Here is a 57671-nt window from a genome sequence, read left to right as displayed (position 1 = left end):
CCGGTCAGCCAATGAAAGCCAGCACGTTATTGACGATTATGCGAAGACCGCAGGTAAATGGCGTAAAAATATCCGCGCCATTTCCGGCAAACAGTCGGGCGACCCGCTACGCGCCGTCCATGCCATCGTCCAAGCGGTCAATTCCGATAATCCGCCGCATCATTTGCTCTTAGGTAATGACGCTTTTGAAGGTGCAAAAGCCAAACTTGCCAGTTTGCAGAAAGAGTTTGCCGCGTGGGAAACAGTGACCCGTGGTGCGGATTTTCCAAAAGATTAACGTTTAATAACTGACGTTACGCAGTAACGTCGCTTTACCCCCGTTTGCCGCGCCGAGCATCGCAGGGTTTGTCGGGATCAGCCCGAATACCCATAGGGCATAAAGGGGCGCGGCAGGGATGCCGCGCGTCGGCAGGTGTACCCAAGGGCATAAAGGCAGGAGCCCACTCTGCCGACCCCCGACAAAACCGAGAAGCGCAGGATCAAGCGGCAACCGGGCCGCCTTTTCTTTGGATACTTTCTTTTCGACTGCATGGATGCAGGAGGTAGAGCAATGCCACCTCAGGGTGGTCTGGAGACAGAGCAATTGCCGAGGCGGAGCAAAAGAAAGTATCTCGCCTTCGGGTGCGAGAACCCGATTAAAAAAATCGTCGCGGTAGCGACTCATTATTGTTTTTTTTAAATTGCAGAATGTGTCTGCGTAACATCAATTAATAAGCGAAAACAGACTATGTATGCCATGGTGTTAAAACAAGCCCATTCTGCTTTGGAATGGACAGAGCTTCCTGATAGGCAACCGGAATCCGGTGAAATTCGTGTCAAGGTGCTGGCTTGCGGCGTTTGCCGTACCGATTTGCATGTCCTTGACGGTGAATTACCCCACCCCGTTTTTCCCATCATTCCTGGACACGAAATTATCGGACGTGTAGATGCTGTTGGCGCTCATGTCACAGGTTTTCAGCTCGGTGAACGGGTGGGTATTCCTTGGCTGGGGCATACCTGTGGCAACTGCCCTTATTGTTTAACGCACCATGAAAACCTCTGTGATAAGCCCTTATTTACCGGATACACGCGCGACGGCGGCTTTGCGACTAAGGTAATAGCCGATGCCCGCTTTGCATTGCCCTTGGGCGAAAGGGGTAGTGATATAGCGTTGGCGCCGCTGCTGTGCGCAGGACTGATTGGTTGGCGTTCGCTCGTTATGGCAGGCGAGGGTAACAAACTGGGGCTTTATGGTTTTGGTGCGGCTGCCCATATCGTTGCGCAAATCGCCAACTGGCAAGGCCGCTCGGTGTTTGCGTTTACCCGGCCTGGAGATATAACGGCACAACGTTTTGCCCGGCAACTCGGTGCTGTTTGGGCGGGTGGCTCGGAAGAAATGCCACCAGAGCCACTGGATATTGCCATCATCTTTGCTACTGTGGGAGAACTGGTGCCGCTGGCATTAAAAGCTGTCCGCAAAGGTGGGCGGGTTGTCTGCGCAGGAATTCACATGAGCGATATTCCTAGTTTCCCCTATCAGCTATTGTGGGAAGAGCGGCAACTGGTGTCGGTTGCCAACCTCACCCGGCAGGATGGCCTTGATTTTCTGCGTCTCGCACCTGAGATGGGCATTGTCACCCAAACAACCGCCTATCCACTCAAGCAAGCGAACCAAGCCCTTGCCGACCTGCGGGCAGGCCGGTTTGTCGGTGCGGCGGTTCTTGTGCCATAAATACGGCGTTGCTGAATATATACTTCAAACGGTCAAGTTTTCGGTTTTAGGATTAACCGTTCGCCCTGAGCTTGTCGAAGGGTGGACGGTTAATCCGTTCGTGGTGTACCTGCCGGGGGCGTGACCGCATCCGCCTGCGAGTCGCCGCAAGGCCTGTGTGTTGCTGACGGGAAGCCGCTTTGGGAATATCGACCAACTTACCACCTCAGCCCCGCCCTATTGCCGGTTCGAGGAATCAACAATGAAAGACGGTAAACAGCATTGACGGAGGCCAAATGAACAAAGACATTACGGCATTATTTTTGGATATCGGCGGTGTCCTGCTCACCAACGGCTGGGATCATCTTGCCCGCAAACGCGCGGCAACGAATTTCAAACTGGAATGGGCCGAGATGGAAGATAGGCATGGCCTGAACTTCGCCACCTATGAGGAGGGCAAGCTCAGCCTGGAAGACTATCTGAGCCGGACGGTTTTCTATGAGGAGCGTCCGTTCACACGCGAGCAGTTCCGGGAATTCATGTTCGCGCAGTCACACGCGTTTCCCGAAATGATCGGGCTGGTCCGCAAACTGAAAGCAAGATATGGCTTGAAAATTGTCGTGGTCAGCAACGAAGCACGAGAACTGAATGAACACCGGATTCATCAGTTCAAGCTGAACAGTTTCGTGGATTTTTTTGTTTCCTCCTGCTTTGTCCATCTCCGCAAGCCCGACACGGACATTTTCCGGCTTGCCCTAGACCTCGCCCAGGTGCCGACCGGACAGATCATCTATATCGAAAACACCCTGATGTTCGCCGAGATCGCGGAAGGTTTAGGAATCCGCAGCATTCTGCACACGGATTACCCGTCCACATGCGCACAATTGGCCGCCTTCGGATTGCCGTATGACGAGGGTGTCAGCCATGAAACCTGATAACCCACGCATCCTGACGGTTAATGCGCGGCGACTGAAAACATAACATATACGTTAGTCTCAGTGCAACAAAAGGAAAATTATGATGAATCATACAAAGGGTTGGATGACCGACATGATGGGCGGAGGAATGTGGGTTTGGACGGTCATCGGTGTGCTGGTAGTTGTCCTGTTGGCCGCCCTGATTATCAAACTGTCTAAAAAATAATTCCGCGCACACCGCCCTGTTAATTAAGTGAACTACCAATCGGAGGCCATTTTATGCTAGTCAAATTATTTACTGATAAAACCGTAACAGAAGCGGCGGCTGCCTTGCAAGATGCCGTCCAGGCCAATCATTTTGGTGTCATGCAGGTGCATAACCTCAAAGAGACTATGAACAAAAAGGGCGTGGAATTCAACAGCGAATGCCTGATTTTTGAAGTATGTCACCCGCAACAGGCCAAAAAAGTGCTTGAGCAAGACATGAGCGTCTCCACTGCCTTGCCCTGCCGAATCAGCATTTACGAGGAGGGAGGTAAAACTGTTCTGGCGACATTAAAACCAACCACTCTTCTGGCCATGTTTAACGTGCCGCAACTGGAAGTAGTGGCGCGGGATGTGGAAAACACCATTGTAAAAATCATGAAGGAAGCGGCATCAGACTGATTGATCACACTAGCCGCTGTGGATAAAAGCAGTGCTATTGTTCAAATACGACGGCCATTTGATCGACAATAGCGTACAAAAATCAAACTCAAAAAACTAGGATTACTACCATGCTAAACAAAGCCAAAACCCTGCGCGGTTATACCTTACACGGTCTCGATGGAAAAATAGGCAAGGCCAAAGAATTTTATTTCGATGACCATTATTGGACGGTACGCTATCTCGTCGCTGATACGGGAAATTACTTATTGGGCCGGCAAGTGTTGATCTCCCCGTATGCGTTGGTCGGTGTCGATCAAAAAGACGAATACATTACAATCAGTTTGACCAAAAAACAGATTGAGGACAGCCCCGCCTTGAACACTGACCAACCTGTCTCACAGCAATTCGAGGAGGCGTACTTCCAATATTATCGGTGGCCACAATATTGGGACGGCCCCTACGACTGGGGGCAATTTGCTGCCATTGAGCGTGATCTTGAAAAAAGGCTAACGTGCAACCAAGGCGGGAAAGCCTGGGATTCGCATTTGCGCAGTACGCATGATGTCAGCGGCTATCACATCCAGGCGACCGACGGCGATATAGGGCATGTTGATGATTTTATCATCGACGATGCGACTTGGACGATCCGTTATCTGGTGATTGATACCAACAACTGGTGGCCTGGAAAAAAGGTGCTGATTGCGCCGCAATGGATTGAGCGCGTTAGCTGGAACGAATCAACCGTCTTCGTCGGCCTTCCCCGCGAGATCATCAGAGAATCACCGGAATTTACTGATGCGTCTGAGCTGACGAGAGACTATGAGATTGGGCTGCATCGCCTTTACGACCGCCAAGGCTACTGGGTTGATGAAGATGGCACTAAGAATAAGTTGCCTTGAAACCAAAGATAAAGCTTTGCGCCATCCGTCTTAATTTTTATACAGGAAATGTAGACCTTGAAAACTAACACACTCACGCCAGAACTGCTCCAAAAAATTGATGCCTATTGGTGTGCCGCCAATTATCTGTCGGTCGGCCAGATTTATCTTTTCGACAATCCCTTGTTAAAGCGGCCACTGCTGCTTTCAGACATTAAGCACATGCTACTGGGCCACTGGGGTACGACCCCCGGACAGAATTTCATTTATGTGCATTTGAACCGGATTATCAAAAAATTCGACCTCGATATGATTTACGTCTCCGGCCCCGGTCATGGTGGCCCTGCCGTGGTGGCCAATACCTATCTTGAAGGTACTTACAGCGAAATCTATCCCGACATCAGCCAGGACGAGGCTGGCCTACAAAAGCTTTTCCTCCAATTTTCTTTTCCGGGCGGCATTCCCAGCCACGCCTCGCCGGAGTGTCCAGGCTCGATCCACGAAGGCGGGGAATTGGGTTATTCGCTCAGCCATTCGTTCGGCGCGGTGTTCGACAATCCTGATCTTATTGTGGCTTGTTGTGTCGGCGATGGCGAGGCGGAGACGGGGCCTCTGGCAACCGCTTGGCAATCGAATAAATTTCTCGATCCCATTACGGATGGTGCAGTGCTGCCTATCCTGCATCTCAACGGTTACAAAATCGCCAACCCTACCGTGCTTGCACGCATAGAGCCGGAAGAATTAGACCAGTTTTTACGCGGCAATGGCTGGACACCTTATTACGTCGAAGGGCATGAGCCGGCATTGATGCACGAGGCGATGGCCGCGACACTCGACGTGGTGGTGGAAGAAATCCAACGCATCCGGCACGAAGCCCGCGTCAACGGCAACACTATGCGCCCGCGCTGGCCTATGATCGTCCTTAAATCACCGAAAGGCTGGACTGGGCCGACATGGGTGGACGGCCTGCAAATTGAAGGGACTTTCCGGGCGCATCAGGTGCCGCTTTCCGACCCTTCCGCCCATCCTGAAAATCTAAAACTGCTGGAGAACTGGTTGCGGAGCTACCGACCGGAAGAGCTGTTCGACGCAGAGGGCAAACTGAAGCCGGAACTGGCTGAACTCGCGCCCAAAGGCGACCGCCGCATGGGGGCAAATCCTCATGCTAACGGCGGTATGCTGCTACATGATCTGATTATGCCGGATTTTCGTAACTATGCCGTTAACGTGCCTTCGCCCGGATCTGTTAAGGCTTCTGACGCGCATGAACTCGGCGTGTTTCTCCGCGATGTCGTCAAGCTTAACCTTGAGCAGCGCAATTTTCGGATTTTCGGTCCAGACGAAACACTTTCTAATCGTCTGGGCGCAGTGTTTGAGGTGACCAACCGGCAATGGGATGCCAGGGAGCAGGACAACGATGAGTTCCTCGCCCCGGACGGGCGGGTCATGGAGATGTTGAGCGAGCATCAATGCGAAGGCTGGCTCGAAGGTTATCTGCTCACGGGCCGGCACGGCCTGTTCAATTGCTACGAAGCGTTTATCCACATCATCGATTCGATGTTCAACCAACACGCCAAATGGTTGAAAGTCACCGCCGGGCTAGCGTGGCGGCGGCCGATCGCCTCGCTGAATTATCTGTTGGCCTCGCATGTCTGGCAGCAGATGCACAACGGCTTTACCCATCAAGACCCCGGTTTCATAGATCACGTCGTCAACAAAAAAGCCTCGGTCGTACGGGTTTATCTGGCACCGGATGCCAACTGCCTGCTCTCAATCTGGGACCATTGTTTACGCAGCCGCCATTATGTCAATGTCGTGATCGCGGGCAAGTATCAAGCCCCGCAATGGCTAACGATGGAGGAAGCTATCAAACATTGCACCGCAGGCATCGGCATTTGGCAATGGGCGAGCTGTGACGCAGGCGTTGAACCCGATGTGGTCATGGCTTGCTGCGGCGATGTGCCGACGCTGGAAACGCTTGCTGCCGTGTCCATCCTGCGCGGGCGTTTGCCCGATTTGAAAGTCCGCGTGGTCAACGTCGTCGATCTGATGAAATTGCAGCCGCAACTCGAACATCCTCATGGCATGAGTGACACCGATTTCGACACGCTTTTCACTAAGGACAAACCGGTCATCTTCGCCTTCCATGCTTATCCGTGGCTGATCCATCGGCTGACTTACCGCCGCACCAATCACGACAATATCCACGTCCGTGGTTACAAAGAGGAAGGCACCATCACCACGCCCTTTGACATGACGGTACTGAATGATCTGGACCGCTTCCATCTGGTGATGGACGCCATTGACCGTTTGCCACAGACCGGCGATCTAGGTATCAGCCTAAAGCGGGATCTCAAAGATAAGCTGGTCGAACACAGACTGTACATCAACAAATATGGCCAGGACATGCCGGAAATCCGCAACTGGAAATGGCAAGGGTGAGACAATTATGGCGCTCAGAATCATTGAAAAGCTGTATCGGGAAAGCAGGCGTTTTTGCCCCCATACTCATCAGACCTTAACCCTATCGCACACAAATGGGCACAGCTTAAATCCCCGCAACCAAGCACGATGTTCCGTTGACGACCTCTTCACTGAGGCCGTTGCAGGACATCTTTTTATATCGGATTAGCTATAGCGGTGCGCTTGCCGATACTGGCAAAGCAGTTGCCGGAACACCCCAGGGTCTTTATTTTGGGTGATTGCGCCGGAACGGGGATGAAGCTGATGGACCAGACGGGATAACCAAAAACGCAAGGCGGCGGCACGGAGCAGAGTTGGCCATAAACGCCTTTCTAATGTGTGCAAAGGCCTGAGCGTTTCATAACCCGCCAAGAGCGCGGCTAATTTGGCACCATTCACTATGCCGTCATCATGACACCAGTCGGCGGCGGCTATGGCAAGGTCCAACAACAGCACCCCCTTACCCGCACTGTAAAAGTCCAACAGACCGCTCAGCTTATCGCCGACAAACAGGACATTATCCCTGAACGGGTCAGCGTGGATCAGTCCGGTCGGTAACCCCGCATGGCTGTTTGCCGCTTGGAAAGCCAGTTCCTCGTGGATGACTGCCAAGTCCGCTACGGCAAGTTGTCCGGCAACTTTTGCGAACAGGTGCAGATACCCCGGCAGATCATGGTTGCTGGCGATAGGGAAACCGTAATCTTGGGTATGTTGGTGCAGACGGGCTAAATGCCAGCCGATTTGCCGGCAATGGGTCATACCCGGCTTGAGTACGGCCCGGCCTGGGCAGCGGCGGAACACCGCCGCGTGCTTATGGTTAAGCAGGCGCAGGTGCTGGGCTTGCCGATCAGGCAGGGGGTAAGGGCAAGGCAAACCTTGTGCGGCCAAGTGGCCTAACAAGGCCATAAAATGCGGCAAATCACTGACGCTTATCGATTCAAACACGGTCAGGACAAATTCGCCTTCTGAGGTGCTGACCCAATAATTGGTGTTGTCGATACCGTCTGTGATGCCGCTAAAGCCTAAGACTCGGCCTAACGGATAATGGCTGAAAAACGCGTTGATTTGGGCGGGGCTGACGACGGAGTAGACGGACACGGGAACCTGTGGCTTTATGAAAATAACACGCCTAAAACCAACAGGGCAATCAGCCAGCCGTCTATGGTAGCGCGTAGTTGTAGGCCTTGCCTCAGGGTCGCTTCAGTAACGGGCCCAAGTGCGTCACCGAGGATAGGCTTAGGTTTTAACTGGCCATGATAAAAAGCCTCCCCCGCCAAACCGACCCCTAAAGCCCCTGCCAAGGCGGCAATCGGCCAACCGGCATTAGGGCTGTCCAATTTATTGCCGTCGCGTAAGGCGCATTGCCACGCCCGCCGCCGCTGAGCCGACACCAGGACTAAACCTAAGGCGGTCAGGCGGGCGGGCAGATAATTGGCGGCATCATCGGCTAGTGCGGCAACGCGGCCAAAGTACAGGTAACGTTCGGTTTTGTAGGCCACCATAGAATCCAGGGTGTTAATGGCTTTGTAAACGGCGAGGCCGGGCAGGCCAAACAGCAATAAATACAATAAGGGCGCGATGACCCCATCGCTGAGGTTTTCCGCCCACGTTTCCAAAGCGGCTTTATACACCGCCGTTTCGTCCATGCTATCGGTGTCGCGGCTGACCAAAAGGCGGATGGCTTGCCGGGGGTGGTCTGCGGTCAGAATCGCCGCCACTGAGGCATGTAGCATATTCATCGCCAATCCGGTCGAAGCCATCAACGCCAGGACGGGCAAGGCCAACCAAGCGGGCAACAACCCGCACACATAAACGGCCAGCAAGCTAAGACTTAAACTCAGCCCGACTAAGGCAAGCACTAATAGCCCCCCGGATAAAATGCTATTGCGGTAAAAATGCCGCTCAAAGGCTTGGATAAAATCGCCCATCCACATTACCGGATGTTTGCCCGGCAATTCGCCAAACACTTTATCCAAGATATACGCCAATAACGCCAAAGCAAAAAACATCAGTCCGCCAACGCCGCTAAAATGACATCCATATCCAAATTTTCGGCGACGCCGTCGGCGAAACCTTGGATTTCTTGCTCGCGGTAAGCGCCGTAAGCATAGCCTTGATAATCGGCGTGTAAGGCCCGGAAATAATCGCCACGGAAACGGTCATCGTCAAAAATGCCGTGGACGTGCGTACCCGCCACCGTCCGCAAGCCGCTGGCAGGGCTATCCTGATAGTACAGCGGATAGCGGGCCATGCGCCCGCAGTGGATTTCGTAGCCTTTAATGGCCGGATAGCCGAACAGCGGGTAATGCCCGCGCGTCAGCAGTTTAGGGCTTTGGTAAACCACCTCATCGTCAATCAGGCCTAAGCCGGTTTCCATGCTGGGCGTGTCATGTTCCAAGGCATCGGGGTCATGCAAGGTTTTACAAAGCATTTGGTAGCCGCCACAAATGCCGAACAGGGCTTTTTTGAACTGCCGGATTTCCGTAAATAGCCCTTGCGCTTTCAACCAGCGCAAATCGCGGATGACGGTTTTACTGCCCGGCAACAATACCATATCAAAACTCTCTAAAGGGCGGTAAGCATCCACCCATTCGACGTACAGCTCCTGATCCGCCATCAGCACATCCACGTCATTATAATTGCTCAGGCCGGGATAGGAGATAACGGCGATACGGACTTTCATCGCCTGCAAGCGTTGCCGATAATTGCGCAAGGATTGCGAGTCTTCCATGTCGATGTTCAAGGGCTTGAACGGCAACACCCCCAAGACGGGAATGCCGAAGCGTTCGGTAATGATTTTTTCGCCGTCCATAAAAAATCGCCGATCGCCCCGAAATTTGTTGATGACCACACCCATCAGGTTACTGCGGATATGCGGGTCCAGCAACGCCAACGTGCCATAAATGGACGCGAACACCCCGCCGCGTTCAATATCGGCGACCAAAATGTTTTGGGTGGAAAAAGTGTTGGCGACAAAGGTGTTGGATAAGTCTTTATGCAGCAAATTCAATTCCACCGGCGAGCCAGCCCCTTCGGCCACCACTACATCATACTGGCGTTGCAATTGTAAAAAAGCCTGTTCCACTTGGGTTTTCAAATGCGCAATGCCATCATAATAATCGGCAACCGATTGGTTTTGGTACACCAAGCCGTTGACCACCACTTGCACACTACCATTGCCGTGGGATTTGAGCAGTACCGGATTAAACAGATAGCTCGGCTCGACCCGCGCCGCCTCTGCCTGCAAACACTGCGCCCTGGAAATTTCCCGGCCTTCGTGGGTGACGGCGGAATTGTTGGAGACGTTTTGGGCTTTAAACGGGGCGACTTTCAGGCCGCGATCCGCCAAAATCCGGCATAAAGCCATCGCCACCGTAGTCTTGCCCGCGTCCGAGCTAGTGCCTAAGACCGCCAACGGCTTCATGACACACCGCCTTGCAGAGATTTTGCCAGTTGGGCGATGGCTAGCTCATCCTTAACCGCAAAGCGGACATGGCGGTTAGTCAAGCCGGTAAAGTTGGCGCACACCCGGATTAAAATCCGCGCGGTCGCCAACCGGGCTTGTAATTGCTGGCCATCGCCATCCGCCGCCAGTTCCGCCAATAAGAAATTAGCTTGGCTGGGGTAGATATGCGTGAATAAACCGGAATCGGCCAAAGTTTGCGCCAGTAACTCGCGGCGCTGGCGGGTTTGTTGGCGGGTTTGGTCGATAAATGCCGTATTCGCCAAGGCTTGCTGCATATAGGCCATGTCAAAACTGGAGAGTTTCCAGGCGGGTTCTAAACGTCTTAATTGCCGGATAACGGGGGTGGCTGCCAACACAAAGCCGATACGGATGCCTGCACAGCCATAAAATTTGCTTAAGGATTTGACGAGCAATAGCTTATCGTCTTCGCCAAGGTAAGCACTGACAGACTCGGCAGGGCAAAAATCCAAAAACGATTCATCGACCAACACCGTACACCCCGCTTGCCGCCAGTGCCCTAATAGGGTTTGCATTTCATAAAGCTGCCCGTCCGGTGTCGCCGGATTGACAAAAATAACCGTGCTGTTCTTAGGTACGGCAGTGCCTACATCGGTGAAGCGGTCAACGGTATGCACGGTACAGCCCAATTGCTTGGCAATCTGGGCATATTCGCCGTATAACGGCGTGTACAATACGACATCTTGGGGTTGTAGCCAGCGTAAAACGGCAAAAATAGCCGCACTCGCACCATTAAACACTTCTATGTCAACCCCGTCAGGGTAGGGGTAACGGCTTGTTAAGGCCGCTTTTAACAACGGATAATCAGGGTCGGCATACGGCCCTAGGGCGGTTACCGGCAAATTGTCCGCACTGACCGCTTGTTCGGGGTTGATGTTCGCCGAAAAGTCCAGCACTTGGTCGGGCAAGCAGCCCACTTGCCGGGCAAACTGATAAATGTTACCGCCATGATTCATAAAGGCATTACAGGCTATAAGAGGTGGTTAAAAATAACTGTGCCGCCGCCAGCGGGTTGGAGGCAAAGTAACCGTGCAAATAAGAGGCGGTCAAGCCTTTGCTTTGGAAAATGGCTTCCCCCGGCGAGGTGTTATATAAACGCTCGCCATAGGCTAGCGGCTCCAGCGGGGTGTCGATGCGCGAATGATGGAAGGTATGGCAACGCAATAAGCCGCCTGGGAATGGTGCCGATTGGTAGCCCAAACCTTGTAGGCGGTTTTGCATAACCGCATGGCCGGGCAATAAGCCGACCATTGCCCCCACTTCCCCTGCCTTATTGGTGAGCGATTCCAGTAGGTACAACATCCCGCCACATTCGGCATAGATGCGTTTGCCTTGCCTAAAGTGCGTTTGTAATGCCGCTTGCATCGCCTGATTGGCGGCTAAAGCCGTTATATGCAGCTCTGGATAACCGCCCGGCAAATAGAGGCTGTCGACATCGGGTAAGCCGTTATCGGCCAGGGGTGAAAAGAACACCAAAGTGGCCCCCAGCTTTTGCAACAACTCCAGATTGCCGGGATAAATGAAGGAAAACGCACTGTCGCGGGCGATGCCGATACGCACCCCAGCCAACCATTGCGGCAAGACGACCCAATTGGCCGGATAAAAGGCCACGGCTTCCGGTAGGCCGGCCAGTTCGGTAACGGCCACCGCCTCCGCCGCACGGGTTAGGCGGCTATCCAAATCGGCAATTTCCGCCGCTTGCACCAGCCCTAAATGCCGCTCAGGCAGGACCATTTGCGGGTCACGCGGCAAGCTGCCCAAATAACGGAGAGTATCCGGCATACCTTGCTTAATCATATCAGCATGGCGGGACGAGGCGACACCATTGGCCAACACGCCAGCAAAACCCAGTCCCGGGCGATAATGCGCCAGACCATAAGCCACCGCCCCCACCGTTTGCGCCGCTCCTGCCGCGTCAATCACCGCACAGACGGGCAGGCCAAAGCGTTGGGCTATATCGGCGCTGCATGGCTCGCCGTCAAACAGCCCCATCACCCCTTCAACCAATATCACATCCGCCACCAAGGCCGCGTCATAAAGCAAGCGTTGGCATTCGTCCGCCCCTGCCAACCACAAATCTAGGCTGTAAACGGGTTGGCCGCTCGCCTGCTCTAAGATCATCGGGTCAAGAAAATCCGCACCGGCCTTAAACACCCTGACCTGGCGGCCTTGGTCACGATGGTAACGGGCCAGCGCAGCAGTCACCGTGGTTTTGCCGTGGTTGGAACCGGGAGCGGTGATGAACAGGGCGGGGCAATGGCGGGTTTCGGCGTGGGCGGCGGTCATTGGCTGATAACGGTTAGGCAAGCGTAATAAGGCGTATTTATAGCCACCGGGTCGCCGTCAAAGCCGACAATCTGGCGGCCACTTGTTTACGGTTCAGGTGATAACCAATAAAGACGATTTCCGAACCGTGCCGGACTGGCTGGGCGGCATAAGGGCTGATAACCATACGGGTGCGCACACCTTGCACCAGTACCGCCTGTTCGGATTGCCCGGTACGGATAAAGCCTTTAATGCGCAAAATAGGATCGGCTTTGGCCGTCTCAAACAACGCCGACTTTAACACCTCCGGCTGTTGCGGGTCTTGGCTACGCAGCACAAAGGACAGCCAGCCCGGATCTTGTTCGTGAAAATGTTTATGGGTTGCCAAGCCGTGGCTATGGCTGGCTAAGCCGGAATGGGCATGGCCGTCCAGCAAATGCTGGTTAGCCAAAACACGGGCCGTGTCGCCGGGTACGCTAGGCAATGGCGTATAGCGGTGGGTTTGCGCCAACAAGGTCGGTTGATGCAGACGCAAACCTAAGGCCAAACGGCTATCTAAGCTGGCCTGATAGGCCAGCTCCAAAAACCGCACTTTAGGCGCACCTGCCCGGATGCGGGCTTCGGCGACAAGCAAGTCCTCTTCGGCCAAACCGTCAATTTTATTCAGCACCACCACATCGGCGTATTCCAATTGCCGGGCAAACAAATCACTGACAGCGGCTTGGGCGGGCGTTAGCTGTCCGGCAAACGCATCCGCCAATAATAAGGGCGTGTCAACAATAGCCAAAGTGGCATCAAGAATAAAATGCGCGGCCAATTCCGGGCTTTGCAGTAATGCCATAACCGCTGTGGGCAAGGCCAAACCGGAGGTTTCAATCAGTAAATGGTCGATTTGGCTCCGGCGTTCGGCCAGTGCCAACAGGGTCGGGACAAATTGGCGGTCATCGCCGTACGCAATCAGGCCATGCGGGAAGTCATGGATTTGGATATGTGCCTGCCCGCTACTGTCGGCGCGTATCAGCGCACCATCAATCGAAACTTCGCCAAATTCATTAATCAATAAGGCCAACCGACGATCTTGCTTGGTTTTCACCAAGTTGCCCAGTAATGTTGTTTTACCGGAACCTAGAAATCCGGTCACTATCGTCACAGGAATTAAATTGCTCATACGTCCGGTTGCCACGCTTGGATTTGCCTTAACACCGCACCGAAATCGGTGGCGACCACCGGATACGCCAATTGTGGGCGCTGGATCACTAATAATGGGATTTGCAAGGCCTTAGCGGCGGCGGCTTTAGCAGGATACCCCCCCTCTTCGCCCGAATCTTTAGTGACCACACAATCAATCGCCCAATCCCGCCACAACGCTTCGTTAAAAGCGGCTGAAAAAGGCCCTTGCATGGCACACAGATGGCTACGCGGTATTCCTAAAGCCAATGCCCGCCGGATAAAATCCGGCTCTGGGGTAATACGGACAAACCATTGGCAAGCCTGCGCCCCTGGGGCGTTCAGGAAGGTCGCCAAGTCTTTGGAGCCAGTTGCCAGAAAAATCCGCCGCCCTTGGGCAATAGCGGCGGTGGCGGCGGCTTGGCTGGAAGCGCACAACTGCCCGGAATCTGCCGTAAAGGCGCTGCCGCGCTCATAACGCAGATACGGTAACTTTAGCTGTTGCGCTAAGGCCAGCAATTGCCCGGAAATCAGTTGGGCATAAGGGTGGGTGGCATCAACCAGCCCCCGCGCCCGATAGCGTTGCAAGGCTTGCTTACGCGCCTCTACGCCGGGTTGTCCTGCCCAGACGAACACATCAGGGCAATGCTCGGCGGCGATTTGTCCGCCATACTCGGTGGCCGCCGATACCACCACAGGATAACCCTGTCCGGCCAACTGCGCCGCCAGCCGATTGCCGTCACTCGTCCCTGCAAATACCCATAATGCTTGTGATGGCGGCTCTGGGGCGGGGGCAACCGGAGCCGCCCAAGCGTTATAACCGCGCGGGGTAAAAATAAAGCCGCGTTTGCGTTGGGTAAAGCGGTTACCGATAACAATGGTCGTCAACATATCAAACTGCAAGGTCGGCAATTCCGCCAGCGTATGGATACTGACGGCCTGATCGGGACGATAGGCATTACGCACCACACCGCACAAGGTCTGCGGGGATTTTGCCGCCAGCATAATGGCAAGGATGCGGTACACCCCTTCCATCCGGCCCGCGCTTTGCACGTTGTACAGCACACAAGCCAAATCCGCTTCGGCAATATGCTTACCGCGTTGCTCAATCCATTCCCAGGGGCATAATAAGTCCGATAAGCTGAGGGTGGCAAAATCATGCGACAAAGGCGAGCCTAATAAAGATGCGCAGGCATTGGCGGAAGTGATACCGGGTATCACATTCACTTCGTAGCCGTCATCTTCGCGCATTTCTTCAAACGCCAAGGCCGCCATGGCATAAATGCCAATATCACCGCTGGACAGCAAAGCCACCTTTGCCCCGCTCCGCGCTTTTTCTATCGCCAACAACGCCCGTTCACGCTCTTGGGTTAGCGGTGGGGTATGGATTTCTTTACCGTCCAGCCACGGCCCTATCCAACGCAAATACAATTCATAAGCGACAATCACCTCACTACCGCGCAAAGCCGCCTCGGCACGGGGGACAATCAAATCGGCAAAACCGGGGCCTACCGAGACTAAATTTAAGACACCTTTCATGTTGCTGTTTATAGTAAAGTTTGAAAATCCTTCCGTACGGAGGATGACGTTGTTGGTGATGGTGGCCTATCAGGCCAGCGTATCTTCCACTATCGCCACCGCCACTCCGGCCAAGGCGGTCTTTGGCACAATCAGCCGCCCACGCGGACTGGCGATCAAAGCGCAAGGCTCACATACCCCCGCCAAACCGATATTCTGTTGTACCCACTCGGAAGGCTGGGTCAGCCATTCGCGTGCGGCGACGGTTTCGCTGGCCAATACCCGCAACGGTAGATCATAGTGTTGGCAAAATTCGAGCAAGCCTTGTTCTTGGGCTTTCAGATCAATCGTGACCAGTTCGCGGATTTCTATGATGGCCCGTAGCCCTAGTGCCTGCTGAACGGCGGCGCTAATCTGCGCCACGCCCACACCTTTACGGCAACCGATACCGACCACCAAGGGCTTTAAGGCTTCGGTGGCGGTGGTAATCACAGGCACTGCCCCCAGCACATTGGCGGCACGGTAAGCCAAACGGTTCGCCCCTCCTTCATGCCCCGCCAATAAGGACACCGCAAACCGCCCGGCCTCATCAATCACCACCACCGCCGGATCGCTGTGCTTATCGTGGCTCAAGCCATCAAGAAAACGCACGGCAATGCCGCTGGCCGCCAACATCAGCCATTGCCGATGCTGGCGGTAGGCTTGGGCGAATAGTGCCTGTTGCGGTTGCCCGCTCTGTTGCCAAGGCCGATATAACACCCCGCCTAATTGCTGTCGTAACCGCTCCGCCAAGGCTTCGCTGGCCGGACGCACTAACCAAATGCCCAGTTCCCCGTTCATTCGCCGGGCGGCTGACCTGGCCGTTTCTTCACAACCCGAAAAATATGGGTGTAATCTTGGGCATATAAACGCGATTCGGCGGCAATGTCCTTACTTAACGCCGCACCCACCAAAAGCATGGTGGTCAGATTCCAATCACTGGCCTTAATTTCGCCCAGCAATTGCCCTAAAGTGCTTTGTAAGCTCCTTTCTTCCGCCCAACTGGCCCGATACACCAACGCCACTGGGGTACTGTCGGGATAATGCAGGCGCAAATCGGCGACAATTTTCTTCAAATGTGGCCCGGACAAAAAAATCGCCATCGTGGCGCGGTGTGCTGCCAGCAAGGCGATGGCTTCGCTGTCCGGCACGGCGGAAGCGCGGCCTGAAACGCGGGTCAGGATAATGGTTTGCGACACTTCCGGCTTGGTCAGTTCGGCCTTAATGGTCGCCGCCGCTGCGGTAAATGACGACACACCGGGGATAATCTCATAATCTATGCCCAGTGCCTCCAAACGGCGCATTTGTTCGGCGGTCGCGCCATAAATGGCCGGATCGCCGGAATGCAGCCGCGCCACATTAAGGTTTTCAGCTTGGGCGCGGCGGTAACAGGCTTCCTGTTGCTCCAGGTCAAGCTCGGCAGTGTCGATGATTTCGGCATCGGCATGGCAATAAGCCAGCATCTCTGTCGATACTAAGGAACCGGCATATAAGAGCATCTCCACTTGTCCGAGCACGTTCGCACCGCGCACGGTAATCAGGTCGGCGGCACCTGGGCCTGCACCGATAAAATAGACTTTCATTAACGTTTGCCTTTGGGGGTTTTGCGGATCAGTAAGGTGGCCAAATAACCCGTCGCCGCTGTAGTGTTTAAGGTGTCCAGATCATTGCTGAGGATTTCATCGGCCAAGCCAATCCGGTGCGCAAACGCGCAATACTGGCTAATGCCCAACTCATGCAACAACGCTAATACCCACGGCAAGCGTTTGCCAATTTTCATCAGGATAACAATATCGTGGCTGGCAATATCGGCGCGAAGCGCGTCGGCTTGTTCAGGACAGGGCAAAATCAACACCCGCTCCTTACCTTCGCCCAGCGGCCAATTTAAGGCCGCCGCCGTTGCCGCATAACTGGTGATGCCCGGAAAGGTGTGTAATGGGGCGGCGGGGAGAATATCCTGTAAGGCACTGAGGATATAACCATAAGTAGAATAGGTCAGCGAGTCGCCGATGGTCAGATAAGCAACCGAGTGGCCGGCCTGCAATTCCAAGGCGATAGTCTCCGCCAACGCCGCATAATGTTCGCTCAACACCGAACGGTCTGGGTCCATCGTAAAGGCGATCTCGCGTATCCGGCTTGGCTCGATAGCAATACCCGCCAAACAGTGTACGGCAATGGAGCTATCGGCAGTGGTCGCCTTCGGGGCAAAAATGATGTCCGCCGCCTGTAACGCGGCCACCGCCGCCAACGGCAGATACCCCGCAGGGCCAGGGCCTACGCCGATACCCCAAAATGTCCCTAAATTGCTCATGCGCTGCCTAATGTTTCACCCTGTAAATTAAATAAACGCACTTCCACACGCTTTACCGCTGGGGTACGTTGCCGGACTAACGCGGCAATCCGCCGCTCTATTTCCAACCACAACACACGCGCTTGCGGTTGCGGCACAATGCCGATAATCGCTTCGACGGTATTGGCTTGGGTAATGGCCTGCACTTGTGCGTGGGTAAAACCCAAATCGGCGGCGACTGTCGCCACTGCCGCCATGGCCATCGCGCTTTTGCCGGAATGGGTATCCCAAGCGCCCGCCAAGACTTTCGCCAATTTACCAGGATGGCCCAATAGCCATAACACCTGTAACTGGCGGTCTTCTTCGCGTAAAGCTTGCTGGAGGAAATCCAGCGATTCACCAAAAAAATTCGCCATTTGCACGGCTTGTTGCGGCGATAAACCCAACACCTGTTGGGCATAGCCACGGCCTATCTTGCCCGGCAATAAGGCGATGCCAGGTGCGGCGGCACCTAAGGCAACCCGGATATATACGTCGATGGATGCTAACCAAGAAGCCAATGATAAGGGCTCGACAATGCCGGATGTACCCAAAATGGAAATGCCGCCGACAATACCCAAGCGGGGATTAAAGGTTTTTTCGGCGATGACTGCCCCGTTTTCGCAGCCGATAGTCAAATCAAACCCCGGCGTTTGCGCCGTCAAACCGAATTGTTCCAACACGTCCATAACGGCTTGCCGCATCATCAGCCGTGGCACCGGATTGATCGCCGGTTCGCCCACCGCCACCCGTAAACCCGGTTGGGTGGCGGTACCGACTCCCGCCCCGGCAAAAAAGCGGATGTCGGCCACGGCATTTTTGCGCACTTCAGCAAAAATGATCGCGCCATGGGTATTGTCGGGGTCGTCACCGCCGTCTTTGCGGACTTCGGCGCGGGTGCTGTGTGCATCCAGCCAAAACACCGCCTCAATCGGTACCGACAGATAATGCCGCTGATCAGGCAAGGTCACGGCAGTTTGCTGGCAAATCCGGTTTTGCAACAACAAGGTCAACGCCGCTTTAACCGCCGCCGTGGCGCAGCTGCCGGTGGTGCGTCCGCGCCGCAAACCATTAGGGGCCAGTTCGGCGAGGGAAAATTCTTGCAAATCAGGGGGCGGTGCTGGCTGCAAGCTGGTTCACCGCATCAATCATCAGGCCATTAACGACACTGGCCGCCCACGGCGAACCGCCACGGGTTCCGCTATTGGTGATACGCGGCACTTGCAGGCAACGCTGAAGGTCGGCCTTAGCCTCACAAGTGCCGACAAAACCGACCGGCAAACCAATCACCAGCTGTGGCCGCCAGCCCTGTGTACGGATCAGGCGGGTCGCTTCCATAATCGCGGTGGGGGCATCGCCAATGGCCAATACCATATCATTGCCGAATTTTTCCCACGCCCGGCGGATGCCCGCCGCCGAGCGGGTAATGCCGTGCGCTTCGGCCATCAACACTGTTTCTGGGTCATGGACACCGCACCAGGTTTCAATACCCAATTGTGCCAATAACGCCCGTTTCAGCCCGGTTTGTACCATCGTCACATCCGTCACCACCCATTTGCAACGCAATAAGGCACGGATGCCGATCTCAACCACCCCCGCCGAAAAATAAAGGTCATCAACGGCATAAAAATCGCCGCTGGTATGCACCAAGCGTTGTAAAATGGTCAATTGGTCAGGTGGAAACGCCGACCAATCGCGTCCGGCGGCGATAATGCGGAAGCTTTCCGCCTCAATAGGATGGGGAAGATAAGCCGCAAACGCCGTCACGCCAGTAGTTGTGCGTTCGGGAGCCGCTTCCTTAGCCGACAGGCCGCGTACCTGCCAATGGTGCGGGCGCTGGGGCTCTCCCACTTGTTCTTCAAAACCGACAATCTGCACCCGGTATTTACATAAGGCGCAGTTCATTGCCGCCCGCCCTTCCACGGCTTCTTGCGCCCGTGCCAGCAAGACATCGGCCACTAAGGGATGTACCCCCAGATAGCCCGCTTGCAACACTTCCACGCCAGGCTCACGCTCTTGCAGGGCGGTGGCGGCGGCATAAATGCGTTTGACCAACACGCCATCGAACAGAAAGAACGGCACGACTATCAGGCGTGTAAAGCCCAGTTGTGCCGCCGCGCGTAGGCCATCGGCCACCAAGGGCTTGGCGGTGCCGGAATAACAAACGAAAGAGCTGCCAAAGCCCATGCCTTCTTCGAGCATCCGCGTAAACTTGGCGACTTCGCCGTTAGCGTCAGGGTCACTGGTACCGCGCCCGACCACCACCAAGCAGGTGTCATCACGGCGCACTGTCCGGGGTGATTGGGCTTCGGCGGTGATGATACGGCTCTGGACAACTTGCAATAACAAGGGATGCAAACCTAGCGGTGCGCCAAAATGAAAATCAAGGTCGGTATGGCTTTGTGCGAACGCCAGTAATTCGCTGGGCATATCATTTTTGGCATGGGTCGCCGCCAATAACACGCCCGGCACCATCACCACGCGTTGCGCACCCGCCGCAATCTGCTCGCCGATGGCTTCTTCAATAGTCGGGCTGGCAAATTCCAAATAACCATGATTGACCAACAAGTGAGGGGCACGCTGTTTGAGCAAAGCCATCAACGCCTCAAATTCCCGCAAGCCATCAGGATCACGGCTGCCATGTCCGGCTATGACAATCGCCAGCGGCGCGTGTGGTTCTATAGGTGTCATGGCGCTTCAATTTGACTGGGCATAGGGCTTAAGGTGCGGATTAACATAATGCTCATATCGCTGAATGACTGTCCGGCACACGCCGATAGCGAACCGCGCCATTCGGCCTCATTACGGGTCAAGTTTTCCCACACTTCCACAGGTTGCTCAGGCGGTATGCCGTTTTCCAGCAAATACGCGGCGATATGGCAGGGCATAAAAGAGCGGGCGGCATCCCAAGGGCAAGGGATGACAATGGCATTGCGGCAATCTTGCAGCACATGCAGCAAATGGCGTTTGAAAGGGCTTAAGTCACCCCGGCGATGGAAGGTGATAAAAGTGGTTTCATCAAAACAGACTTTCGCACGGGCGGCGAGTATTTGTGCCGAGGATATGCCCGGCAAGGTTTCCACCGGATGGCCGCAAGCCCGCTCGACCCGCTCCAAATATTGGAAACCGCTAAAATGGATGTCGCCCATAAACACCACCACGCAACGCTTACCCGCATGATGGGCGGCGGCGACCATCGCCAATTGGGCGGTTTGGTCGCGGTAATTCATCAGCACCGTTTGCGCGGTCGCCGGGATCAGGCTGGCAACCACGTTAACGACAGCGTCAAAGCCAGCGACCACATCGGCGTTACCGATCAGTTCCGCACCCCGCCGGGTTAAATAGCCCAAGTCGCCGGGGCCTGCACCTATGCAAATAATCATTTAATACTATATGTGAAGTTATATTTCAAACGGTCAAGTTTTCGGTTTTTTGGTGGGGTACGCTGTACCCTCAGAGGCATAATGCGTACCTTTAAAAAACCATCATAAAATCAGTGCAAAAAGTACGCACAGCGTACCCTACGATGAATGGTAAAAGCCGAAAACTTGGCCGTTCACAGTATATTTATATGGTTTAAGCGGTAGCTTTTTAGTGCAGCTGTCCGCGTATCGTCAACACCAGATTTTCTGCCGATAATTCTTCCAAGGTCAAACAGTCTGCGCGTAACGCTTGCGCCAATTGCCGGGCTTTCCCTAAGCGCAGATAACCCGTTTCTGTGTCCAGCACTAAGGCGGGTAAGCCGCTATCCGCACACAAATGCGCTAAGGCCAGGCTTTCTTGCCAAGGGTCGCCGCCTTCTTGCAGGGCCACATTGGCTTTGCCGTCGCTTAACAGCACCAATAATGGCGGCAGGCCTTGGCGGCTTCCGACTGCTTCCAATGCCAAATGCAGGGCGTGTGCCAAAGGTGTCCTGCCACCAGTAGGCAAATCCTGCAACTGCTGTTCGGCCAGTTCGACACTGCGCGTAGGCGGTAACAGCCAATAAGCGGCCTCACCACGGAAAGCGATCACCGCCACTTGGTCGCGGTGCTGGTAAGCATCGGTTAGCAAGGCCAACACCGCGCCTTTCACCGCCGCCATGCGCCGTTGTGCCGCCATAGAACCGGACGCGTCAACCACAAACAAGATCAAATTGGCGGTTTTGCCTGTGCGGATTTGTTGATGTAAATCATCGGCTTGAATATGAAAGTCACTGCCGTCACGCAACACGGCGCTGCGCAACGTGGCGGCCAGTGCCAAACTGCTAGGCTGGCTATCCGGTACGGAGCGCACCACTTGTCCTCGCGTGGCATGTAAGGCGGTGTTGCGTTTGCCGGAAGCCGAGTGCCGGGCAGGGCTGTCCACTTTAATAGTGGCCATTGCCGTAGCCGGGTCAGCGGCAAAAACTTGCTGCGGCGCGTCCAAGCCATCGGCTTCAGGTGGCGGCGTGTTTGGGTCTGGCTCGCCATCATCAGTGCTGTGTTGCGGCGGCAAAGCCGCTTGCATCAATTCATCCAAACGTTCTTGATCCAAGCCCGGTTGCTCGAAAGGTTTGCGCCGCCGCCGATGCGGTAAGGCCAGTTCGGCGGCGGTGCGGATGTCCTCCGGCGTGACCTGAATGCGCCCGGCCAAAGCGGCTAAGGTGCGGGCGGCTTTATAGATAACAATATCGGCGCGTAGGCTGGCTACCTCAAATTCACAACAAATATGGCTGATTAACGCTAATAAGGCATCGGCCATCAGCACTTGCGGCAACAGTTGCTGGGCGGCCACCAACTGCCCGCGCAAGCTGTGTTGGGAATCTTGCCAGCTATTGGCATAGCCTGCGGTATCGGCCTCGAAGGCAATCCGGCGGCGTACCACTTCGGCGCGTACCGTTTTGTCGCGCGGGGCGGCCACTTCGACCATCAGGCCGAAACGGTCCAGCAATTGCGGACGTAAATCCCCTTCTTCCAAATTCATGGTGCCAATCAGGCTAAACCGTGCCGGATGGGTGACGGACAAGCCTTCCCGTTGCACCGAGTTAACCCCCATCGCCGCGACATCCAGCAGCACATCCACTAAATGGTCGGGCAATAGGTTCACTTCATCAATATAGAGTATGCCGCGATGGGCGGCGGCCAACAAGCCGGGCTGAAACACCCGCTCCGCGCCTTTTAGGGCTTGCTGTAAGTCCAAGGTGCCGACCACCCGGTCTTCGGTTGCCCCTAAGGGCAAGGTGATAAAGGGTACCGGACTGGCGACGGCCATCACATCAAGGCCGTTACAAACGGGGCAATGTTCGCTGGGTATATCAGGGCTACAAACAAAAGCACAGCCAGGCACCCGGCTTATCAGCGGTAAAATGTCGGTCAGCGCCCGGGCGGCGGTGCTTTTGGCGGAGCCTTTATCGCCGCGTATCAACACCCCGCCTAGGGAAGGGTCAACCGCGCACATTAATAAGGCCGTTTTTAACTGCGTTTGCCCAACAATGGCGGTAAAAGGAAAATTCATCATGATCTCAAGCGAGGCGTGGGGTTTCGCCCCGCGCTTCCAACAGGGTTTCGCTGTGCAAATAAAGCGCTTGCAGTGCGTCTAACGTCGTTTGCTCAGGGTTAGCCCACATGCCACGGCTGGCGGCTTCCAGTAAACGCTCGGCAATGGCGTTTTGCGCCCAAGGGTTAGCCGCCGCCAAAAAATCTCGCAAGCCCGGTTCTAAGGCGTAAGTAGCGGCGACTTGTTCATACATCCAATCATCCATAATGTGCGCGGTGGCATCGTAACCGAACAAATAATCGACGGTCGCGGTCAATTCCAAACCGCCTTTGTAGCCGTGGCGTTGGATGCTTGCCAACCATTTCGGGTTAACCACGCGGGAGCGGAATACCCGCAACGTCTCTTCTTTTAAATCCCTGACTTGGGCACGGGACGGGTCGTGGCTGTCGCCGAAATAATGGCGCGGTTGCTGGCCGGTCAGGGCGCGGATAGTGGCGATCATGCCGCCATGAAATTGCAGATAATCGTCGCTGTCAAACAAATCATGCTCACGGTTATCCTGATTGTGTAAAGCGACTTGCACCCCCGCCAAACGGGTGCGGAAAGCGGCACGCCCATCATGGCCTTGTTGCCCACGCGCGTAGGCGTAGCCGCCCCAATTGATATAACTCTCGGCAAAATCGGCATCGGTCTGCCAATTTTTTTCCTGTATCAACGGCAAAATGCCCGCCCCATAACTGCCGGGTTTCGCACCAAAAATCCGGTAAGCGGCACGTTGTGCGGCTTCGGGAGCCGCTAAACCACTGCCGACCAAGCCCGCCAATTCGGCCAGATAATGTTTGCGGACAAAATTGTCTTCCGGCGCTTCATCTAGGGCGATCACGGCATGGACGGCATCATCGAGCAAATCAATCAATTGCGGGAAGGCATCACGGAAAAAACCGCTGATGCGAGTAGTGACATCAATACGCGGGCGCTTAAGTTCGTTAAGTGGGATTACCGCCACGCCCGTTATCTGGCGGTTTTCTGGCCGCCACACAGGCCGTACCCCCAGCAGAGCCAGAATTTGCGCGACATCATCACCGTGAGTGCGCATGGCGCTGGTCCCCCAAATGCTGATGGCGACACTTTCAGGATAAGCACCTGTTTCGCGCTGATAACGGGCCAGCACTTCATGGGCCAATTGTTGGCCGACCCGCCACGCCGATTGCGAAGGCACGCTACGCGGGTCAACCGAATAAAAATTGCGTCCGGTCGGTAAGATATGCGCCATGCCCCGCGTTGGCGAGCCGCTAGGGCCGGCGGGTATATAACCGCCCGATAAACCGGCTAATAAATGGTCGATTTCAGCACGAGTTTGGTTTAACTTAGGGACAAGTTGGCGGCAAACAAAACCCGCTATTTGCCTGATGGCCTGAAGATCGGCGCTGGGGTTGGCAAACGTAGCCGCCACCATATCGCCTATCGCCGTTTCCTGGAAGCCCTTAGCCTGCAAATTACAAAACAGTTGTTGGCTTAAAGCATCAATGCTGTCCATTATGTCCGCATGGGTCATCAGCGCCCGGCCTTGTAAGGCTTCCAGTGCGGGGCAACGCCCCTTAAGGCGGCGGCCTGGATGTTCCTGCAACTCCCCGCTATCAAAGCCAAATAGGCGGGCTATTTCCGCCTGCAAACCGGGTATGTCCTGGTTAGGTAGGCGGGTGAGCGCCACTAGCATGTCAAGCTGCTGCCCCTGTTCCGGCGCTTGCCCCAGAATATGTAAGCCATCGCGGATTTGTGCCGCACCCAATTCGCACAAATAACCGTCCAAATCTTCAATTAAATGGGCGACATCAGAGCCAGCCATTTTCTTCAGTACCGCAGGCAATTGTTCGGGATCATGGGCATGGTTATGGGCAGCAACAACGGTTTGCTGTTTGAACACACCTTGCCCCATCCTAAGCGGTTTTAGCATAACGGGGCTTAAGCCCCCGCCCACTTTTGCCACACTAGGCGATAACAAAGGCTTGCTGGCCGGATGGGTATGAGGGTGGTGATGCCCATGTGGGTGTTCATGGTCATGGTCATGATGCTCATGGAGCAAACGGGCCTGCAAATCGGCATCGAGATTAGTCGCTTTGACCAACTCCCAGATTTGTTGCTGTAACAGCGGCAATTTTGCCGGGTCCAGTATTTCGACCTGATAATATTCGTCCACCAATTGCGTCAATTGCGCCAAGGCACCATAAGTGTCCGCCGTGGTCATCGGCGGGGTCAGGTGGTCAACCACCACTGCATGGCCCCTGCGTTTGGCTTGCGAACCTTCGCCGGGGTCATTGATAATAAAAGGATAAAACAAGGGCAAATCGGCCAAGAGCGCGTCGGGGAAGCAGTCGCCAGACAGCCCTACACCTTTGCCGGGCAACCATTCCAAGGTGCCGTGCTTACCGACATGGACAAGCGCGTCGGCTTGCCAGACATCTTTCAGCCAACGGTATAAGGCATAATAGTGGTGGGTAGGCGGCAAATCCGGTTGGTGATAAATGGCATCGGGGTCCATGCCATAACCACGCGGCGGCTGTAACATCACCAAGGCATTACCGAAGGGCAGCCCCGCCAAAGCCAGTTGGCCATTGTGCAAATAAGCGGCACCAGGCGGCTCGCCCCATTGTGCGGTCATTTTTGCCTGCATAGACTCACTCAGTTCGGCAAACCACTCTGCATATTGCCCCGCCGACACCTGCCCTATGGCATTGGCCAACTGTTCGCTGGTCAAATAAGTGTTATCGTAAGCACAACGGTCTATCAGGGCGTGGATTAAAGCCGTGCCGGTGTCCGGCAACTCACCGATCTGATAACCCGCCTCTTGTAGGGCCGCCAAAATATGCAGCAAAGAAGCAGGTGCGTCCAAACCGACAGCATTGCCGATTTGCGAAGCCTTACTGTTGGAATTGGTAAAAATAAAGGCGACCCGCTTGTCGGTATTGGGCAGGCGTTTAAGCCGTGCGAACCGTGCCGCCAAACCGGCTATGCGCGTGACCCTATCGGCCACAGGGCGATATTCGACGCTTTCATGAGGCAAACCTTCGGTTTTGGCCTTAAAGGACAGGGGGACGGTGATAATGCGGCCGTCAAATTCAGGTAACACCACATTCATGGCCGCATCCAAAGGATTAAGGCCCCGCACCGAACCGCGCCATTGCGTTTCGGTCATCCCGCTGGTGATGGCTTGCAAGACAGGCACATTCAGCCGTTCCAACACCGCTACCGACCACCCCGCCGGAGTCGGGCCGCCCGCGCTGATTTCCCCCATCGCAAACGCCGTAGTGTTAATCAGTACATCGATATGGGCACCTTGAGCGCCGCTAAAATAGGCCAAGGCGGTCGGCAACTGCCCGCCATTATCGCCGCCCGCGCGTAACGAGGCGGTAAACACAGGCAAAACATTCAGGCCTTGTTGTTCCAAAGCCGTCACTAAGGCATCAATAAAACGGGTATTGCCGCTTAACCAATGCGCACGGTAAAAGACAATGCCAATACTGGGCCGCGCGGGGTCGCGGATTGCCAGCCACTCATCAATCTCGGCGGCTTGGCCTAGATCAGGATGGTAAATGCCGTGTTCGGGCAGGGCAAGCGCAGGCTCAAAACCCAATCCGGTCAATAAGAAATGGTCGGACAGATAGCGCAGCAATTGTGCCATATTGATGCTGCCACCCGCCTGGAAATAGGTTTGCACTTGATGCAGGACATCCACCGCGACCGTTGAAGCCGCCGCCAGTTCGGGGTCAGGCTCGCCCGTACCGCTAATGACTAAAAGCTGTTGGCCTTGGCGTTGTGCGTGCCTACGCAATTCACTAAAACCTGGCACGTTGCCTAGCCGTCCTAATACCCGTAAGACAATAATGCGCACAGGCTGCAACATGTCCGCCAGCAAGGCCGACATTTCAGCGTCGTCCGCCACCGTTTGCAAATTGATGGCAATCGCCTGCACCGCCCTATCCGGCATTTGCAGCAAGGCACTGTGCAAAACCGCCAAATCACTGGGCGCATGGCTTAACAAGGCAATTAGCGGTTTAGACATCGCCGACCCCTAAACGATGGATGACATGCCCGCTAAGTTCTTGGCCATTTTGCAAATGCTCTTCGACGATACGCTCTAACACGGCTTCATCGGCGCAGCGATACCATACCCCTTCAGGGTATACCACCATAATCGGGCCATCCTTACAGACGGCAAAACAATGCGAACGGGTGCGCTTGACAGTAAGGCCAGGACGGCTATCGATAGCCTTACCCAACTTTTGAAATAGGCTTTCGGCTTGCAAGCCGCCTTCGGTACAGCGCGGGCCGGTACACATTAGGACATGTTTGTGATAGCTGCGCATTATACGGGCTTATTATCGGTGTGCGGCGCGAAAAACCGGCCTATTAAACCGCCTAAAACCAGCCAAAACAGGGCGTTGGCAATGGTTGTGGCGATGATAAAACGTCGGGCTAATTCGGCGGGTGCGGCGCTATCATGGAATTCCGGTTGCGGAGCCCCCAGAAGATGCGAGGATACCAGCAATACTAAGCCGAACAGCTTATTAGTGGAGGTTTTGGCAAAAGCCAACAACCATAAACCCAGAGCCGTATCGGCCACGGTCAACACCCACCAGAATTGGCGGTCTTTTAGTAAAGCCGCTTGCGTTCCGGGCAATTCCGGCGGTAAGCCTAAAGATGGCGCGACAAAAAAAGCCACATAACCCGCCAAGCCCCACGCTAAGCCTTTGCGCCAACCACCCAAACCGCCCCGCAGATTACCCGCCGCCGCCAATAATAAGGCAAAACCGACCGCCAAACTGATATTGGCCACCGCCGTATAGGCGGTACGCTCCCAACCCTCTTGGGGTTGCCAAGCCGTTTCTTCAGCTTGATGGGGCACTGCATGCTCGGCAGGGGTATGGCTAGGGATTGCCGTTGCCTGAACCTCATACAGTTCGGCTTGCTGTATCAGCGGCAAGACTTGAAAGCGTTGGATAGCGGTCAGAAACAGCCCCGCCCATAGCCCCGCCCATAAGGCGGCGACCAGCATCTGCCGGGCGTTAGCAAGGTTCGGCATGGTTAATGGCAAGGGAAGCTGGCGGAATGGCGGCCATCGTGGGCGGCATTGTGCAAGATTGCGCTTTCGGCAAAACCTGCCGCATAAACAAGCACTAAGCCTAATAAGGCCGTCAGCACACTGGAGGCCAACTTATCTTTGCTCAGGCGGGTTTGGGAAGGGGCGGTGACGGCAGCCGTCAATAGAGGTGCAACAGACATGTTTCTTTCTCCTGTTAAGGGCGAACCCAGTGAATACCCCCTTAAACCTGCCAATACTGGCACGCCCATCGGGTAAAGGTTAACGCGGGAGAAAGAACAGACAGAGAGTCGGACAAAGCGAACGGCAATCCATCTGAACGCCCTCCGCGTACAAATTTGATCATCAACACGAGGCCGGTCTCCGGACTGACAAGCTGGGATTATTCCCAAAATTTGCGCCTTCCCATGAAACCACAGTGGCCTACTGCAAATTTTATACTTGTTTACCGTTGCGGGGGCAGTGCCGGATTAGTTTGCGCTTAACGCAAACGCACCGGGCTTCCCGTTTAAATCCCCAGGACAATGCCCTGAGAATACCTAGTATGAGTTTTATTGTCCGTTAGTATAGACACTCAAGACCTAACTGGCAAGGCCAAAGCTAGTTTTCATTATCGGACTTGTGGCGCTGCCCGCGTTTCTTAAGCCGTTCGGCAGTGAAGCGCAAGTGGCGTAACGTCTAGCCTATATTTTAATGGGCTGGTTAGCCGCAAGCGTCGTCCAACCGATAACAATTCTGTAGACCAGCAGCACTAAGGTCGGGATTAAAATAAATAGGGCCATTTCCATATTGATGGTTAAGACCAAACCTGCCAAAGCAAAACCTGCCAAAGTGATCCAAACGGTTTTAATTTGCCAATTAAAATGCGATTCCAGCCATGTTCCTTGTACCTCATTGCGGTTGTAAAAATTAATCGCCACGCCGATCAGCAAGGGTAAGCCTGCTAAAGCAAACGTTAGGATCTGACAGATATAGACGGTTACGGTCAGGTTTTTTAATTTTTCATTGCTTATATCATTTTCTGTAACAACTAAATCACTCATAAATACTCACTTATTCCAGGTTGATGTAAAAATTTCTATAGATACATAAAAGCTGTTAGCTTAAGAAAATGTTGCCTCCTCCTCGTCGTCTGCTGCATCGGGTTCACGGCTGACTTCGACCATAACACTCATCAGCGGGGATTGCGGGGGATGGGCGATAAAAGCCCCTGATATGGGCGGGACCAATTCGGGGTGGCGGCTTACCGCGACGGCAATGTGGTCGTTGCCGACCACTTGGCCGGATGTCGAATCAAAACCTTTCCAACCTGCCCCCGGCAAATAAACTTCCGACCAAGCATGGGTTGCGCCTTGGTCTTGTGGGGATATTGGGGAAAATAAATAACCGCTGACAAAGCGTGCCGCCAACCCCAGATTATGGCAAGACTCAATGAATAAGGTGGCAAAATCCCGGCAGGAACCGATGCCCCTTTTTAAGGTGGCCGCCGGAGATTGCACACCCGGCTCTTCACGTTGTTGATAGATGAACCCGGTGGCTATCGCTTTATTGAGCCAATCCAATAACATATACGTCTCGACGATTTGCCCGGAATACCAAAATTGCCGTAGCCATGCGCCCAACACCGGGCGGTCTTGCTCATAAAGCAATGACAGATAAGGCATCAGGTCAATGCGTTCGGAGGCATCGTACTGGAAGGGGAAATACACGGCATAATCGGCCATAAAAAAATCCAACGGCTGGTGGGCAAAATGCTGGAGGACAATATGGCTGCCTATCAAAAGTTGGTTGCACGGCTCGGTAAAGGTCGCCAACGCCACCGCATTGTCATAGACATCCCGCTGCCATTGCAATTGGTGGGCGGGCGCAATTGTCAGCTCCGCCGATTCGATACGGATGTCATGGCCTTCGCGGGGCCGCAACAGCAATTTGTGCGGTAACAGGGTTACGGTCTGTGCGTATTGGTAAGTCGTTATATGTTTGATTTGCAAGCGGTGCATCATGATCAATCCTATCTTAGGGAATGGGCGGGCTTAAAGCCCCGTCTGTCCGCCCTTGCGGACGGACATGGCCCATTATTTGGGTTAGAAGTGATAATGCGCCCCGATGCCGAAATATTCCACTTTTTCTCTATAAAATTGGCCGCTAGGTGAGTAGCCGTTATAATATTCGCCTAAGATTTGGAGCTTGCGCCCTAATACCTTCAAGTTTTCAAATTCAAACCCGGCTCTGGCGGAAAGGTCATTATTCCAGTTATTTTCCTGAAAATTCTTAATGTCCACCGCCACAATAGGCCTTAGGGAAGCGAAATTTAACCGCCAAGGGCTACGGAATTCAGCGCCATATTGCGCCAGCCAAGGCTTCAGCTTGGATGGCTCCCTATCAAACAGACCGCCGCCGCCGCCGTAGAGACGCAGGCCAAACGGCAATTCATAAGACAGCTTCATATCCACGCCTTCGTAACTTAAGTTGACGCGCTGAAATTTTTCGTTGGTTTTGCGCAACAAAAATTCGTCGCCCAAATGCGAACTCTGATGAAAAAGCCGTCCAAATGCGGAAAAGTTTCCTGAGCGGATACTGGTATACATCGAGGCGATAAAATCGGTATTGACCAAATCCTTTGACGGTGTGCCGATGTTGAAATCACTAAAAACCCCGGCTTGTAAACCGGCTTCCCATTGGGCATTAGATTGCCCGAAGTTGCTGCGGTAAAAGGGTATGGTTTCCCCAAAGCTGACCGAGGCAATGTCTGAGCCATCAAAGCTATTGTTTTGGTAATTGCGGTAAGAAGCCGAGAAATGCGCCCAGCGCGGATCGGCCAATAAAGGCTTGAATAAATGCCCGGCGGGTAACAACCCGGTCGATAAAACGGTTTTTTCCGTTTTGGATGCGGCAGGATCAACAGGCTGCTGATATAAATTTTCCGTCTCGTCTGCTTGGGCAAAAGCCGTAGGCAGTAGCATAGCGGCGGTGATCGCCAATAAACGCAAATTAATCATGATTATTTGCTCCCTGCATTGGCATCCACTATCAGTTGAGTTTGTACCGATTTGACATGGGCTTGGCTCCCGGCAACTTCCATCGCCCTGCCTAGGCTGGGCTCAGAATCTACTGTGCCGCTTAAGGTTACGACACCATTGGCGGTTACCACTTCAATATGGGAAGCTTTAAGGATAGCGTCGTTGCCCAGTGCCGCCTTAACTTTTAAGGTAATCATTGCGTCATCAATATATTCTTCGGCGATATCGGCCTTATTTTTAGCCGACTGCTTGGCCTCGGTTAATTCATCGCCCGCTTTTTCTGTCGTATCGCCAATTTTTTGTTTAACCTGACCAACCGCCTTATCAATTTTTTTGCCGGTTTTTTCGGCAGACCCTTCCGGTTGGCAACCCGCCAAACCAAAGCCGAGACAAGATGCACAAGCAAGTATCAGAAAATTATGGGCGGCTATCTTATATAAATAGCTATTTGTCGTGTTCATGGGGGTGTTCCTTAGGTATTTTGATAGTAGCTGTTGGGTTATTGGCAAAATGCGGCCTCCTTTTGGGGAAATGCCGCTTTTTTGGTCGCGCCTAGCAGTTTAAAAACTCAGCTAAATCTTAGCCATAAGGACAGGCCGGGTCTGTACGGTATCGTACATAGTGAAGGTATGGCGAATGGAAGCGGTGGTTTTTACATGCAGAAAAGCACATAACCCGGCATTCTTGCGACAGCAAAGCGGAGAGCCAGCCGTACCCTTACCGAAGACGGTGAAGTAGTGGCACAATGGCGGTTGTGGAACAACGTACAGGACGTAGATGCCGCCACTGTTGCCCTCTGGTTACGGGCATTTATTTACAGAGGCCGTCTTAAAATCCAAAGATCAAGCCTTATTGCATCCGCCCAAAGCGGATCAAAAGGCTCACCAGATTTAAGCGATGCGGATGTGGTGTGGATGTGGAAGCTAGCGTATACCCTTAATATCTTGATGATCGAGTTGCACCTACTAAAAGAATAGCAAACGAAAACGCTTTATCTCCGCCTTAAGCGATAAATTTAGGGTTTCTTTATGACGTTTTATGTGCTTAACCTGCAAGATAAGACGCTAACAGTACCTCTGATTGGTTGATATGCTCGGCATCGCCTTCGCTACTAATTCGGCCATTTTCCAAAATATAGGCATAGTCGGCATACCTTAGTGCTGCCCCCGCATTTTGTTCGGCGACTAAAAAACTCATGCCCTGTTCGTCCCGGAGATTTTTGATAATGGTAAATATCTCTTCGACAATCTGGGGTGCCAAACCCATGGAAGGCTCATCCAGTAATACCAATGTAGGTTCGCTCATCAAAGCACGGCCTATTGCCACCATTTGCTGTTCGCCCCCGGAAGCGTACCCGGCCAAGTTTTTCCGTAGCAGTTTAAGCCGTGGAAAATAATGGTAGATGCTTTCTAAGAGTTGGTTTAATTTGTGCCGGGAGGGGTTGTGGACAAAACCGCCCGTGAGCAAATTCTCTTCAACGGACAGGTGGGCAAAGCAATGGCGGCCTTCCAAGACTTGCACCAAGCCCCTTTCGACCAAGGTTGCAGGCGGCGTAGTGGTGATGTCATTACCCTGATATTCGATGCGGCCATCGACAATCTCCCCGCGCTGGGCCGAGGCCAAGCCAGAAATGGCTTTTAGTGTAGTGCTTTTCCCCGCCCCATTCGCACCCAGCAACGCCACTATGCTCTGCGGGGCAACCGAAAGCGAAATGTCTTGTACTGCAAGAATCACTTTTTCATAGATCACTTCAATATTTTGGATATGTAATAGCGCACCGACTGGCATGGGCAATCTCCTAGAGTGTTAGGCAGCGGGCGCAGGATTTGCCCTGCGCCCGGTAAAGCAAGCTTAAGATTCTTTGGCGCAATCACGCGGGGTGATGCCTTTTTCTTTGGCATATTGATGGGATGATTTTTCAATAATAGGCCGCAGCAACTCACGGTCTGCCTGCACCCAATCCGAAATCACATGCCATTGGCTGCCGTCCCATTGTTGGAAACGCACGGCTCCGCCCCCTTCATGGTCGGCGCAGCTTAAGGTCAGGGGTTGGACCAGACCTAATGCCCCCAATTCCGCCAAACGCTTATCATCCAATTTGATATTTTCAAAACCCCAACGGACTTCTTCGCCGGTTAACGGACGTTTGCCGTATTTATTTTGCGCCACCCGCACCGCTTCGACATTTAATATGCCGTTCACGACCCCTAGATTGTAATAGACCGTGCCGAAGCGTTTGGGGTCTTCCAAATTGCCTTTTTGGGCATCGACAACGTATTTTTTAATGTCTTGCAAGACCTGAAAATCGGTGCCGGACGGATGGGTGGTAATGGCGATAAAGCCTTTGGCGGCATTGCCCGCAGGGGCGGCATCATCTTCGGAGTTGCTCCAGATGTTGCCGATAATGTGGTCGGCAGGGAAGCCGGTTTTTTGGGCGGTTTTTAACGCCACCGGATTCATCACGCCCCAACCGCGCAAGATCACCCAATCCGGTTTAAGACGGCGGATATTCAGCCATTGCGATTGTTGTTCGTTACCCGGATGCGGCACTTCCAACAAGGTCAGTTTAAAGCCGTATTTTTTCGCCAACAGTTCTAAAATAGGGTTGGTTTCCTTACCGTAAGGCGAGCCATGATACAGCGTGACGATTTTTTTGCCTTTCAGCTTCTCCAAACCGCCGGATTGGGTGCCGATATAATTGATGATTGCCGACACTTCGCTGTAGGGGTTTAATTGCAGCGGAAATACATAAGGGAACACGCTGCCGTCGGTGGAATCTGTCCTGCCGTGGTTAATGGTAATCAAGGGCAGCTTATCGGCGGTCGAGCGGTCCAGCGTCGCATAGGCGATGCCCACTGACAACGGGTTGGTGGCCGCTGCGGGCGCACCGTTTAAGCCTTGTTTGAGGCGTTCATAGCATTCCACGCCTTTTTCGACTACATATTCGGTTTCGCATTCGCTCCAAGTCAGCTTAACACCGTTAACGCCGCCATCTTTGAGGTTGACATACTGGAGATAATCAATAAACCCGCCAAAAAACCCCGATCCTCCAGCGGCATAAGGCCCTATCCTATAGCTTTGCAACGGAAAATATTGCTCCCCTTCGGCGTGGGCGGCATTGACGGTGAGTGCGGCGCCTATGCTTATCGCAATAGCCAGTTTTGAAAATTTGGTTAAAGTGCTTTTCATAAGTTGATACCATTTAGTTGAGTAAGACAGTTAAAAATTAAAACGGCTGATTGTTAAATTTGTCCCTTTCCTTGGGATATAGCTAAAGCACAATAAAATGATGCCGTTCGTGGTGAGCTTGTCCCACAAGGACTTCCGTTGGTCGTCGAACCACCATAGCCCTTCGACAAGCTCCCCCACAAGGGGGTCTGGGGACAGGCGAACGGCTTTACAATCAATTTATACTGCGTTAGCTATAGTTGGCTAAACCTGTCAAAAACGTAGCGGCCAGACCTGCAAACGTTGTTTGCAGGTTTGGTAAATCTTTGCCAGGCCATCGGGTTCTTTAATCAGAAAAAAGATGATTAAGCCCCCAAAGATGATTTTTTGGCAGTTCTCCAGTTGCCCCGCGTCAATCGTATCGGCCAACAAACCGCTGGCGATATGGGAGAGCAAGATAGGTAACAGGACAATAAAGGCGGCTCCTAAGAAATTACCCAAAATACTGCCCATACCACCGATAATGATGATGAAGAGAATCTGGAAAGACCGGCTCAAATCAAAACCATGCGGCTCCACCGTGCCCAGATAGCAAAAAGCCCATAAAGAACCGGCGATGCCCAGATAAAAGGAACTGATGGCGAAGGCCAATAATTTGGCTTTGGGAAGGGCGATGCCGATCACCTCCGCCGCCTTGTCCATATCACGCACCGCCATCCAATTCCTGCCCAATTCACTGCCGACGATGCTTTTTGCCAAAAATCCCAGTGCCACGACGACCGTCAGGGTGAATAAATACCGTCCCTGCGGTGAGCTGAAATCGTGGCCCAGTATCACCAAGGGCGGGGCGGTAATCACCCCTGACGAACTGTCATTGGAAAACCAAGCAAAGGTGGTGAATACCCAGAGCACAAAGAATTGGGCAGCCAAGGTTGATACCAAAATGTAGAAGCCTTTAATCCGCAAACTGGGTAAGCCAAACACCACCCCGGTCAACCCGGCCACCACACCGCCCAAAAGGAGGCTCAATAAAAACGGCAAGCCTTCGATGCGCAAATGGCTGTTATAGGCGGCGAATGCGCCGACGGCCATAAAGGCCGCCGAGCCTAAAGACAACTGCCCGGCATAGCCCGTCAACAAATTCAGTCCTAAGGCGGCTAAGGACAACACCAGAAAAGGGATTAAAATGGCGCTGAACCAATAGTCATTGCCTAGCCAGGGGATTAACAAAAACGCCGCCGCCAACAACAAATAAAACGCCCACCGCTCCTGATACAAGCGAAATATCCGCCGATCCGCTGGGTAACTGGTGCTAAATTGGCCTGATTCCCTATACAACATGGTTGCCTCCTTTACACCCGTTCGATTTGGCGTTCGCCAAAAATGCCCGTAGGCCTGACCAGCAAAAACAGCATCGCCAGCATATAAGGGAACCAGTTTTCAATGCCGCCACCGATATAAGCCCCCAAAAAAACTTCCGCGAGCTTTTCAGAAGCGCCGATAATAAGCCCGCCGACAATCGAACCGCTGATGGAGGTGAAGCCGCCGATAATCAACACCGGCAAGGCTTTCAGCACCACCAGCGATAAGGAAAACTGCACCCCCAACCGCGCCCCCCAGAGCAGCCCAGCCACCAAGCCGACAAATCCGGCTACCGTCCAAACGATTAGCCATAGCTTTTCCAGCTTGATGCCGACTGCCAGCGCCGCCAACTGATCGTCGGCAACGGCGCGAAGCGCGATGCCGGTACGGGTCTTATTGAAAAAGACCGACAGCACCAGCACTAAGACCCCGGCGACGCAAGCCGCAAAAATATCGAACTGCGACAGCAACATGCCCTGAAACTCGAAAGGCTCATCATTGATGCCCAAGTCCAGGCCATGCACTTGCGCCCCCCACAGCGATTGCGCCAAGCCTTCGATGATGTAGCTCAAACCCAGGGTCGCCATGAACAGGGTGATGGGCGGGCGGTTAACCAATTTGCGCAGCACCCACCGCTCTATCGTCCAAGCCAGCGCCACCATCGCCAGCAGCGTCAGGACAAAGGCCAGCCAGAAACTAATGCCGCGCTCCAACAGGCTGACAAACGTCAGGGCGGCGAACAGCACCATCGAGCCTTGGGCGAAATTAAACACCCCGGAGGCTTTGTAAATCAGCACAAAGCCAATGGCGACCAAAGAATACATGACCCCGGCCAGCAAACCGCCCAGCAATACCTCAAAGAAAAAACTCATCGTCGTCACTCACTATTATTAATGTCTCGTGCCCAGATAAGCGGCAATCACTTCGGGGTTGTTACGGACCGCCTCAGGCGGGCCGTCGCCAATTTTTTTGCCATAATCCAAAACGACCAAGTGCTGTGACAGCGCCATCACCACACCAATGTCATGTTCGATCAAGACAATGGTGGTGCCAAACTCCCGTTGGGTATCGACAATAAAACGGCTCATTTCCGCTTTTTCGTCCCTGTTCATCCCCGCCATCGGTTCATCCAATAACAGCAACTTAGGCTCTGCCGCCAATGCCCTGGCCAATTCCACCCGTTTTTGCAGGCCATAAGGCAAGCCGCCCACCAAACTACCCCGCCACGGCTGAATCCTTAAAAATTCGATGATTTCCTCGGCTTTTTGCCGCTGCACCAGCGCTTCCTTAGGCGCACGGCCGACATTAAAGGCTTGCTCCAGCCAACTGCTTTGGACTTTTAGGTTGCGCCCGGTCAGCACGTTATCCAGTACGCTCATGCCTTTAAATAAGGCAATGTTTTGGAAGGTGCGGGCAATGCCCCGCTCGGCGGCATGGTGCGGCCTCATGGCGGTGCGGATTTCCCCATCATAAGTAATGATGCCGTCATCAGGCTGATAAACGCCGTTAATCACGTTAAGCAGCGAACTTTTACCCGCCCCATTAGGGCCGATCAAGGCGCAGATTTCCCCTTCGGCGACGCTAAAACTCATGTCGGTAATCGCCTTAACGCCTTTAAACGACAGCGAGATATGCTCAAGCGTTAACAGTGGGTTGCGGGCCGTCATGCTTGCGCCCCCAACTGGGTGAGGCTGTCATCAAGATAGCTATCCTGAAGGACATGTTTAGGCTTGGGGCTATTGGGGGAGGGTTGCCAATCGCAAGCATCCGGCCAATTCCTGACCCTGATACCTAGGGCGGCAAAAAATGCGGCGGACGGTTCCGGCAACACCTCCCCGACCAATAAGGGGACGCGGGTGCGGCTAAAGCCGATCACATCCCGCAGCGGCCTTATCGTTAACCAATAAGCGAACAATTTATACCAAGGCTTGGTCTGGGCCGGTGCGGTCAGCGACCAATCCAAGAAAGCCCGCCGGACTGTACCCGGCAACGGCAACCGCGCATAGATCAGCGCTTCCAAACGTTGATAAGTTTGGCTAGTGCCGGCCACTAGGGTCGGCCCTAGCTCACGCCTGTCTATATCGCGGGTATTGATATTTTCGGGAAAATTCAGCGTAAACCCAGCCAGCAGCCACGGCGCCAGCAAGTAACGCAGATGTCCGCTGGCGGCAAACGCCCTAGCGGCCAAGGCCTCTTCCTGACTTGTCAAACGCTCCTGCTTAACCAGCTCGCGGCCTTGGTTTAACAACTGGTGGTGGGTCAGGTTTAGCCGCTCCACTTGCCCCTGCGGGTCCAGACGAAAAAACACAAACGCATCATCATGGGCTTGGGCGATGGGCGGGCTAATAGAGCCAGCATTAGCCGCGCCCAGCCATTGGGCATAAGGCTGTAAAACACCTTGCTGATAACCGGACAAGCCCCGTGCATCGGCATAAATGATCAACGGCGGCTTAAGGGCCAATTTTAGGGCGAGGTCGACTTGGCATTGCCCTTCGGCAAAAATGAAAGCGGGTTGTAACCTTGCTAACAGGCTAAGGGTATCGGCCTCGCCAGCATTAGGGTCTAACGGGGTAGCACTGCCGCCCAACCAGTGCGCGGCAATGGCAAGCAGCAGGGCTTCAGGCCTTGGGTCAGAGAGCAGATACAAGGTGTCACCCCGCGCAAAGCCCTTGGCTTGGAGTGCCGACACCAGCGAGGCGATGTCATGGCGCAGCTCAAGCCAGCGTTTTTCCTGCCAGATACCCCGTTGTTTATGCCGTAGCGCGACCTTAACAGGCTGTTCGCTGGCTTGATAATTTAGCCAAAAAGGCAAGGTATCCGCTGTCATAATCGGGCTCCTTAGTTTGAGGATCGGGGATAAATCAGAATGCCGCCTAGGCCGCCAAGGCGATTTTTTGTTCTTCCAGTTCGCGTACCAGCGGCAACACCTTCTCGCCGAAGTAAGCCACCTCTTCCTGAAAATGCAAAAATCCTGATAAAATCAAATCGACACCAACCGCTTTAAGGGCAACGATGCGTTCGGCAATCTGTAGCGGCGTACCGATCAAATTCGTCTTAAAGCCATCGTTATACTGGACTAAATCTTCAAAAGTGGATTTGGCCCAGTTGCCTTCGCGTTCAGGGCTGGATGCGCCCGCCTGTTTGGCTTCGTGGCCGAAGGCATTGACGGCTTCCGGGTTGGCCTTGTCGATAATTTCCGCCAGTACCGCTTTGGCTTCCTCTTCGGTGTCCCGCGCAATAATAAAGGCGTTAATGCCGATTTTGACCGGGTGCTTATGGGCGGCGGCTTTCGCCTTAATATCATCAATTTGCGCTTTTATGCCTTCTACGGTGTTGCCGTTGGTGAAATACCAGTCCGACACCATGGCGGCCATGTCACGCGCCGCCCGCGAGCTGCCGCCCTGAAATATCTCAGGATGCGGGTCTTGCAGCGGCTTGGGTTTTAAGGAAAAATTGTTGATGCGGTAAAAATCGCCTTTATAGGAAAAGTTATCGGTCGTCCAAATGCCTTTAAGGACATCAATAAACTCTTCAGAACGGCGGTAACGCTCGTCATGTTCCAGCCACGGTTGGCCTATGGAGACAAATTCGCCCTTAAACCAGCCCGAAACAATGTTCACGGCCACCCGTCCAGCCGTCAGAATATCGATAGTGGCTATTTGCTTAGCCACCAAAACCGGATCCCAAGGCCCCGGAAGAATCGCGGCAATGACTTTCAGGTGGCTGGTCGCCGCCAATAAGGCATGGGAAAATGACACCGATTCATGTTGATATTCGGCGCCATAACCGGCGATGAAACGGATTTGGGTAAGGGCATATTCAAAGCCGCTCTGTTCGGCGATTTGCGCCAATTTGCGGTTATAATCAATATCCCAACTGGTGCGCTGCTCAATGTCGCTCACCACCAAGCCGCCGCTGACATTAGGCACCCAATAAGCAAATTTGATAGGTTCGGAACTCATAATTTTTCTCACTTAATTAATGGTTTAAAGATTTTAGGTTGCCCTAAACAACGTGCTGTTATTGTTGCCTGGGCTTCAAGAACGGCAAGGCTCTGGCTACCGCCAAGTCAATGCGCTCATCCAAGGCTTTACTGGTGACTTTATAATCGGTGAAATCGGCCTCTGTCCCATAAACGCCAACCGGTAACGTTAAGGCTTGGAAAAAGCTGAACAAGGGGCGGAGTTGGTGATCAATAATCAAGGCATGGCGGTCACTGCCGCCTGTGGCCGCCAACAATACCGGCACATCAAACAAGGCCTCATGATGGACAAGATCAAACAAATGCTTAAACAAGCCCGTATACGAGGCGCGGTAAACAGGTGTCGCCACCACCAGAAAATCTGCCGCTTCTATAGCAGCAATATCGTTTTGGATGCTGTCCGGCAATTGGGCGCGTGCCGAAACCGCCCCTAGGCTTGGGCTTATTGCCCCCAGTTCAATCAGATGCAGGTCTATGGCGATGTGTTGGCCAAGACGGGCAATAATCTCTTCCACAACGGCCAAGGTTCTGGACGGTTTACCCGCACCGCCGGAAACGGCCGTCACTTTTAATTTCTCACTCATTATTCACTCCTAGTTTAAATGTGCTTAAGTCATTGCCAGATAAAGCGAAAGCAACGCTTATATTGACAAAAGCACTTACTATGCCAGTTATTTTTTCCATTAAAATCAATATATTATTGCGTTTTTAGAAAACCTTTAGGCGTTGAATATCAGGCGGCGTTGCTGCTCTATCGCTGCTAAAGCAGCACTGGCTTTTTTAAATGATATATTTGTTATCCCCGACCTATGGCCGGGCTTACCGAAAGCCTAGACCGATTAAGCGAATAGCTTTGGGGGAAATGCGTGGGTGTTGATGAAAAAGCACAAGACTGGGCTTGTATGAGAAGAGTAGGATTTTTTGCTGGTGTCGCAAATTATTCAATCTTGGGAGATAATTTGCTAACGTCTATTGTTTGGACTGATGTGACGCGGGTATTTTCTGAGGTTTAAAAAATCGGCGGCGTGGATGTTGCCACCCTAGCCGCCAATACCGTAAAAAAAAGAAATGGCTTCCCATAGCAGCCTTCACAAGATTTAAGATGTGGACAGGCCAAAGCCTTAAGGATTTGCCGGGAAAAATGATAACCTAAAAAAACCGCCGTTTTTACCGTAACGAAGCGTCTCAAAAAAGTGGTAGAATCTGGGCGATCAGCTTTAGGGTAATTGTGGATGGCCTATTCGGTTACTTGGGAATGGTCGGCAGTTCATAAGACATCGCCTCCTAAGAAGCCTATAATAGGTTTTGTCCGACACCTCACGCGATCCGTACTAATCAATGCAGGGCTTTATCGCCTAAAAAGCGCGTGAATACACCACTGACAGGTCAGCAAAGCGCTAAGCAAACTTTGTTGATGGCCTTAACGACATTCCCGATTTTGCCAAAATCGAAGCAGGTAACTTGGAACTTGAGCGCATCCCCTTTAACCCCCGGCAATTGCTGGCGGAATTGTTAGACATTTTCCGCCCGCCAGCGCGTGGTAAAAACCTAGCGGTGCTGGCCGATATTGATGCGGCTGTGCCGGAAAACTTAGTGGGCGATCCTAAGCGCTTACGGCAAATAATCGCCGGCCTGCTGTCTAACGCCATCAAATACACCCAAAACGGCCATATCAGCATCCGCTTACAAGCCACCGCAACGCCCGGCTTAATCCAAGCAAGCATTAAAGATACCGGGATCGGCATTAGCAAACCTGCCCAAGACACGTTGTTTACCGCCTTTAGCCAAGCGGACATGGCAACGCCCCACCCGTTTGGCGGCATAGACTTAAATTTGGCAAGTTGCGCCCATCTGACCCGGATGATGGGCGGACGAATTTGGGTAGACAGCGAGCCCGGACAAGGGGCGACGTTCCACTTTACCTTTCTGTCTTGGCAAAGCCCACCGCAACAGACCGCCCCGCTCCCTACCCATACCGACAACACGGCGGCTTTGGCGCATTTGCGGCTCTTATTGGTTGAGGACGACTTACTAAACCGCACCATTGCCGGCAAACTCATCGCAAAAATAGGCATTAAACCAGATACGGCAAATGATGGCTTACAAGCGTTGGTACAAGTCGGGCAAAATACTTACGATATTATCTTAATGGATATGCAGATGCCTAATATGGACGGCCTGACGGCAACCCGCCATATCCGCGCCATGGGCCATATCCACCAGCCTTACATTATTGCCCTAACCGGCAACGCCCTTGATGAAGACGCACAGGCTTGCAAAGCCGCAGGTATGGACGATTTTTTAAGCAAACCTATTAACACCAATACTCTGTTTGCCAAATTACTGCACTATGCCGCAGCTAGCCAACCCCATGTCCCTTAAAAGCGGTTAATTGGACTTGGCAAAGCCGACAACAACTTATCCCTAAAGGTCTGACCATGAACAAACGGCATAGCGCAACGCAACAATTAAACCGCCGGTTTCTGCTGTCGTTATTGACCATCAGCCTAACCATTTTTTTGGTCGAAATTGCCGTGATGCTGGTATTGGATTTTTATCGGCAGCATATCGCCTCCTTAACGGTGTACCAAGAAGCGGCAATCGACGCGTTGCTGATGTGTTTGATCAGCGCACCGTTATTATGGTTTTTCGTCCTGCGCAGGTTAGTCGTGCAAATCGGCTTAGAACGTGACGTGGCGCTAAAACAAACCCGCCTGAATGCCGAATTGCGTAGGGCGATGGATTATCATTCCTTGGTCAGCATCGCCAACGCCCAAGGGCAGATTATCCATGCCAATAAAATATTTTGTGAGGTGTCCGGCTATTCTTTAGAGGAATTGTTGGGTAAAGACCACCGTATCATCAATTCCGGTTATCACGACAAAGACTATATCCGTACTATGTGGCAAACCATCCGCCAAGGCCAAATCTGGCAAGGGGTGTTTTGCAACCGTCGTAAAAACGGTAGCCTGTATTGGGTGGACAGCACCATTACGCCGTTAAAGGACGAATATGGCCTGATTTACCAATATATTTCCGTACGCCAAGACATTACCGCCCAAAAACAAGCGAATGAACAACTCATTATGCTGATGCGGGCGGTCAATGCCAGTGCCGATATGATCCTGTTGACCGATGCGGCCCGGCACATCCACTATACCAACCCCGCCTTATGCCGCATTAGCGGCTGGCCGGAAATGGCGTTGCAGGGTAAAACCCCCGATATTCTCGATAGCCCCCATTGCGACAAGGCCACTCTGGCGGCCATGGATGCCGCCTTGGGGAAAGGCGAAAGTTGGTCAGGGCGTTTGCTGCAACGGCGCAAAGCCCCGTTGCCCTTCGCCATCGCCGGACAAACGCCGCCGCCAGATCCGCAAGACTACTGGGTGGAACTGAACATTAGCCCAGTCGTCAATAGGGACAGCAGTTTGGCGGGCTATGTGCAAATCCAACGCGACATCAACGCGCAAGTGCAAGAGGAAATTGCCCGGCAAATGGAAATAGAAGATACCGCCGCCTGCCTCGCCATTGCCGAGCTGTTACAACAATCTGCCCCTTTGGCCGAGCGGTGCGGGCAAGTGCTGGATATACTCTTTAGCTTGCAGGCTTTCGGGCTGCAACGTAAAGGCGGGGTATTTTTGCGCCCGCCGGAAGAGGATTGCCTCCACCTGTTTGTGTTGCGCGGACAATTTAGCGAAGAATTCATCCGCAAAGAACAGCGCGTGGCCTTGGGCGACTGTTTATGCGGACGTGCCGCCGTATCGGGCGAATTGCTGATTTCCGACGATTGTTTCTGTGATCCCCGCCATGAACACACCTTCCAAGGGATGCAGGCGCATGGGCATTACATTGTACCGATTGTCGCCACAGGCGGGGTTTTGGGCATCATTTTCTTGTATACCACACCCTATCCTGCGCATTTGTCCAAGCGCATCGCCATGCTGAAACAGGTCGGCGAAATGCTCGGTATCGCTGTCCTGCAAGACCGCGCCCAAGCGTCTTTGGAAAAAGCCCGCGATATGGCCATGCAAGCCGCCTTAGCAAAAAGCGAATTTTTGGCCAATATGAGCCATGAAATCCGCACCCCCATGAATGGCGTATTGGGTATGCTGGATTTGCTCCGCGATACGGACATGTCGGCTAACCAATGGAGTTTACTGGAAACCGCCTATTCTTCGGCAGAAGCCCTGTTGGTCATCCTCAACGATATTCTGGATTTTTCCAAACTGGAGGCGGGTAAGGTCGAACTGGAACACATTGATTTCAATTTGCCGGAATTGGCGGAAGATGTCTGCGCTTTATTAGCCGTACGCGCCCATGCCAAAAATTTGGAACTCAACTGCTTTATGCCCACCGAACTGCCTAGCTTTTGGCAAGGCGATCCGGGCCGCATCCGCCAAGTGCTGACCAATTTAATCGGCAATGCCGTCAAGTTTACCGAGTACGGGGAAGTGTCGGTCACCGCGCAGTATTTGCCGGACAGCTTAGGGCAACATCGTGTGCGTTTTGAGGTGCGTGACACTGGCATCGGCATCGCCGAACCCGCCCAAGCGCAATTGTTCCAAGCGTTTTCCCAAGCCGAAAGCAATACCTCACGGCGTTTTGGCGGCACGGGCCTGGGCTTGTCGATTTGTAAAAAAATGGTCGAACTGATGGGGGGTGACATCGGTTTGCAAAGCGCCTCAGGGCAAGGCACTTGTTTTTGGTTTACCTTGCCGCTACAGCCCGGCCAAGTGCCGGTAACGGACAAGCCGCCTACAGATATTGTCGGCAAACGGGTGTTGATTGTCGATGACAACGCCACCAACCGGATGATCTTAAAACATTACCTGACTTACTGGGGGATTGTCGCCAACACCGCCGACAGCGGCAGTGCCGCCTTAGCCGAACTCCACCAAGCCCTGACCGACGGCACGCCGTACCATCTGGCGTTATTGGATATGCACATGCCGCAAATGGACGGCCTAAGCTTAGCGCGTCTGATCACCGGCACGCCCGCCTTAACCGATTTGCCGCGCATTATGCTGACATCCGGCGGCCTGCTCAACGATGCCGAACGCCGGGATTTAGGCCTTGCGCAATGTCTGCTCAAACCCGCCAGACAAACCCAATTGTTCGATGCCATTAGCCATGCCTTATGCGACGATGGACAAACCCTCTCGCCCAAAGCCAAACAACCACCGCCCAAACCCAGTTATGCGGGTAAAAAGGTCTTGGTCGTTGAAGATAATCAAGTTAACCAAAAAGTCATTATCGGTATGTTGGCGAAATTCCAAGTGTCCCCCGATCTGGCCGATAACGGCAAACTGGCTTTTGACAAATTGCTGCAAACCACCTACGACCTCATTTTGATGGATTGCCAAATGCCCATGATGGATGGCTATCAGACCACACGCGAACTGCGGTTACTGGAAAAAGGCCGTAACTTTCCCCGCCAGACCATTGTCGCCTTGACCGCCAACGCCGATAACAACGAGCGGACAAACTGCTTGGCGGCGGGTATGGATGATTATCTGGCAAAACCTTTTACCCAAGAGCAATTGACGGCCATGTTAGCCCGCTGGTTAGGGGCAGATGCAGAAGAGTACCCTGATACCGAATCCGCGCAAGCCTTGCCGGCCCCCACCACCCCGGTTTGGGACAGGGCGGTGGCCCTACAAAACCTGGCCGATGATGAAGAGCTGTTACTGGCGATGCTGGCGGTATTTCTCGACCAAGCCCCAGGGCAACTGGCCGACGTGCAAAAAGGGGCGGCAACGGCTGACCTGCCCTTATTGGCTAATACCGCCCATAGCCTGAAAGGCTCGCTAAGCTATTTGGGGGCGGAAGACGCGCGGGCCTGTGCCGGAGCTATTGAAGCGGCGGTGCGTAACCAACCCCCCGCCGATTATGGGCAATTGTGTACAGAGTTGCAGCTAAAAATCACCGCGTTAATGGCGGTTTTCCGGCATTATCTGGCGGATAACTCAATAGAGGGCCAAACTTAATTTATCAAATTACAAGCCCTCATTTTCACACGGCAATTTTTAGCAGCTGCCCGGCATTTTGATAAAACACCTTGTCCAAAACAGCGTCTTTAAACCCCAATGCGGCGAAGTCATCCACGGTCTGTTTCATGTCACGGAACGGATAAGACGACCCGAACAACAATTGCTCGCCTAAGAAAGCATTGGCGGCTTCGACATAAAGCGCCGAACCCGGTTGAAAAATATACATATCGGGAACCAGATAGATATTGGCATAGCGGAATGCCGCTCCGATAACTTCATTGACAAAAGGGTAGTAACCATGAAAACAAATGATTTTCAGCAGCGGGTATCTTCGTGCCAAGCGGGCGACGGCATTGGGGTGTGCGTAAGCAAAATTAGGCGTGGTCGGGCCGCTCATTAGGCATACCGGCACATCCAAACCGATACAAGCCTCATAAACCGGAAACAGCGCGGGATCATCGGCCTGTACGGGCGGCTCGGCAAAGCCCGGCTCGATATTAATGGCTTTAAAGCCCAATTGTTTGACCGCCCGGACAAGCTCGGCAATGGCATCGTCTTTGCCCCGGCTGAGGATATCCACCGACCCGATACCGACAAATTGCCCGCTGCTGGCCACTAAGTCGGCAATGGTATCGTTATCGATGGTCAGGCCGGGCGTTTCCCGACCGACAATCACCGCCTTATCCACGCCAGCTTGGGCGATTTCCGCAAGATAACCTTCTAAGGTATAGGAACGCCGGAAATGTTCCGGCTCTTTTGAGCCCACCCGCTGATTAAGCCATTTGGCGGTCTGATAACCTGCCGAATCGGGGTTAGCGCCGAAAAAGTCGTGGAGAAAAGCCGGACGGCTGCGCATATCAATTATTTTTTGCATAGTGTTGTCTTTCCGTCAGTTATGAGTAAAAACTATGGGCAGGATAATTGCCGTTTAAGACCCAATCCCCCAAATCCCTTAGCTTATAATCGATAGGGTCGTGTAAGGTGTAGACCCGCAAATTGCGCCAAAACCTATCCATGCCCAGCTTGGCTGTGGTCGCCCGGGCGCCCGCCACTTCAAAAATGCGTGAGGTCACGTCCAAGCCCGCCTTGGTGCTGTTGACCTTGGCGGAAAACACCGCAAGGGCGACTTCGCCGCGTTCGGCATCGGTCAAGGCCAACCCCTTGCCCCACGCATTGTCCAACAAGGCCGCAGCATGGTCGGCCAGTAACCTCGCCCCATCAATGCTGGCCCAAAATTCGCCATAATGTAACAACGTATACGGATCTTCCTGAATAGTCTGGGCTAAAGAACCGGACCAAACGCGGGAGCTGGTTTGGGTGTATTTTTTACCTTCTTGCAACGCCCCTTCAGCAAGGCCGATATAGATGTTGGTAAAAATCAATTGGGCAACCATAGACCTGAGGCTGGAAAAAGGCGAGCTTAAAGGCCCCGGATTAATCAACAATTCCTGCTTTTCCACCCTCAGGCCTTTAAATTCAACGCTGCCGCTGTCGGTTTGGCGTTGCCCCATATTATCCCAATCGTCATGCACATAAATGCCCGCCCGCTGGGTTGGCACGGCGGCGACGATAAATTTTTTCGTATCGGCGGTGATGGCCGACACAATCAGACGATCCGAATCGGTTGCCCCTGAGCAAAAACTCTTAAAGCCATTAAAGAGCAGATGCTCTGCGGCTTCGCTGGCGATGGTTCGGGTGTCCAAGGGGTTAAGGGCATTTCCCCACCATAAATTCTGCGCCGCCGTTTCTTTAAACAAGCTTTGCCATTGCTCGCCGCTACCGTATAAACGGATTGATGCCAACATCAAAAATTGGAAGGCGAACACATGGGCCAGGGAGCTGTCAGCCCGGGCAATGATACGGATGATTTTGTAAATGTCCGGCCATGCCAAACCGTAGCCACCGAATTCTTTAGCAATCGACAGTTTCAGCAAACCGCTATCGCGTATGGCCTGCCTCTGTGCCAAAGGAGTTCCGCCTTGTTTATCGCGCTCGGCGGCGGTTTCATAGAAATACGCGCTAAGCTGCTCCGCTTGCGCAAACAGTTGCGCGGTGGTGGGTTCGGTTAAACGGGGGTTAATGGGGATTTCTTGAGCGACTACAGCCATGGGGGCAATCCTTGTTTTATTCTGCGGTTACTGGGTGTTGGCGTTTAACGTTGACCGCGCCAAACGGGCCGGTCAGATTGGTTTTTATACCCGTTTCAAGCTCCGGGTTCAATTCGACCGGCAATAAGGGAAATAACAGCTCGGCGACACGGTAAGCCTCTTCCAGATGCGGATAGCCGGAAAAAATAAAATACTCAATGCCAAGGTCGGCATATTCTTTTATCCGGCTTGCCACTTCTTGCGGATTACCGACTAAGGCCGTACCCGCCCCACCCCTGACCAAACCCACGCCGGCCCATAAATTAGGCGACACCGTCAAGTTATCGCGTTTACCGCCATGCAGATCGGTCATCTTTTTTTGCCCCACCGATTCAAATCCGGCAATGGCGGCTTGTGCCGCCGCTATCGTCTCATCCGTCACTTGGGCGATAAGCCCATCGGCGGCGGCCCACGCTTCGCTGCTGGATTCCCTGACAATAATATGCAAACGGATACCAAATTTTACTGTCCGGCCTAATATGGCCGCTTCGGCGCGTACCCGGTTTATTTTCTCCGCCACGGCGGCGGGCGGTTCACCCCACGTCAAAAACACATCAATATGCTCGGCGCTTAAGCTGATGGCGGCATCGGAGGAGCCGCCCAAAAATAAGGCCGGATAGGGTTTTTGTACCGCACCGGACGGCAAACTGGCACCTTCGACGTTGATAAACTCCCCGGAAAAATCGATTTCCTCGCCTGCCAGCACCGCTTTCCAGACAGTTAAAAACTCCCCCGCTTCCGCATAACGCTGGTCATGGCGTAAAAAGCTGCCGTCAGCCCGCTGTTCCGCCGGGTCGCCGCCAGCCACGACATTAACCAGTAGCCTGCCGCCAGAAATCCTATCCAGCGTCGAGGCCATCCGCGCCGACACCGTGGGCGAGGTAAACCCTGGCCGGACGGCAACCAGAAATTTTAGTTGCTTGGTTTGGTTAATCAGCGATGACGCAATCACCCAAGGATCTTCGCAAGCGCGTCCAGACGGCACTAATACCCCCTTGAACCCTAGACTGTCCGCAGCTTGGGCAATTTGCTTAAGGTAGGAGTAAGTAACCGGCCTGACACCTTTTTCGGTACCCAGATAACGGTTATCCCCATGTGTGGGTAAAAACCAGAATATTTCCATTTTAATAACCTATAGTAAAAAAACCTCTGCTAGAGAGAAGCAGTTACTATGCCAGCAAAATTTCTTAATGATTTCATGCGGCTAATGCGATTGGCCTAGGCACTTTGCTGCTGTTAAAGCAGACGCGCCTATCCGTCGCTGCTTTAGCAGCATTTTGCTGATAAAGCAGCTAAGTCCGCCACCTGCCATCTGCAAGTTACCTGATTCCCAAGACGTAAGCTTCGCGACCGCTTATTTTGTCGGTACGCTGTACCGCACCTGCTGCTCTGGCAGCATTTAGCCTGTCGATACCATTAAATTATCAGCAAATGACACCGATATTGAAATCAGCTAGGGTTATAGAAACTCAGATAAGGCCTTCACTGCTTTAATAGCACAGGGTTTTATGAAATAAAGCTGTTTGAATGAAAAAATTGGCACTGATTATGCTTTTGCCTTAAAAATGGCTAGGAACACTGTATGGATATGAATAAATTCACTGACAACGACTCTCAAGAAAATACCGCCGAACAACCAGATCCCTTTACTATCGCCAAGCACTTAGCTGAGCTATTTGCCCTGACCGTCGTCGAAAGGGACTATCTGGGAGGGACACCAAAGCAGGAGCGGGACGAAATCCGCAACAGCGGCTTGTTGGCGTTAATTATCCCGAAAAAGTACGGCGGACAAGGCGCGAATTGGGTCGACACCATGCAAATCGTCAGGAAAATCGCCACTGTCGATAGCTCGCTGGCGCATGTGTTCGGGTTCCAGCATCTGATGCTGGCGACGGTGCGGCTATTTTCAAAACCGGAACAATGGGAGCGTTGGTTTGAGCAAACCGCGCAATTGAACTGGTTTTGGGGCAATGCCCTCAATCCGCTAGACACCCGCTTAACCGCCAAACCTTTTCTTGGCGGCTACGAATTTTCCGGCAAAAAAAGCTTTTGTTCGGGGGCGATCGATTCGGAAATGCTCATCGTCTCCGCCATCGCCACAACGGACGGCAAGCTATTGATTGCGGCCATTCCGACTACCCGGACAGGCGTTTCGGTCATACAGGATTGGGACAATATCGGCCAACGCCAAACCGATAGCGGCAGTGTCATTTTTAAAAAAGTCCGTGTTGAAGACTATGAAATACTTGCCGAACCGGGGCCGTTAAGCACCCCTTTCTCTTGCTTACGCCCCTTGGTTGCCCAATTGATCCTGACGAACATTTACTTAGGCATTGCCGAAGGGGCTTTTGAGGATGCCCGGCAATACACCTTAAACGAAGCAAGGCCTTGGCATTCGTCCAACATGGCGGCGGCCAACCAAGACCCGTATATCCTCAACCATTACGGCAATTTTTATGTCGGGCTTGAGAGCACACGGGTGTTAAGCGACCTGGCTGCGGCCAAATTGGACAAGGCTTGGCAACAAGACACGCAACTGGGCGAAGAAGAACGCGGCGAGGTCGCCATCGCCATCAGCTCGGCAAAAGTGCTGGCGACCCGCACAGGGATGGACATCACCAGCAATATGTTTGAGGTGATGGGCTCTAGGGCCACCCACGGCGGCTTAAGGCTAGACCGCCACTGGCGGAATTTACGGACACACACCCTCCATGACCCTTTGGATTACAAAATTAAGGAATTAGGGGAATGGATACTGAACAAAGCTTACCCAAAACCGACATTTTACTCATGAATAATACTAGCAAACCTTTTTTCGAATTTTTTCCTGAGCAAAAAATAGCGAACCAGCCGATAGAGAAGCAAAATAACTTGCTTACCCTACCGAACCCCCATGAACTGACGACCTCCATCAGGGCGACGGCACAAGTCTTTGAAGACCCCAAATCCATCGCCCTGCTTAACCAGATAAAAATGATCGCCCCCAGTGATGCCAATGTGCTGGTGATCGGTGAAACGGGGACGGGCAAAGAGCTGATTGCCCGCTATATCCACGAATTGAGCCACCGCAAAGATAAGCCATTTGTCGCCGTCAACTGCGGTTCCTTATCGGAAAGTTTGGTGGAAAGCGAATTGTTCGGCCATGAAAAAGGTGCGTTCACGGGCGCATTTTCCAGTAAGGCCGGCTGGTTTGAAGCCGCCGATACCGGAACCTTGTTTCTGGATGAGATCGGCGACTTGCCGCTGAGCATTCAGGTAAAATTGCTCAGGGTGCTTCAGGAACGCGAGGTGGTAAGGCTGGGGGCGAGGAAACCCATCCCCATTAATTTAAGGTTGGTGGCGGCGACCAATGTGCGCCTGGAAGAAGCCGTGCTGGCGGGGCATTTCCGCGAGGATTTGTTCTATCGCCTGCGGGTTGCGCATCTGGAGTTGCCGACCTTAAGGAACCGCCCCGGGGATATTCTCCCTTTGGCGGAATACTTCGTTGCCGAATACCGGCGCAGGCTAGGCTATAATGACATCACCTTGGACGAACAGGCCAAAAATAAGCTGTTAAGACATACTTGGCCGGGCAATATCAGGGAATTGGAAAATGTCATACATTATGCCCTGCTCATTTGCAAAAACCATGTCGTCCGCAGCGAAGACCTGCAATTGTCCTGTATGCAGCTACAAAAGCCTAGGGAAAATAATGTCTATGGCCATGAAGCGGAATCTAATTCACGCCTGAATGATGCCCTGTACCAATTGTTTGAGACGGAAAAAAAAGACCTTTATAACCATTTGGAAGAAAGCATTATTAAGGCGGCTTATAACTATTGCCATAACAATGCGACCCAAACCGCCAAATTACTGGGGGTTAGCCGTAATATCGTCAGGGCGCGGTTAATCAAAATGGGGGCGATTAGTGCAATCAGATAAATGGCTGCTTTTTTGTCGCCCTTAGTTTGGTTGTATTCCTAATACTTGATGATCGGGTATAAAAGCCTAACAAATTCCCCCTTTTGTGCTGGTTCCCAAGCTCCGGCTTGGCAACCAGCCTACAAGAAGCTCCTGCTTCGAGAATTCCAAAAAGACTCAGCGGCTACGCCAAAACCGCTTTGCGAGCCTATCTGAACGGCATAGGGAAATGTTAGTGTCCAGAATTCCCGAAGCGAGAGCTTCGGAAAGCAAGGTTCCCAAGCCGGCGCTTGGGAACCAGCGTCTGTAATATTATTCGGGGCGGGTTTTATGAAAAACTTGATGATCGGGTATAAAAGCCTAGCAAATTCCCCCCTTTGGTACCTTAGCCGTACCAAAGGGGGAGCGGCATTTAAAAATAAACCTGCGCTTGGACGCGTAAACGGCTGTCATTCAAGGTATGGTCTGCCCAATCTTTACCTGTTATATAGCTATAATCGGTCTGTAACTTGAAATTGTGCTCGTAGAAGTAATAGTTCAGCCCCACTGAACCGACGGTTTGATTTTTGAACGGGCTGCCGTCTTGGTATTCGAACAACACTTGGTTGGCGGTACCGGCCAATTCTAAGCGTTTTGGCAACACATAATAACCCGCCTGCCAATACCAACCGTAATCGTTGGTCGTGGAGGGGCCGACAATGCGTTGCAGGCGATTGTTTTGCCGCCAAAAGAACGCCGCTTCCGTGCTGAAATACTGATACCGATAACCGATGTCCGCCGTGCCGTTATAAGTGTCGGTACCGACACTGACGTTCTGTAAGCCGGAACTGGCATCAACCGGGTTGAAACCAAACGCGGCACCGACGGATAATTGCGGCGTGCCGATACCCGCCGGGGAGGTTTCCTGCACATAATCATAAGGGGCCAGCACGTCATAGACGATACGGCCGATTCCGGCAATTTTAGTGCCGACATTTTGTTGCGTCCCTGAATCCAACGCCCTAACACCATTACCTGCGGTCAGGCTCAATGTCCATTTGCCGGGTTTCCACATCGCTTCGGCACCGGGCGTTCTCTGTAAACTAAACGCATATTCGGGGGCTTGTAAGTCCATAAACAAGTATTTGCCTATGTCGGTATAAAATTGCCGGGAATATTGCGGCAAAATACGTCCGGTCTTAATGCCCACATCACCCAATTGATATTTGCCCCACCAGTCAATGGTGCTGACGCTGCTGTTATTGCTGAGCGTGCTGGTCTGATAGAAAAAGAAATACGACAGTTTGGGGTCAAATGCTGTGCCTGAGAAAAACAACCTGCCCAGCGCCAAGTCGAAGGTTTGGTTATCATTGCCAGCCGCTTTGTTGGGCAAACTCAAGGTATATCGGGATTGGGCCAGCCCATTGATGGTCAAAGAAAATTTATTGTCTTGCGTCCGCAGGCTAAAGCCGCCGTCATAAAAACCTTTCAGATAACGTTCAACCGGCACTTTCGCAGCCACCGGATCTTCCACATCGGCTTGTTCTTGGACATTACGGCCCTTGGCCGTTGGCGTGTCCTGGACAACTGCGGTCTTGCCGACAGTATCCTGATACTTAGGGGCATTCCTGGCGGCTTCGCGCTGTTCCAATTCTTGCAGGCGTGTATTCGTCACCTCAAGCTGCTGTTGATATTCCTGCATTTGCTTGCGCAGCAGCACGGTTTCCTTGCTGACGCCTTTGGCCGATGCCAAAGAAGGCGACAAAATGCAGCCGACAATCAGCGCGTAACTGACACCGTGCCGGACATTTTGATAGGGATAGGCAAGTGCTTGCCTGTTGTCGTGCAAGGGTTGGTTGGTAGGTAAGTTATTCATAGCATTTTTTCCTGAGTTTTAGATTAAAGACACTGATTTTCATTAAACAGGTGTTTATCTAGTAACGCAGAAAACATGCCATGCGGTTTTTATGTATTTTTTATATTATTTTTCAATAGCTTATCATAAATAAAAAAGAATTTTAGCAAATTACCGATGATAGGGAAATGCTGCTATTTTGTTAAACTTGCTGATCTGCCGCCGCCCTATCGGCGATATTATGCTCTCATTAATTTGCACTTATACTGTGAACGGCTAAGTTTTCGGTTTGAGGATTCACCGTTTCGGCCTAATATTTTTTAAGCTCTATTTTTATTCAGTAACACCATCAATGCTTTTGCCGATAAGGGTTTGCTGAAATAGTAGCCTTGAAATTCATCGCAGCCTAGCTCATGCAGAAAAGCTTGCTGATAGGCCGTTTCCACACCTTCGGCGACGATTTTCAGGTTTAGACTGTGGCCCAGTGCGACGATGGCCTTAAGAATGGCAGCATTCGTCGGCTCGGTTTCCAAATTGCCGACAAATACTTTATCAATTTTTAACCTGTCCACCGGAAAATCTTTTAAATACGCCATACTGGAATAACCGGTACCAAAATCATCAATTGCCAACTTGATACCTAACGCCTTAAGGTCATGCAAGGTTTTGATGAAGTGGCGGGTATCTTGGACCAGGCAGTTTTCGGTAATTTCCAACTCCAGACAGTCCGGCGCCAATTTCGAGCTTTTGAGTACGGATTTTACCGTACTGACCAAGTCTGTTTTGCGGAACTGTCGCGGCGAGACATTAACGGCAATAGTGATGGGTCTTCCTAAAACGTTTTTGAACTCGACCGCTTTCCGGCACGCCGTTTCCAACACCCAGCGGCCTATTTCTTCAATTTGCCCGGTCTCTTCGGCAATCGGAATAAACTTTACGGGCGGGATTAAAGGCTCGCCCAGCCGTTGCCAGCGGATCAGGGCTTCGACACCGTACACGTCCCCGCTCTTTAAATCGACTTGAGGCTGGTAATGCAGAATGAATTCATCAAATTTTATTGCCCGCCGAAGCCGATATTCAATTTCGATGCGCTCAGTCACGACTTTATTCAACTGGCGGGTATAAAATTGGAAGTTATTGCGGCCTGATTCTTTAGCCTTGTACATCGCCGAATCGGCATGTTTCAGCAGGGTATTGGGGTTGGCTCCGTCATCAGGGTAAACGCTAATGCCAATGCTGCATGAAACCACAAAATCACGCCCTTCAATCATACAAGGTGCGGCCACTGCGGTGAGGATGCACTCCATGCTTCTGGCAATGTCCTCAATTTTTTTCAGGCCAGTCAGGATCAGCACAAATTCATCCCCACCTAACCTGATCACAGTATCGGTTTCATGGGCGCACCGGACCAGGCGGTTTGCCATCGTCACCAGTAAGCCATCACCAATATGATGCCCCATACTGTCATTGATGAATTTAAATTGGTCGAGGTCAATAAAGGCCACCGCCAATTTACTGCCATTGCTATCGGCAAAGCTCATACATTGCAACAGCCTATCGGCAAGCATTGTCCGGTTAGGCAAGCCTGTCAAGTTGTCGTGCGTGGCTTGATATTCGATCATTTGTTCGTAATTTTTACGCTCGGAAATATCTTCGACCGTCCCTTCATAAAAGCGCAGCTTGCCCTCAGCATCATAGACTTCGCGGGCATTTTCGCTGATCCAAATGATGTCGCCATTTTTACGGTAAACTTGTGATTCGAAATTTTGGATTTTTCCGTGCGCCGACATTAAAGCGATAAATTCGGCGCGTTTGCTAGGGTCGACATACAATTGCTTTTGAATGTCGAGTATGCCCCGCACCAAATCATCCGGGGAGTCGTAGCCGTAAATCTGGGCTAAGGCAGGGTTAAAATTAAGATACTGCCCGGAGGGGCTGGTTTGGTATATGCCTTCACTGGCATTTTCAAAAATGGAACGGTAACGCTCTTCGGCATCGCGGGCCGCTTGTTCGCTTTGCTTGTGGCGGGTGACATCCTGAATAAAGCCTTCCAATGCCAATAACACCCCATTGCCATCAAATAGCGGGCTACCGCTCTCCTGTATCCAACGGATAGTCCCGTCGGCATGGACAATCCGGTATTCCAGTTCAAAGCGTTCTCGGCGGTGCAGCGCATTTTCTATTAGCGTCCGCACCCAGGCGCGGTCATCACTATACGTTAGCTCTTCATAGCTTATCCGCTGATTTAAAATCAGGTCTTCGGTATCGTAACCCGTCAGCCGCCTACAGCCGTCGCTGACAAACAGCATTGTCCAGTTCTCATCCGGCAAGCAACAGTAGACCATCCCCTTAAGATTGCTCATAAGGGTACTTAACATACGTTCCCTGTCCTCCAGCAAGCTGTTCAGACTGGGGTTAAATCTTATGGATAGCACAGACGGGGGCATTTAGCTTTTAGGATGGGGACGTGTGAATAACGTGATACTTAATAACAAGCAATATTTATACCGCGATATAAAATCTGAACAACTTCCACTATTTCGCCAGCGATCCCTAGTTCTTAAAAAAATAAATTGTAATTCAAACAGATAAAATAAAGGCTCTATTTTTTCTACAGTGAGAACCGTTAATATTACGGTTCAAAAATGGGCTTGGCACTTATTGAAATGGTGCAAAAACACCTAATCGGTGCATAAGTTGATGAAAATGGCACGCTAGATGTTGCGGCGTAACACCAAACCATCGGGCATTTTATAGCATCCATGCAACACACCTTAGCCGTGACGGGACGCAGCGCGTCCCATCTGCATTCCCATTTATGCCTCTGAGGGTACGCAGCGCGTCACTGCCATTAAGTTAAGAAATTGTACTTATAATTTCAACAAGATAGGATTAACTTACGACATTCTTAATCTCTATACTGTTGAAATACAAAGCATAATCCCTTAACTTAATGGCAGGGCTAGCACCTATGCTTAGGCAAGGGAGTGATTATTGGAAGAAGCCAGCATAGCGGATATCGGCAGCGGCACGCGGCTTTGCAAGGGCACCACTTTACAGGCGGACAATCGGAAACCGTTATGGGGCGGCGCATTAACGGCCACCGCCGCGATATGCTGCGGTGACGGGTATAACCGCCAAAACTGCCAATGGTCGGGATTATCCTGCATACCCGGTTCAAAAGCAATTTGTACCCGTTGTTGTTCTGGCATTATGAAGCTGAATTGGTCTAAGGGTAATGATAGGCCCATGCCCCTGGCTTTGATATACGCTTCTTTTAATGTCCAATATTCAAAAAAACGTTGCGGCTTTTGGTGTTCAGGGATTTGCTTGAGCCCGGCAATTTCTGCTTTGGCAAAATAATGTTCGGCGATATTCAGACTAGCACGGTCTTTGGCTTTATGTTCTACATCCACACCCACATCATGCGTTAAGGCAATCCCGCACATAATCAGGCCATCGGTGTGCGATAGGTTAAAGCGGATAGGCAAACCCGTTTGGTTCTGGCTCTGGGCGATTTCGGGCTTGCCATAGGCGTTGAAGTCAAAACGCCAAGCCTTAGGTTCAATATCCCTATAACATGACAGCGTGGTGCGCAACAATGCCCGCGTGATGAGATATTGCTGCCGATGCCGGGCAAAATGAAACCGTTGCCAGCGGTTTTGCTCTTCATCATTGAGCAGGTCGGCATAACTTAACAGCAATGCCTGATCATTTATTTCGTCAGGATAAGCAAACCACAGGTGGATGCCGTCTTTTTCGAGAAATAGTGCCATAGGTTCATTAAAAAAGGCCGATAAATAACACACTTAAGGCAGGTATGGCCAAGGTGTCCGTGTGCCGTTGACTGTCTTTTAGATGCTATCCCTAGCACAATAAACCCAACCGCCATACAAGGATGGGCGCATAAAAACGTCATAAGGAAAAAAGCGCTTTTTAGTTGATTTTATCAAAAGCGAAAAAGTGTAACAACTTGTTACACTTTTTCGGAGGCATCCTTATTGCCCTAGCAGATGGAATTGGAATGGCTGCATGTTCATAGTCAGTTCTCTCGGACAAGTTGATAAGACGCTAGGAAGGGGAGTCGCTATTTTTGCGAAAGATTGCTTCGGCATCCTTGCCGGTCAATCAGCAAAAATCACGCGACCGCTTATGCCTTCGGCTGCCCCAGCCGTCCTGGTCACTCGCTCGCCACCCAACAAGGGGTGGCTCACATGCTCTCCAATGACTCGACGCGATTTCGTATAGCCTGCATTTTCACTTCCGCTTCGCTTCGTGAAAACACAGGCACTATCGCTTCTGGGGACTACTCGAC

At 52.6% G+C, this 57671-nt stretch carries 48 protein-coding genes and 1 riboswitch (1 of these 49 cut by a window edge); of the genes, 11 read left to right on the top strand and 37 right to left on the bottom strand.

Annotation, left to right across the window (positions count from 1 at the left end; translation table 11 throughout):
* Positions 1-277 carry the final stretch of an oxidoreductase gene (locus AADEFJLK_RS14685; protein ID WP_088619508.1) on the top strand. Its footprint begins 572 nt before the window's first position, so the window shows 277 of its 849 coding nt (coding positions 573-849); its start codon lies off the left edge, out of view; its stop codon occupies positions 275-277.
* Between the two features lie 3 nt (positions 278-280).
* On the opposite strand, the gene AADEFJLK_RS24075 is transcribed toward AADEFJLK_RS14685, so the two are convergent.
* A complete protein-coding gene (locus AADEFJLK_RS24075) occupies positions 281-664 on the bottom strand; it encodes a hypothetical protein (protein ID WP_146054614.1) in 384 nt (127 codons plus the stop codon).
* A 63-nt stretch (positions 665-727) separates the two neighbouring features.
* On the opposite strand from AADEFJLK_RS24075, the gene AADEFJLK_RS14680 reads away from it, so the two are divergent.
* The 6 genes from AADEFJLK_RS14680 (at position 728) to AADEFJLK_RS14660 (ending at position 6575) form a co-directional block, all read left to right on the top strand.
* A complete protein-coding gene (locus tag AADEFJLK_RS14680) occupies positions 728-1711 on the top strand; it encodes a zinc-dependent alcohol dehydrogenase family protein (RefSeq protein WP_103974778.1) in 984 nt (327 codons plus the stop codon).
* Positions 1712-1986: 275 nt separating this feature from the next.
* Positions 1987-2625 (top strand): HAD family hydrolase, encoded by a 639-nt coding sequence (locus AADEFJLK_RS14675; RefSeq protein WP_103974777.1) that lies wholly within the window; start codon positions 1987-1989, stop codon positions 2623-2625.
* Between the two features lie 82 nt (positions 2626-2707).
* Positions 2708-2833, top strand: coding sequence for a hypothetical protein (locus AADEFJLK_RS25905; RefSeq protein ID WP_282957367.1), 126 nt, complete (start codon positions 2708-2710; stop codon positions 2831-2833).
* A gap of 53 nt (positions 2834-2886) precedes the next feature.
* Positions 2887-3273, top strand: coding sequence for a DUF302 domain-containing protein (locus tag AADEFJLK_RS14670; protein ID WP_088619504.1), 387 nt, complete (start codon positions 2887-2889; stop codon positions 3271-3273).
* A 110-nt stretch (positions 3274-3383) separates the two neighbouring features.
* Positions 3384-4154: a PRC-barrel domain-containing protein gene (locus AADEFJLK_RS14665; RefSeq protein ID WP_103974776.1), complete on the top strand. Its 771-nt coding sequence runs from the start codon at positions 3384-3386 to the stop codon at positions 4152-4154.
* Positions 4155-4211: 57 nt separating this feature from the next.
* Positions 4212-6575, top strand: a complete 2364-nt coding sequence (locus AADEFJLK_RS14660) for a phosphoketolase family protein (RefSeq protein ID WP_103974775.1) — start codon at positions 4212-4214, stop codon at positions 6573-6575.
* 186 nt (positions 6576-6761) lie between these two features.
* On the opposite strand, the gene AADEFJLK_RS14655 is transcribed toward AADEFJLK_RS14660, so the two are convergent.
* The 30 genes from AADEFJLK_RS14655 to msuE form a co-directional block, all read right to left on the bottom strand.
* Positions 6762-7694, bottom strand: a complete 933-nt coding sequence (locus tag AADEFJLK_RS14655) for a homoserine kinase (RefSeq protein ID WP_103974774.1) — start codon at positions 7692-7694, stop codon at positions 6762-6764.
* A 14-nt stretch (positions 7695-7708) separates the two neighbouring features.
* Positions 7709-8605, bottom strand: a complete 897-nt coding sequence (cbiB, locus tag AADEFJLK_RS14650) for an adenosylcobinamide-phosphate synthase CbiB (protein ID WP_088619500.1) — start codon at positions 8603-8605, stop codon at positions 7709-7711.
* The gene (locus tag AADEFJLK_RS14645) at positions 8605-10020 is read right to left on the bottom strand and encodes a cobyric acid synthase (RefSeq protein WP_103974773.1); all 1416 of its coding nucleotides are present in this window, start codon (positions 10018-10020) and stop codon (positions 8605-8607) included. The genes cbiB and AADEFJLK_RS14645 overlap by 1 nt, the downstream gene beginning before the upstream one ends.
* Positions 10017-11036: an aminotransferase class I/II-fold pyridoxal phosphate-dependent enzyme gene (locus AADEFJLK_RS14640; protein WP_103974772.1), complete on the bottom strand. Its 1020-nt coding sequence runs from the start codon at positions 11034-11036 to the stop codon at positions 10017-10019. Before AADEFJLK_RS14640 ends, AADEFJLK_RS14645 begins: the two co-directional genes overlap by 4 nt.
* 7 nt (positions 11037-11043) lie before the next feature.
* A complete protein-coding gene (locus AADEFJLK_RS14635) occupies positions 11044-12366 on the bottom strand; it encodes a cobyrinic acid a,c-diamide synthase CobB (RefSeq protein WP_103974771.1) in 1323 nt (440 codons plus the stop codon).
* A 37-nt stretch (positions 12367-12403) separates the two neighbouring features.
* Complete coding sequence (locus tag AADEFJLK_RS14630; protein ID WP_088619496.1) at positions 12404-13513, bottom strand: CobW family GTP-binding protein; 1110 nt, start codon at positions 13511-13513, stop codon at positions 12404-12406.
* Complete coding sequence (gene cobJ, locus AADEFJLK_RS14625) at positions 13510-15051, bottom strand: precorrin-3B C(17)-methyltransferase (RefSeq protein WP_103974770.1); 1542 nt, start codon at positions 15049-15051, stop codon at positions 13510-13512. Before cobJ ends, AADEFJLK_RS14630 begins: the two co-directional genes overlap by 4 nt.
* 69 nt (positions 15052-15120) lie before the next feature.
* The gene (locus tag AADEFJLK_RS14620; RefSeq protein WP_103974769.1) at positions 15121-15870 is read right to left on the bottom strand and encodes a cobalamin biosynthesis protein; all 750 of its coding nucleotides are present in this window, start codon (positions 15868-15870) and stop codon (positions 15121-15123) included.
* Positions 15867-16652 carry a precorrin-4 C(11)-methyltransferase gene (gene cobM, locus AADEFJLK_RS14615; RefSeq protein WP_103974768.1) on the bottom strand — a complete coding sequence of 262 codons (786 nt, stop codon included), beginning with the start codon at positions 16650-16652 and terminating at the stop codon, positions 15867-15869. The genes AADEFJLK_RS14620 and cobM overlap by 4 nt, the downstream gene beginning before the upstream one ends.
* Positions 16652-17380 carry a precorrin-2 C(20)-methyltransferase gene (cobI, locus tag AADEFJLK_RS14610; RefSeq protein WP_103974767.1) on the bottom strand — a complete coding sequence of 243 codons (729 nt, stop codon included), beginning with the start codon at positions 17378-17380 and terminating at the stop codon, positions 16652-16654. The genes cobM and cobI overlap by 1 nt, the downstream gene beginning before the upstream one ends.
* Positions 17377-18528, bottom strand: a complete 1152-nt coding sequence (gene cbiD, locus AADEFJLK_RS14605) for a cobalt-precorrin-5B (C(1))-methyltransferase CbiD (protein WP_103974766.1) — start codon at positions 18526-18528, stop codon at positions 17377-17379. Before cbiD ends, cobI begins: the two co-directional genes overlap by 4 nt.
* Positions 18506-20089: a precorrin-8X methylmutase gene (locus AADEFJLK_RS14600; protein WP_103974765.1), complete on the bottom strand. Its 1584-nt coding sequence runs from the start codon at positions 20087-20089 to the stop codon at positions 18506-18508. Before AADEFJLK_RS14600 ends, cbiD begins: the two co-directional genes overlap by 23 nt.
* The gene (locus AADEFJLK_RS14595; RefSeq protein ID WP_103974764.1) at positions 20086-20781 is read right to left on the bottom strand and encodes a cobalt-precorrin-7 (C(5))-methyltransferase; all 696 of its coding nucleotides are present in this window, start codon (positions 20779-20781) and stop codon (positions 20086-20088) included. The genes AADEFJLK_RS14600 and AADEFJLK_RS14595 overlap by 4 nt, the downstream gene beginning before the upstream one ends.
* 208 nt (positions 20782-20989) lie before the next feature.
* Positions 20990-22876 carry a magnesium chelatase subunit D family protein gene (locus AADEFJLK_RS14590; RefSeq protein ID WP_249028056.1) on the bottom strand — a complete coding sequence of 629 codons (1887 nt, stop codon included), beginning with the start codon at positions 22874-22876 and terminating at the stop codon, positions 20990-20992.
* 4 nt (positions 22877-22880) lie between these two features.
* Positions 22881-26915 (bottom strand): cobaltochelatase subunit CobN, encoded by a 4035-nt coding sequence (locus tag AADEFJLK_RS14585; RefSeq protein WP_103974762.1) that lies wholly within the window; start codon positions 26913-26915, stop codon positions 22881-22883.
* A complete protein-coding gene (locus tag AADEFJLK_RS14580) occupies positions 26908-27219 on the bottom strand; it encodes a (2Fe-2S) ferredoxin domain-containing protein (protein WP_103974761.1) in 312 nt (103 codons plus the stop codon). The genes AADEFJLK_RS14585 and AADEFJLK_RS14580 overlap by 8 nt, the downstream gene beginning before the upstream one ends.
* Entirely contained in the window at positions 27219-27935 is a 717-nt protein-coding gene (locus tag AADEFJLK_RS14575; protein ID WP_103974760.1) for a CbtA family protein, read from the bottom strand. Before AADEFJLK_RS14575 ends, AADEFJLK_RS14580 begins: the two co-directional genes overlap by 1 nt.
* 2 nt (positions 27936-27937) lie before the next feature.
* Complete coding sequence (locus tag AADEFJLK_RS14570; protein WP_088619485.1) at positions 27938-28135, bottom strand: CbtB domain-containing protein; 198 nt, start codon at positions 28133-28135, stop codon at positions 27938-27940.
* A gap of 155 nt (positions 28136-28290) precedes the next feature.
* Positions 28291-28511: riboswitch (cobalamin riboswitch) on the bottom strand.
* A gap of 125 nt (positions 28512-28636) precedes the next feature.
* Positions 28637-28996, bottom strand: coding sequence for a DUF4870 family protein (locus AADEFJLK_RS14565; protein ID WP_088619484.1), 360 nt, complete (start codon positions 28994-28996; stop codon positions 28637-28639).
* Between the two features lie 60 nt (positions 28997-29056).
* Positions 29057-29956 carry a transglutaminase family protein gene (locus tag AADEFJLK_RS14560; RefSeq protein WP_232463624.1) on the bottom strand — a complete coding sequence of 300 codons (900 nt, stop codon included), beginning with the start codon at positions 29954-29956 and terminating at the stop codon, positions 29057-29059.
* An 81-nt stretch (positions 29957-30037) separates the two neighbouring features.
* A complete protein-coding gene (locus AADEFJLK_RS14555; protein WP_088619483.1) occupies positions 30038-30952 on the bottom strand; it encodes a DUF1207 domain-containing protein in 915 nt (304 codons plus the stop codon).
* Positions 30953-30954: 2 nt separating this feature from the next.
* Entirely contained in the window at positions 30955-31434 is a 480-nt protein-coding gene (locus AADEFJLK_RS14550; RefSeq protein ID WP_088619482.1) for a BON domain-containing protein, read from the bottom strand.
* Between the two features lie 583 nt (positions 31435-32017).
* Positions 32018-32761, bottom strand: a complete 744-nt coding sequence (locus tag AADEFJLK_RS14540; RefSeq protein ID WP_103974758.1) for an ABC transporter ATP-binding protein — start codon at positions 32759-32761, stop codon at positions 32018-32020.
* A gap of 63 nt (positions 32762-32824) precedes the next feature.
* Positions 32825-34162 carry an ABC transporter substrate-binding protein gene (locus tag AADEFJLK_RS14535; protein ID WP_088619480.1) on the bottom strand — a complete coding sequence of 446 codons (1338 nt, stop codon included), beginning with the start codon at positions 34160-34162 and terminating at the stop codon, positions 32825-32827.
* Positions 34163-34414: 252 nt separating this feature from the next.
* Positions 34415-35482 (bottom strand): branched-chain amino acid ABC transporter permease, encoded by a 1068-nt coding sequence (locus AADEFJLK_RS14530; protein ID WP_088619479.1) that lies wholly within the window; start codon positions 35480-35482, stop codon positions 34415-34417.
* 11 nt (positions 35483-35493) lie between these two features.
* Positions 35494-36375 carry a branched-chain amino acid ABC transporter permease gene (locus tag AADEFJLK_RS14525; protein WP_103974757.1) on the bottom strand — a complete coding sequence of 294 codons (882 nt, stop codon included), beginning with the start codon at positions 36373-36375 and terminating at the stop codon, positions 35494-35496.
* A gap of 18 nt (positions 36376-36393) precedes the next feature.
* Positions 36394-37170, bottom strand: coding sequence for an ABC transporter ATP-binding protein (locus tag AADEFJLK_RS14520; RefSeq protein WP_103974756.1), 777 nt, complete (start codon positions 37168-37170; stop codon positions 36394-36396).
* A complete protein-coding gene (locus AADEFJLK_RS14515; RefSeq protein WP_103974755.1) occupies positions 37167-38330 on the bottom strand; it encodes an AMP-binding protein in 1164 nt (387 codons plus the stop codon). The genes AADEFJLK_RS14520 and AADEFJLK_RS14515 overlap by 4 nt, the downstream gene beginning before the upstream one ends.
* A gap of 46 nt (positions 38331-38376) precedes the next feature.
* The gene (gene sfnG, locus AADEFJLK_RS14510; protein WP_103974754.1) at positions 38377-39465 is read right to left on the bottom strand and encodes a dimethylsulfone monooxygenase SfnG; all 1089 of its coding nucleotides are present in this window, start codon (positions 39463-39465) and stop codon (positions 38377-38379) included.
* A 58-nt stretch (positions 39466-39523) separates the two neighbouring features.
* Entirely contained in the window at positions 39524-40069 is a 546-nt protein-coding gene (msuE, locus tag AADEFJLK_RS14505) for an FMN reductase (protein ID WP_088619474.1), read from the bottom strand.
* A gap of 877 nt (positions 40070-40946) precedes the next feature.
* Here msuE and AADEFJLK_RS14500 point away from each other — a divergent pair.
* The gene (locus AADEFJLK_RS14500) at positions 40947-41867 is read left to right on the top strand and encodes a response regulator (RefSeq protein ID WP_088619472.1); all 921 of its coding nucleotides are present in this window, start codon (positions 40947-40949) and stop codon (positions 41865-41867) included.
* Positions 41868-41923: 56 nt separating this feature from the next.
* Positions 41924-45472: a response regulator gene (locus AADEFJLK_RS14495; RefSeq protein WP_103974753.1), complete on the top strand. Its 3549-nt coding sequence runs from the start codon at positions 41924-41926 to the stop codon at positions 45470-45472.
* A 25-nt stretch (positions 45473-45497) separates the two neighbouring features.
* On the opposite strand, the gene AADEFJLK_RS14490 is transcribed toward AADEFJLK_RS14495, so the two are convergent.
* Genes AADEFJLK_RS14490 through ssuD form a run of 3 tightly spaced genes read right to left on the bottom strand, consistent with a single transcriptional unit; the run spans position 45498 to position 48745 of the window.
* Positions 45498-46349, bottom strand: a complete 852-nt coding sequence (locus tag AADEFJLK_RS14490) for an amidohydrolase family protein (RefSeq protein ID WP_103974752.1) — start codon at positions 46347-46349, stop codon at positions 45498-45500.
* A gap of 19 nt (positions 46350-46368) precedes the next feature.
* Positions 46369-47583 (bottom strand): acyl-CoA dehydrogenase family protein, encoded by a 1215-nt coding sequence (locus AADEFJLK_RS14485; RefSeq protein ID WP_103974751.1) that lies wholly within the window; start codon positions 47581-47583, stop codon positions 46369-46371.
* A gap of 16 nt (positions 47584-47599) precedes the next feature.
* Positions 47600-48745 carry an FMNH2-dependent alkanesulfonate monooxygenase gene (gene ssuD, locus AADEFJLK_RS14480; RefSeq protein ID WP_088619468.1) on the bottom strand — a complete coding sequence of 382 codons (1146 nt, stop codon included), beginning with the start codon at positions 48743-48745 and terminating at the stop codon, positions 47600-47602.
* A 459-nt stretch (positions 48746-49204) separates the two neighbouring features.
* On the opposite strand from ssuD, the gene AADEFJLK_RS14475 reads away from it, so the two are divergent.
* Positions 49205-50416, top strand: coding sequence for an acyl-CoA dehydrogenase family protein (locus tag AADEFJLK_RS14475; protein WP_249028055.1), 1212 nt, complete (start codon positions 49205-49207; stop codon positions 50414-50416).
* Positions 50371-51543: a sigma-54 interaction domain-containing protein gene (locus AADEFJLK_RS14470; protein ID WP_282957366.1), complete on the top strand. Its 1173-nt coding sequence runs from the start codon at positions 50371-50373 to the stop codon at positions 51541-51543. The genes AADEFJLK_RS14475 and AADEFJLK_RS14470 overlap by 46 nt, the downstream gene beginning before the upstream one ends.
* A 391-nt stretch (positions 51544-51934) precedes the next feature.
* Here the strand turns inward: AADEFJLK_RS14470 and AADEFJLK_RS14465 are convergent, their stop codons facing one another.
* The 3 genes from AADEFJLK_RS14465 to AADEFJLK_RS14455 form a co-directional block, all read right to left on the bottom strand.
* Entirely contained in the window at positions 51935-53377 is a 1443-nt protein-coding gene (locus tag AADEFJLK_RS14465; RefSeq protein ID WP_103974749.1) for a hypothetical protein, read from the bottom strand.
* Between the two features lie 299 nt (positions 53378-53676).
* The gene (locus AADEFJLK_RS14460; RefSeq protein ID WP_103974795.1) at positions 53677-55734 is read right to left on the bottom strand and encodes a putative bifunctional diguanylate cyclase/phosphodiesterase; all 2058 of its coding nucleotides are present in this window, start codon (positions 55732-55734) and stop codon (positions 53677-53679) included.
* Positions 55735-56331: 597 nt separating this feature from the next.
* Positions 56332-57132 (bottom strand): 4'-phosphopantetheinyl transferase family protein, encoded by an 801-nt coding sequence (locus tag AADEFJLK_RS14455; protein WP_103974748.1) that lies wholly within the window; start codon positions 57130-57132, stop codon positions 56332-56334.
* Positions 57133-57671: the final 539 nt, after the last annotated feature.

It is taken from the genome of Methylovulum psychrotolerans (assembly GCF_002923755.1).
In the GTDB taxonomy this organism is placed as follows: domain Bacteria; phylum Pseudomonadota; class Gammaproteobacteria; order Methylococcales; family Methylomonadaceae; genus Methylovulum; species Methylovulum psychrotolerans.
This window is presented reverse-complemented; position numbering and strand designations above follow the sequence as displayed.

Bases quoted from the DNA above. Each gene is read 5' to 3' on its own strand.
- AADEFJLK_RS14665 (WP_103974776.1), top strand. From the start codon at position 3,384: ATGCTAAACAAAGCCAAAACCCTGCGCGGTTATACCTTACACGGTCTC.
- msuE (WP_088619474.1), bottom strand. From the start codon at position 40,069: ATGAGTGAGAAATTAAAAGTGACGGCCGTTTCCGGCGGTGCGGGTAAA.
- AADEFJLK_RS14530 (WP_088619479.1), bottom strand. From the start codon at position 35,482: ATGTTGTATAGGGAATCAGGCCAATTTAGCACCAGTTACCCAGCGGAT.
- AADEFJLK_RS14575 (WP_103974760.1), bottom strand. From the start codon at position 27,935: ATGCCGAACCTTGCTAACGCCCGGCAGATGCTGGTCGCCGCCTTATGG.
- AADEFJLK_RS14455 (WP_103974748.1), bottom strand. From the start codon at position 57,132: ATGGCACTATTTCTCGAAAAAGACGGCATCCACCTGTGGTTTGCTTAT.
- AADEFJLK_RS14595 (WP_103974764.1), bottom strand. From the start codon at position 20,781: ATGATTATTTGCATAGGTGCAGGCCCCGGCGACTTGGGCTATTTAACC.
- cobI (WP_103974767.1), bottom strand. From the start codon at position 17,380: ATGAGCAATTTAGGGACATTTTGGGGTATCGGCGTAGGCCCTGGCCCT.
- AADEFJLK_RS14580 (WP_103974761.1), bottom strand. From the start codon at position 27,219: ATGCGCAGCTATCACAAACATGTCCTAATGTGTACCGGCCCGCGCTGT.
- AADEFJLK_RS14585 (WP_103974762.1), bottom strand. From the start codon at position 26,915: ATGTCTAAACCGCTAATTGCCTTGTTAAGCCATGCGCCCAGTGATTTG.
- ssuD (WP_088619468.1), bottom strand. From the start codon at position 48,745: ATGGAAATATTCTGGTTTTTACCCACACATGGGGATAACCGTTATCTG.
- AADEFJLK_RS14535 (WP_088619480.1), bottom strand. From the start codon at position 34,162: ATGAAAAGCACTTTAACCAAATTTTCAAAACTGGCTATTGCGATAAGC.
- cobJ (WP_103974770.1), bottom strand. From the start codon at position 15,051: ATGAAAGGTGTCTTAAATTTAGTCTCGGTAGGCCCCGGTTTTGCCGAT.
- AADEFJLK_RS14620 (WP_103974769.1), bottom strand. From the start codon at position 15,870: ATGAACGGGGAACTGGGCATTTGGTTAGTGCGTCCGGCCAGCGAAGCC.
- AADEFJLK_RS14600 (WP_103974765.1), bottom strand. From the start codon at position 20,089: ATGACACCTATAGAACCACACGCGCCGCTGGCGATTGTCATAGCCGGA.
- AADEFJLK_RS14680 (WP_103974778.1), top strand. From the start codon at position 728: ATGTATGCCATGGTGTTAAAACAAGCCCATTCTGCTTTGGAATGGACA.
- AADEFJLK_RS14460 (WP_103974795.1), bottom strand. From the start codon at position 55,734: ATGTTAAGTACCCTTATGAGCAATCTTAAGGGGATGGTCTACTGTTGC.
- AADEFJLK_RS14675 (WP_103974777.1), top strand. From the start codon at position 1,987: ATGAACAAAGACATTACGGCATTATTTTTGGATATCGGCGGTGTCCTG.
- AADEFJLK_RS14550 (WP_088619482.1), bottom strand. From the start codon at position 31,434: ATGAACACGACAAATAGCTATTTATATAAGATAGCCGCCCATAATTTT.
- AADEFJLK_RS14475 (WP_249028055.1), top strand. From the start codon at position 49,205: ATGGATATGAATAAATTCACTGACAACGACTCTCAAGAAAATACCGCC.
- AADEFJLK_RS14630 (WP_088619496.1), bottom strand. From the start codon at position 13,513: ATGAGCAATTTAATTCCTGTGACGATAGTGACCGGATTTCTAGGTTCC.
- AADEFJLK_RS14495 (WP_103974753.1), top strand. From the start codon at position 41,924: ATGAACAAACGGCATAGCGCAACGCAACAATTAAACCGCCGGTTTCTG.
- AADEFJLK_RS25905 (WP_282957367.1), top strand. From the start codon at position 2,708: ATGATGAATCATACAAAGGGTTGGATGACCGACATGATGGGCGGAGGA.
- sfnG (WP_103974754.1), bottom strand. From the start codon at position 39,465: ATGAGTTCCGAACCTATCAAATTTGCTTATTGGGTGCCTAATGTCAGC.
- cobM (WP_103974768.1), bottom strand. From the start codon at position 16,652: ATGAAAGTCTATTTTATCGGTGCAGGCCCAGGTGCCGCCGACCTGATT.
- AADEFJLK_RS14490 (WP_103974752.1), bottom strand. From the start codon at position 46,349: ATGCAAAAAATAATTGATATGCGCAGCCGTCCGGCTTTTCTCCACGAC.
- AADEFJLK_RS14645 (WP_103974773.1), bottom strand. From the start codon at position 10,020: ATGAAGCCGTTGGCGGTCTTAGGCACTAGCTCGGACGCGGGCAAGACT.
- AADEFJLK_RS14670 (WP_088619504.1), top strand. From the start codon at position 2,887: ATGCTAGTCAAATTATTTACTGATAAAACCGTAACAGAAGCGGCGGCT.
- AADEFJLK_RS14590 (WP_249028056.1), bottom strand. From the start codon at position 22,876: ATGATGAATTTTCCTTTTACCGCCATTGTTGGGCAAACGCAGTTAAAA.
- AADEFJLK_RS14635 (WP_103974771.1), bottom strand. From the start codon at position 12,366: ATGACCGCCGCCCACGCCGAAACCCGCCATTGCCCCGCCCTGTTCATC.
- AADEFJLK_RS14465 (WP_103974749.1), bottom strand. From the start codon at position 53,377: ATGAATAACTTACCTACCAACCAACCCTTGCACGACAACAGGCAAGCA.
- AADEFJLK_RS14520 (WP_103974756.1), bottom strand. From the start codon at position 37,170: ATGACGGCCCGCAACCCACTGTTAACGCTTGAGCATATCTCGCTGTCG.
- AADEFJLK_RS14525 (WP_103974757.1), bottom strand. From the start codon at position 36,375: ATGAGTTTTTTCTTTGAGGTATTGCTGGGCGGTTTGCTGGCCGGGGTC.
- AADEFJLK_RS14640 (WP_103974772.1), bottom strand. From the start codon at position 11,036: ATGAATCATGGCGGTAACATTTATCAGTTTGCCCGGCAAGTGGGCTGC.
- AADEFJLK_RS14560 (WP_232463624.1), bottom strand. From the start codon at position 29,956: ATGATGCACCGCTTGCAAATCAAACATATAACGACTTACCAATACGCA.
- AADEFJLK_RS14540 (WP_103974758.1), bottom strand. From the start codon at position 32,761: ATGCCAGTCGGTGCGCTATTACATATCCAAAATATTGAAGTGATCTAT.
- AADEFJLK_RS14485 (WP_103974751.1), bottom strand. From the start codon at position 47,583: ATGGCTGTAGTCGCTCAAGAAATCCCCATTAACCCCCGTTTAACCGAA.
- cbiB (WP_088619500.1), bottom strand. From the start codon at position 8,605: ATGTTTTTTGCTTTGGCGTTATTGGCGTATATCTTGGATAAAGTGTTT.
- AADEFJLK_RS14555 (WP_088619483.1), bottom strand. From the start codon at position 30,952: ATGATTAATTTGCGTTTATTGGCGATCACCGCCGCTATGCTACTGCCT.
- AADEFJLK_RS14565 (WP_088619484.1), bottom strand. From the start codon at position 28,996: ATGAGTGATTTAGTTGTTACAGAAAATGATATAAGCAATGAAAAATTA.
- AADEFJLK_RS24075 (WP_146054614.1), bottom strand. From the start codon at position 664: ATGAGTCGCTACCGCGACGATTTTTTTAATCGGGTTCTCGCACCCGAA.
- AADEFJLK_RS14470 (WP_282957366.1), top strand. From the start codon at position 50,371: ATGGATACTGAACAAAGCTTACCCAAAACCGACATTTTACTCATGAAT.
- AADEFJLK_RS14570 (WP_088619485.1), bottom strand. From the start codon at position 28,135: ATGTCTGTTGCACCTCTATTGACGGCTGCCGTCACCGCCCCTTCCCAA.
- AADEFJLK_RS14515 (WP_103974755.1), bottom strand. From the start codon at position 38,330: ATGACAGCGGATACCTTGCCTTTTTGGCTAAATTATCAAGCCAGCGAA.